Genomic DNA, 57,671 nt, shown 5'->3' with positions numbered 1-57,671 from the left:
TGCGCAGCGCCTGACATCGTTTTTTAACCAGGATCGAATGAGTTATGAGTCAAACGCCTTTATTGAGCATCGTGGCTGCCGTGTATAACGGTGAGAAATTCCTTGCGCAATTCTTTGAATGCCTCGAGCAACAGCAGCTGGCAAGCTATGAGCTGATTCTGGTGAACGACGGTTCGACCGACGGCAGCCTGGCGGTTATCGATCAATGGAAAGGCCGCCTGCAGAACGTCATCGTGCTGGAGCAGGAAAACCAGGGCGTCTCGGTGGCGCGTAATACCGGCATGGCGGCGGCAACCGGCAAATATCTCGCCTTCCCGGACATTGATGATAAGTTCTATCCCGGCATGTACCGCACGCTGCTGGAAATGGCGGAGAACGGCAATCTTGACGTCGCGACCTGCAACGGCCGCTACGTGTATGAAAGCCGCGATGACATTCACCCGATTTTCCCGCCGGAACGTCTGCAGTCTACCGGCGTCCTGCCAGGCCACGTCTGGCTGAAGCAGGCGCTCGACTCACGTAAGTTCCTGCACGTCACCTGGCTGAACATCTATCGCCGCGATTTCATTAACCAGCACCATTTCCACTTTGAACCGGGGCTGCGCCACCAGGACATTCCCTGGACGACAGAAGCGCTACTGGCCGCCGAGCGCGTGCAGTACACCAGCGAGCAGTTTTACGACTACTACATCCACTCGGAATCGGTGTCGCATAAGCCGGACAACGACGAGACGCTGATGCGCTCGGCGCGCCACTATATGAAGATTCTTGAAATGCTGAGCGTCATCAACCAGCGCTATCCGGATAAAGTTCGCCATATTCCGGCCTGCCGCTGGCAGATAGCCAAAGAAGGTCTGGGGATTATTCACACCTTCGACTGCATGAAAGATGAGTCGAAAAAGCATATTATCATTAAAGAATTCTTCGAACGCGGCATCTGGCGCCTGATCTGGACCAACGCCTGCACGTTCCGTTTGCGCTGGCGTTTGGGACGCCGCTATTTGCGCATCAAGCGCTATCTCAACGCGGCATAGGTAGAAATCCCTTTGTTTCCGCCAAAGAGATAGCTTTACGCGGGTTAAATGCTTAGAATTTGCCCGCAAAAAACATAAAACGGATAAATAGTTTGGAATTGCTTTATACCACCCTACTCTACCTCATTCAGCCGCTGGTGTGGCTGCGACTGCTGCTGCGCAGCCGTAAGGCCCCTGCCTACCGTAAACGCTGGGCTGAACGTTATGGCTTCTGTCAAAACAAGGTAGAGCCGGATGGCATTCTGCTGCACTCCGTCTCCGTCGGCGAAACGCTGGCGGCTATCCCGCTGGTGCGCGCCCTGCGCCACCGATATCCGTCGCTGCCAATTACCGTCACCACCATGACGCCAACCGGCTCGGAACGTGCCATGTCCGCGTTCGGCAAAGACGTTCATCATGTCTATCTGCCGTATGACCTGCCCTGCGCCATGAATCGCTTCCTCAACAGCGTGCAGCCGAAACTGGTCATCGTCATGGAAACCGAGTTGTGGCCGAATATGGTCGCGGCGTTGCACAAACGCAAAATTCCGCTGGTGATCGCCAACGCGCGCCTGTCGGAACGTTCCGCCAAAGGCTATGCCAAACTCGGTGGCTTCATGCGTCGCTTGTTAAGCCGTATTACGCTTATTGCCGCGCAGAATGAAGAGGACGGCAACCGCTTCCTCGCCCTTGGCCTGAAACGTAACCAGCTGGCGGTCACCGGCAGTCTGAAATTCGATATTTCCGTCACCCCGGAACTGGCCGCTCGCGCCGTTACCCTGCGCCGCCAGTGGGCGCCGCACCGTAAAGTGTGGATTGCCACCAGTACCCATGACGGCGAAGAACAAATTATCCTGCAAGCGCATAAGACGCTGCTGGAAACCTTCCCTGACCTGCTGCTGATCCTCGTGCCGCGCCATCCGGAACGCTTCGGCGATGCCCGCGACATGGTGCAAAAGGCCGGCATGAGCTTCACCATGCGCAGCTCCGGCGAAATTCCGTCAAACAGTACCCAGGTGGTAGTTGGCGATACGATGGGCGAGCTGATGCTGTTGTACGGCATTGCCGACCTCGCGTTCGTCGGCGGCAGCCTGGTGGAGCGCGGCGGACACAACCCACTCGAACCCGCCGCCCATGCCATTCCGGTGCTGATGGGGCCGCATACGTTCAACTTCAAAGATATCTGCGCCAAGCTGCAGCAGGACGATGGCCTGATCACCGTCACTGATGCCGACTCGCTGGTCAGAGAAGTCTCCACCCTGCTGACCGACGAAGACTACCGGCTGTGGTACGGCCGCCACGCGGTGGAAGTACTGCACCAAAACCAGGGCGCGCTGTCGCGTCTGCTACAGTTACTGCAACCCTATCTGCCACAGCGGAGCCACTAATGTCGACCCGACTGTCCGTCGTGATGATCGCCAAAAACGCGGCCGATCTGTTAGCCGATTGCCTGGCGTCGGTAAGCTGGGCGGATGAAGTGGTGGTGTTGGATTCCGGCAGCACCGACAACACCGTCGAACTGGCCCGCAGCCTTGGCGCGCAGGTCTACACCAACACCGACTGGCAGGGCTACGGCATCCAGCGCCAGCGCGCACAAGATTACGCGAGCCACGACTGGGTGCTGATGATTGATACCGACGAGCGCGTCACACCCGAGCTAAAACAATCTATTCTCAAGGTACTGGACGCGCCGCAGCGCGGCGTTATTTACAGTATCGCCCGGCGTAACTATTTCCTCGGGCGCTTTATGCGCCACAGCGGTTGGTATCCCGACCGAGTGATGCGCCTGTACGAACGCGCGCGTTACCGCTATAACGATAATCTGGTTCATGAATCTCTGGATAGCCTCGGCGCCGAAGTGGTGCCGCTAAGCGGCGACCTGCTGCATCTGACCTGCCGTGATTTCTCCGGCTTCCAGCAAAAACAGCTGGCGTATGCAGCCGCCTGGGCGCTTGAGCGCCACCAGAAGGGCAAGAAGACCTCCCTGGCGGGTATTTTCAGCCATACGCTGGGCGCCTTCGTGAAAACGCTGCTGCTGCGCGGCGGCGTGCTGGATGGAAAACAAGGTTGGCTACTGGCGGTAGTCAACGCGCAATACACGTTTAATAAATACACCGAGCTGTGGGCGCTGAGCCGCGGCTACTCGGAGAAAGTGTAATGATGGGCACAAAAGCGATCTATCCGGGCACCTTCGACCCTATTACCAACGGCCATATCGATATCGTCACCCGCGCGGCAGGCATGTTTGATAAGGTTTTACTGGCGATCGCCGCCAGTCCGAGCAAAAAACCGATGTTCAGCCTCGACGAGCGCATTGCGCTGGCGGAACAGGCAACAGCGCATCTGGTTAACGTTGAGGTGATTGGCTTTAGCGATTTGATGGCCAATTTCGCCCGCGCGCAACAGGCGAACATTTTGATTCGCGGTCTGCGGGCGGTAGCGGATTTCGAATATGAGATGCAGCTGGCGCACATGAACCGCCACCTGATGCCAACACTGGAAAGCGTGTTCCTGATGCCGTGCAAAGAGTGGTCGTTTATCTCTTCATCACTGGTTAAGGAAGTGGCGCGCCACCAGGGCGATGTCTCCCACTTCCTGCCAGCCAACGTGCATCAGGCGCTGCTGGATAAGCTGAAGTAAGGTTTCTCCCCCGCTCGCGTTACGCTCAGCGGGGCTATCTCCGTTGCCATCCGGGAAAAACTATCCCCACTACTTCTGACACTGGCGGCAATAAAAAGTCGCGCGCTGGGCATGCTTACTGGCGATAATCGGCGTGCCGCAAATCCGGCAGGGCTCACCCTTGCGGCCATAGACCTGCAACTCCTGGGCGAAATATCCCGGCTTACCGTCGCTTTGCAGAAAGTCCTTCAGCGTCGTCCCGCCCTGTTCGATCGAGCGCAGCAGCACCAGCTTGATGCTCTTCACCAATCGCTCGCACTCTTCATATGATAGCGACGAAGCCAGCCTGTCTGGATGGATCCCAGCGGAAAACAGCGACTCGCTGGCGTAGATATTCCCGACCCCGACGACCAGCTTGTTATCCATTAGCCAGGGTTTGATCGCGGTTTTCTTTTTCGCGCAGCGTTGCTGCAGATAATCAGTGTTGAATTCATCGCTCAGCGGCTCCGGACCAAGGTGCGCCAGTACCGGATGACCTTCCAGCACGTTGGTCCATAGCCAGGCGCCGAAGCGACGAGGATCGGTATAACGCAGCACTTTACCGTTGCTCAATACCAGGTCGACGTGATCATGCTTTTCAGCAGGCAGTTCATCGCTAAGGATGCGCAGACTACCGGACATGCCAAGGTGGATGATAATCCAGCCATGACGCAGTTCCAGCAACAGGTATTTAGCGCGCCGGCGCACGCTGAGCACCGGTTCATCGCTCAGGCGGTAAATTTCTTCGGATACCGGCCAACGCAGGCGCCCGTTGCGTACGACGGCGTGCAGGATCGTTGCGCCCACCAGGTGCGGTTCAATGCCGCGGCGGCTGGTTTCAACTTCTGGTAATTCAGGCATTTTTTTCCTCTTAAGCACACAATTTCGGGTGACAGGGAGGCGGCGGGAAGGGAGGTCCGGGGGCTTAGTGAAGCAAGCGGCCAGGCTGTACGTTTGCAGCCAACGCACCTGTAGCTCGAAAGATGAAGCATAAAACAAAAAACCCCGCCGAAGCGGGGTTTTAGTACAAGGAGACTAAAATTATTTAATTTTAGCTTCTTTGTAGATAACGTGCTGACGTACAACCGGATCGTACTTTTTCAGTTCCATTTTTTCCGGTTTGGTACGCTTGTTCTTCGTGGTGGTATAGAAGTGACCAGTACCAGCGGAAGAAACCAGCTTGATTTTCTCACGAATACCTTTAGCCATGATTAATTTCCTCTAAGTACTTAGTACTTTTCGCCACGGGCACGCAGTTCGGACAGAACTGTATCGATGCCTTTCTTATCAATAACACGCATACCTTTAGCAGATACACGCAGGGTGACAAAACGCTTCTCGCTCTCAACCCAGAAACGGTGAGAGTGCAGGTTCGGCAGGAAACGGCGTTTAGTCGCGTTCAGTGCGTGGGAACGGTTGTTACCGGTCACCGGACGCTTGCCAGTAACTTGGCAGACTCGGGACATGTCTATTCTCCAAAAATCAAATTAGCTCGAGCTTCGTATGGGGTATTGGCGCCTCGTCAGGCTTTACAGCCCGGTCATCGCATAGTTCTATTGAACTCTCGATTGCCAGGCCCAAATGCCAAACCCGAGATTCTCAAAGGTGGCGTAGTATACGCTGACTCGGCGGTGTGCTCAAGTCCCGAACAGACAAAGATCCCGATGGATCGCATGATCGGGGCTAAATCCAGCCGCGTTCGGCAAAAGATACGTACGCGCCGCGGCCGATAATCAGATGATCAAGTACGCGTATCTCCATGAATCGACAACACTTAACCACTCTTTCAGTCATCAGCTTATCTGACTTACTCGGCTCAGGGCTACCTGAGGGATGATTATGGGCAAGGATCACCGCTGCGGCGTTCACTTTGATTGCTTCGCGTACAATTTCTCGCGGATGCACCTCTACGTGGCTAAGAGTACCAGAAAAAAGGCGGCTATGTTTCAATACCCGATTCTGATTATCTAAAAAGATCGCCATAAAGATCTCTCGCTCTTCATCCGCCAGTTGGCTTTGTAGAAATTCTCGCGTCATGAGCGGCGTCACCAACGACGGTTCCTCCCGCATACGCAGGCTAAAATAGCGCCGCGCCAGCTCAGCGATACCTTTGAGTTGCGCATATTTCGCAATGCCGATGCCATCGACATCATCAAACTGTTCTATGTCGGCCGACAACAGCCCATACAGCGAACCGAAGTGCTGTAGCAAACTGTGGGAAAAAGCCAACACATTCTGGGTTCGCGTACCGGTGCGCAAAAACAGCGCCAGCAACTCAACGTCGGTCAATGCCTCAATGCCGTCACGCAGCATCTTTTCCCTCGGCATCCGGGATTTCTGTATCTCCATTCCTCACTCTCCTTACCCGTCCGACACCATCCTGGCACACCCTTTTCACGCCGCCGACCAACGATTTTAAGGTCTGCGTGGACCCTCGCAAAGTGAATATCCGGCATACGCACGATGCCCTCGGGATTGTGATAAGATGCGCGGATTCTGGTGTATTTCAACAGGACAAAATCATGATGAGTCTGGCTGGTAAAAAGATCGTTCTAGGCGTGAGCGGCGGTATTGCCGCTTATAAAACGCCGGAACTGGTGCGCCGACTGCGAGAACGCGGCGCGGATGTACGCGTCGCCATGACGGAAGCCGCCGGGGCCTTTATCACGCCGCTGAGCCTGCAGGCCGTTTCCGGGTACCCGGTTTCCGATAGCCTGCTGGATCCGGCCGCGGAAGCGGCAATGGGTCATATTGAACTGGGCAAATGGGCCGACCTGGTCATCCTCGCGCCAGCAACCGCCGATTTAATCGCCCGCGTTGCCGCCGGTATGGCGAATGACCTGGTATCCACGATTTGCCTGGCGACGCCGTCGCCGGTTGCCGTTGTCCCGGCGATGAACCAGCAGATGTACCGCGCCGCCGCTACACAGCACAATCTTGCCACGCTTGCCTCACGCGGCCTGCTGGTATGGGGCCCGGATAGCGGCAGCCAGGCCTGTGGCGACGTCGGCCCAGGCAGAATGCTCGACCCGCTGACTATCGTAGACATGGCGGCGCAACATTTTTCGCCTGTCAAAGATTTGCAACATCTCAACATCATGATTACCGCGGGCCCAACCCGCGAGCCGCTGGATCCGGTGCGCTATATCACTAACCATAGCTCCGGCAAGATGGGCTTCGCGATTGCCGCCGCCGCCGCACAACGCGGCGCGAACGTCACGCTGGTTAGCGGCCCGGTGTCGCTGCCGACGCCGCCGTTTGTACAGCGCATCGATGTCGTCACTGCGCTGGAAATGGAAACTGCAGTGCAGAACGGCGCGCAACAACAGCATATTTTCATCGGTTGCGCCGCCGTTGCCGACTACCGCGCCGCCATCATCGCCGACGAGAAAATTAAAAAACAAGGTGATGAATTAACAATAAAAATGGTCAAAAACCCGGACATCGTCGCCGGGGTGGCCGCATTAAAAATCAATCGCCCGTACGTTGTTGGATTTGCCGCCGAAACAAATAATGTGGAAGAATACGCCCGGCAAAAACGTGCCCGTAAAAATCTCGACCTGATTTGTGCCAATGATGTTTCTCAGCCAAATCAAGGTTTTAATAGCGATAGCAACGCATTGCACCTTTTCTGGCAGGATGGGGATAAGCGCTTACCACTTGAGCGCAAGGAATTCCTGGGCCAATTATTACTCGACGAGATCGTTACCCGTTATGATGAAAAAAATCGACGTTAAGATTCTGGATCCGCGTGTTGGCGAGCAGTTCCCATTGCCGACCTATGCCACCTCCGGCTCCGCCGGACTTGACCTGCGTGCCTGTCTTGACGACGCCGTAGAGCTGGCGCCGGGCGCAACCACGCTGCTGCCGACTGGCCTTGCCATTCATATCGCCGATCCGTCTCTGGCGGCGGTGATTCTGCCGCGTTCTGGTCTGGGCCATAAACACGGCGTCGTACTGGGCAACCTGGTTGGCCTTATCGACTCTGACTACCAGGGTCAGCTGATGGTTTCCGTCTGGAACCGCGGCCAACAGAGCTTCACTATCGAGCCTGGCGAGCGCATCGCGCAGATGGTCTTCGTACCGGTGGTACAGGCGGAATTTAATCTGGTGGAGGAGTTTGACGCCACCGACCGCGGTGAAGGCGGCTTCGGTCACTCAGGGCGCAAATAAGCCCGGCTACACGGAACCCGCATCCCAAAGCGCATAATGCAATAACATCACCGCAAACGACAGTTTGCGGTCGCTTTGTGGATGCCTGCCTGACAAGTGCTTATTTTCAGGGGTATTTTAAAACATGGCAGAAAAACAAACTGCGAAAAGGAATCGTCGCGAAGAAATACTTCAATCTCTGGCGCTGATGCTTGAATCCAGCGATGGTAGTCAACGAATTACCACGGCGAAGCTGGCGGCCTCCGTCGGCGTGTCCGAAGCGGCGTTATACCGTCATTTTCCCAGCAAAACCCGCATGTTTGATAGCCTGATCGAGTTCATTGAAGACAGCCTGATTACGCGCATCAATTTGATATTGAAAGATGAAAAGGACACCACGGCTCGTCTGCGCTTGATTGTTCTGTTGATTCTTGGCTTTGGCGAGCGTAATCCTGGGCTGACGCGTATCCTCACCGGTCACGCGCTGATGTTCGAACAGGATCGGCTACAGGGCCGCATCAATCAGCTCTTCGAACGTATTGAAGTTCAGCTGCGTCAGGTGATGCGCGAAAGGAAAATGCGTGAAGGGGAAGGCTATACCGTCGACGAGACCCTGCTGGCAAGCCAGCTGCTGGCGTTCTGCGAAGGTATGCTGTCGCGCTTCGTGCGCAGCGAATTCAAGTATCGCCCAACGGATGATTTCGACGCCCGCTGGCCGCTGGTCGCCGCGCAACTACAATAAATCCGATGAAGTTCCGGCAGCCAGCACGGCTGCCGGAGTCATCATCAGACGCCGTAGGCTTCGCGGTAAGCGCGTACAGAAGCCAGGTGCTCCGCCATCTCCGGTTTTTCTTCCAGATAAGCGATCAGGTCTTTCAGGGTGACGATAGAAATCACTTTGCAACCATAATCACGCTCGACTTCCTGAATCGCGGAGATCTCACCGCGGCCGCGTTCCTGACGGTCAAGGGAGATCAGCACGCCAGCCAACTCAGCGCCGTTAGCCTGAATGATCTCCATCGATTCACGAATCGCGGTACCGGCGGTAATCACATCATCCACCAGCATCACACGACCCTGCAACGCGCTGCCAACCAGATTGCCGCCTTCGCCGTGGGTCTTCGCTTCTTTACGGTTGAAGCAGTATGGTAGGTCGCGGTCATGGTGCTCGGCTAACGCCACCGCGGTGGTGGTGGCAATTGGAATACCTTTGTAGGCCGGGCCAAACAGCAGGTCGAACTCAATGTTGGAATCCACCAACGCCTCGGCGTAAAAACGGCCCAGCAGCGCCAGATCGCGCCCGGTATTAAACAGACCAGCGTTGAAGAAATAGGGGCTCTTGCGCCCGGATTTCAGCGTAAATTCGCCAAACTTAAGAACCTGCTTGCTAAGCGCAAACTCAATAAACTGGCGCTGATACGGCTTCATGGATTCGCTCCTTTTAGTACTTTCATCATTGTCGGTCTACGCGCGTTATCCTTCGCAGGTGTCATGAAGAATAGCACGCAAAAAAAAGGCGACTTCTCAGTCGCCTTAATCATTAATTTTCCAACGCCGCTTTCTGCGTCGTGATAATGGATTCGATCCCCCCTCGCGCTAACGCCAGGAGAGTGAGGAGCTCCTCATGGGTGAACGGCTCGCCTTCCGCCGTGCCCTGCACCTCGATGATACGACCATCTTCGGTCATCACCACATTCATATCGGTTTCCGCTGCGGAATCTTCCACATACTCCAGATCGCAAATGGCTTCGCCATCAACAATACCGACGGAAACGGCGGCAACCATACCCTTCATCGGATTGGTTTTCAGTTTACCCGCAGCCACCAGCTTGTTCAGCGCGTCAGCCAACGCAACGCAGGCGCCGGTAATGGAGGCAGTACGGGTACCGCCATCGGCCTGCAGCACGTCGCAGTCAAGCGTAATGGTGAACTCGCCCAGCGCTTTCAGATCCACTGCAGCGCGCAGCGCGCGAGCGATCAGACGCTGGATTTCCATGGTGCGGCCGCCCTGCTTGCCTTTTGCGGCTTCGCGCGCGTTGCGGGTATGGGTTGAACGCGGCAGCATGCCGTATTCCGCGGTGATCCAGCCCTGGCCCTGACCTTTCAGGAAACGTGGGACGCCTTCGTCGATGGAGGCGGTACACAGCACTTTGGTGTCACCGAATTCGACAAGCACGGAGCCTTCTGCGTGTTTTGTATAGTTACGGGTCAGGGTTACGGGACGCACCTGATTAGCGCTACGGCCTGCTGGACGCATGATTACTCTCCGGCTTGAAACGAATGTGGCTGCGCATTATACACAAATTCAGGCAAGTTGCATCGCGACGGCGCGCACGCGGAGGTGCGGATAATACTCGCTTATTCCTATCCTGAAAGGGCCTCGAAAGCTATAATCCTCCCCACTCTCCTTAAAAAACAGGAACGTCTATGATCCGCAGTATGACCGCCTATGCCCGGCGTGAAATCAAGGGTGACTGGGGTAGCGCCGCGTGGGAACTGCGCTCGGTAAATCAACGCTATCTGGAAACCTACTTCCGCCTGCCGGAGCAGTTCCGTAGCCTGGAGCCCGTGGTTCGCGAGCGTATCCGCTCTCGTCTGACTCGCGGGAAAATCGAATGTACCCTGCGTTTTGAACAGGATCCCAGCGCCCAGGGCGAGCTGATCCTTAACGAGAACCTGGCCAAGCAGCTGGTGAACGCCGCGAACTGGGTGAAAATGCAGAGCGATGAAGGCGAAATCGACCCGGTCGATATTCTGCGCTGGCCTGGTGTAATGGCCGCTCAGGAGCAGGATCTCGATGCGATTACCGCTGAAATCCTCAACGCACTGAACGGCGCGCTGGACGACTTCATCGTCGCCCGTGAGACCGAAGGTCAAGCGCTGAAAGCGCTGATCGAGCAGCGTCTGGAAGGCGTTAGCTCCGAAGTCAGCAAAGTTCGCGCCCATATGCCAGAAATCCTGCAGTGGCAGCGCGAGCGCCTGGTCGCCAAGCTCGAAGATGCCGAAGTACAGCTGGAAAACAATCGCCTTGAGCAAGAACTGGTGATGATGGCGCAGCGTATCGACGTTGCCGAAGAGCTGGACCGCCTGGAAGCGCACGTGAAAGAAACCTACAACATTCTGAAGAAGAAAGAAGCTGTGGGCCGCCGCCTCGACTTTATGATGCAGGAATTCAACCGCGAGTCGAACACCCTGGCGTCAAAATCCATCAATGCCGAAGTGACCAATTCAGCGATTGAGCTGAAGGTGTTGATCGAGCAAATGCGCGAACAGATCCAGAATATCGAGTAATTCTCTTCCTCTTGCTGGCCCACCTCACGGGCCAGCATTATTTTTTCTTATCTATATTTGAAAATCAAAATACACATCCCCTGTATTTACTGACCATATTATCCTTACCGCATTAGCTTTACTCATGAAAATGGACTCACTTTAGAAAAACTCAATCGTGATCTGCCGCACAAATCGCTACCCTTTCGCCATCATTGTGGGGGATTTATGCTGCTTCATATTCTTTATCTGATTGGTATTACGGCGGAAGCGATGACCGGCGCCTTAGCAGCCGGACGCCGCCGTATGGACACCTTTGGGGTGATTATTATCGCCACCGCCACCGCGCTGGGCGGCGGTTCCGTACGCGATATCTTGCTCGGCCATTATCCGCTCGGCTGGGTGCAGCACCCGGAATACGTCATTATCGTGGCGGTTGCCGCCGTCCTCACCACTATCGCCGCCCCGGTGATGCCGCACCTGCGCCGCCTGTTCCTGGTGCTGGATGCGCTGGGCCTGATCGTGTTTTCGATTATCGGCGCGCAAATCGCGCTGGATATGGGCGAGGGGCCGGTTATTGCCTCTATTGCCGCAGTGGTCACTGGCGTCTTCGGCGGCGTGCTGCGCGACATGTTCTGCAAGCGTATTCCACTGGTGTTCCAGAAAGAGCTATATGCTGGCATTTCCTTTGCTGCCGCGGTGCTCTATATCGCCCTGCAGCATTACGTCAGCAGCCACGACGTGGTGGTTATTGCCACCCTGCTATTTGGCTTCACCGCACGAATGCTCGCCCTGCGCTGGAAGCTCGGTCTGCCGGTCTTCTACTACAAGCATGACGCCCACTAATCGCCTCAGAAACCCGGAATACGTTGCCCGCTGAGCCACTGCGCCAGCGCAACGATATCCGGGTTCTGCAAAAAGACGACCAGCTGACGCGCTCTTTCCTTCCCCACTCCTGGCAATTGTCGCCACTGAGATTCATCACGCTCCCGCAGTTGTCGCCAGCTTTCCGCCGCGATACTGGCCTGCGCCGACCGGGGTATCGGTACGCCGAGCGCCAGCACCCAGCGAATAAACGGCTGCTCACGCGTCAGGTTAAACTGATGCCACAACCGCTGGCCGCGCGCGTCGGAGATGCCTGGCGTGCTTTGTAACTGCTCGGGAGTCAGAGACAGCCATGAAAAAAGATGCGCCATGCGGCGATCGACCAACAACGTGCGCCACAGCGCCTCCCCCGCCCCCTCAATATCGAGAACCGGCTTTGATGATAGCCAGACCAGCCGCGAGAGAAGCTGCCCGGCACACTCGGGGGCGACAAAGTAGCAGGTTAATGAATGAAAGCGAGACGACGGTGGTTCAGGCGCATCGCGCTGGGTGGTCCGCCAGACAACGCTATCCAGACGTGGGATCCCTTGCCCGGCGAGGCTTATCTGAACCTGGTCTCCGGCAACAATCTCTAACTGCCGCCAGCGGGCCAGTGAACCAATATTGACCCGTCGCACCAGTTTGTCATCCAACTTCACCGGTTCGAGATGCGCCACGACGGCAATCTTCCCGCTGCGCCCGATAGTGAATTGGATAGCGGTAACTTCCGCAACCTGAGAGAGAGGCTGATACTTCCATGCCGCCACCCAGTGCCCCTGGCCAGGTAACCAATCGCTGCCGGGCGGCTCTTTCTCCGCGCGGATCACAATGCCATCCGTGACAAAAGGCAACGGCGAGGTAAACCAGCGCTCCCGCCAGGCGGCGACCTCCTGCTGGTTTTTCACCTGATGCGAGTAACGCTGCACCAGAGGAAACCCGGCATCGGCAAGCAGCGCCAGGCGGGCAAGCATCTCCGTCGGGCCATCGGGCCACGCCCAGATAAATAGCGCCAGCATTTTCAGCGCCGCCGGCGGCGTTTTGCGCATCAGCATCCCGGCCACTTTAGCCCGCGAGTTCATGCCGCCCAGTTGCTTTTGTATGTGGTCGTCCTGACGTTCAAAGATCTCACCCTGTAAGACGCTGTTTGCCAGTGGACCCACGGTAGTCAAAGGGATGCCAGGGATCTGGCGCACTGTCGTCGTCCAGTCTTCGCCCGCCAGGCCGTTACCACGGCTAATCGCCTGCGCCAGTCTGCCGCTACGGTAAATCAACGTCACCGCCACGCCATCGACTTTCGGTTGTACCCACAGGTTGGTTTTATCGCGCATCCAGCGAGCAACGCTGGCGCCGTCGGGCAGTTTACGCACACCGGTATGAGCAACCTGATGTTTGACCTCGCCGCGCGGCGGCGGCAGGTCTTCTTCGGCTTGCGCCTCCTTGTCGAAACAGTGCCGCCACTGCGCCAACCGCGCCGATAGCCGATCGTATACCTCATCACTGACCTCGCTGCTCCCCTGCTGCCAGTAGGCCGCTTTCCAGTCGGCAATCTGCTGGCTAAGACGGCCAATTTCCTGCTCCGCCCGCTGGGAAGACCAGCCCGGGCAAGCCGCCATTGCGCTTGCCGTCGTCATCCATATCGCTGTTGCTATTAGCCATTTGCGCATACTTTCGCCTCCCTGTTCCATCCTTTGGCATTGTGCGCTGGCGGCAGGTTTGGCGGCGATGGGGGAATCATAATGCTGCGAGCGGCTTTCCAGGATTTGTGCGTTGTTGCTGCAACCACTGAAGAAATCAGGAAAACAGCAGGCAAAATGAAAGAAACAGCGGCAAAAAGTGTGACAATGACTGCGTCACGCAGCGGCGGCGTGTATAATAGGCTCGTATGTAGGATCTCTTTCGACAATCACATACAAAAGACACTCATGGCTCAAGGCACGCTTTATATTGTTTCCGCCCCTAGCGGCGCGGGTAAATCCAGCCTGATTCAGGCTTTATTGAAAACCCAACCGTTGTACGACTCCCAGGTTTCTGTTTCTCATACCACACGCGATCCGCGTCCGGGTGAAGTGCACGGTGAACACTATTTCTTTGTTAATCACGATGAATTCAGATCGATGATTGGCGAGGATGCTTTCCTTGAGCACGCGGAAGTCTTTGGCAACTATTACGGCACCTCTCGTGAAGCGATAGAGCAGGTTCTGGCGACCGGCGTCGATGTCTTCCTCGATATCGACTGGCAGGGCGCTCAGCAAATCCGCAATAGAATGCCCGGCGCGCGCAGTATCTTTATTCTGCCGCCGTCAAAAGACGAGCTTGACCGTCGCCTGCGCGGCCGCGGCCAGGATAGCGAAGAGGTTATCGCAAAACGTATGGCACAGGCAGTTGCGGAAATGAGCCATTACGCGGAATATGATTACCTTATTGTGAATGATGATTTTGATACCGCCCTGGGCGATCTTAAAAACATTATCCGCGCTGAACGTCTGCGCATGAGCCGCCAAAAGCAGCGACATGGCGCTTTAATCACCAAACTATTGGCAGACTGAACCCACATTCAGTATCATGCCCAGTCATTTCTTCACCTGTGGAGCATTTTAAGTATGGCACGCGTAACTGTTCAGGACGCTGTAGAGAAAATTGGTAACCGTTTTGACCTGGTACTGGTCGCCGCGCGTCGCGCTCGTCAGATGCAGGTAGGCGGAAAGGATCCGCTGGTACCGGAAGAAAACGATAAAACCACCGTTATCGCACTGCGCGAAATCGAAGAAGGTCTGATCAACAACCAGATCCTCGACGTACGTGAGCGCCAGGAACAGCAAGAGCAGGAAGCCGCTGAATTACAAGCCGTTACCGCGATTGCTGAAGGTCGTCGTTAATCACACAGCGGGTCGCCCTTGTATCTGTTTGAAAGCCTGAATCAGCTGATTCAAAACTACCTGCCGGAAGAGCAAATCAAGCGTCTTCGGCAGGCATATCTCGTTGCACGTGACGCTCACGAGGGTCAGACACGTTCAAGCGGTGAACCCTATATCACGCACCCGGTAGCGGTGGCCTGTATTCTGGCCGAGATGAAACTCGACTATGAAACGCTGATGGCCGCGCTGCTGCATGACGTGATTGAAGATACCCCTGCAACCTACCAGGATATGGAACAGCTTTTTGGTAAAAGCGTCGCCGAACTGGTAGAGGGGGTGTCAAAACTTGATAAGCTCAAGTTCCGCGACAAGAAAGAGGCGCAGGCCGAAAACTTCCGCAAAATGATTATGGCGATGGTGCAGGACATCCGCGTCATCCTCATTAAGCTTGCCGACCGCACCCACAACATGCGTACGCTGGGTTCATTACGCCCGGATAAACGCCGCCGCATCGCTCGTGAAACGCTGGAAATTTACAGCCCGCTGGCGCACCGTCTAGGTATCCATCACATCAAAACCGAGCTCGAAGAGTTGGGCTTTGAAGCGTTGTACCCTAACCGCTACCGCGTTATCAAAGAAGTGGTCAAAGCGGCGCGCGGCAATCGTAAAGAGATGATTCAAAAAATCCTCTCTGAGATCGAAGGGCGTTTGCAGGAAGCGGGGATCCCCTGCCGCGTCAGCGGTCGCGAAAAGCATCTGTACTCGATTTACTGCAAGATGGTGCTCAAAGAGCAGCGTTTTCACTCAATCATGGATATCTACGCTTTCCGCGTTATTGTCCAGGATCCTGATACCTGCTACCGCGTGCTTGGCCAAATGCACAGCCTCTACAAGCCACGTCCAGGTCGGTTCAAAGATTACATCGCCATTCCGAAAGCGAACGGCTATCAATCTTTGCACACCTCGATGATTGGCCCCCATGGCGTCCCTGTCGAGGTACAAATCCGTACCGAAGATATGGACCAGATGGCGGAAATGGGGGTTGCGGCGCACTGGGCTTATAAAGAGCACGGCGGCGAAAGCAGCACGACCGCGCAAATCCGCGCTCAGCGCTGGATGCAAAGCCTGCTGGAACTGCAGCAGAGCGCTGGTAGCTCCTTTGAATTTATCGAGAGCGTTAAATCCGATCTGTTCCCGGATGAGATTTACGTTTTCACCCCGGAAGGGCGCATTGTCGAACTGCCTGCCGGCGCGACACCGGTAGACTTCGCCTACGCGGTGCATACCGATATCGGTCATGCCTGCGTCGGCGCACGCGTCGACCGTCAGCCATATCCGCTGTCGCAGTCGCTCTCCAGCGGCCAGACGGTAGAAATCATCACCGCGCCGGGCGCGCGTCCGAATGCCGCATGGCTGAACTTCGTCGTCAGCTCGAAAGCGCGCGCCAAAATTCGCCAACTGCTGAAAAACCTCAAGCGCGACGACTCGGTAAGCCTCGGCCGCCGACTGCTCAACCACGCGCTGGGCGGTAGCCGCAAGCTGGCAGAGATCCCGCAGGAGAACATCCAGCGCGAACTCGAGCGCATGAAGCTGGCCTCGCTTGACGATCTGCTGGCGGAAATCGGTCTCGGCAACGCGATGAGCGTGGTGGTGGCGAAAAACTTGCAGCAGGGCGAAGCCTCTGCGGCGCCAGTGCCAGGCAACGCGTCGAATCACGGTCACCTGCCGATTAAAGGCGCCGACGGCGTGCTGATCACCTTCGCTAAGTGCTGTCGCCCGATCCCAGGGGACCCGATCATTGCCCATGTCAGCCCAGGAAAAGGGTTGGTTATCCACCATGAATCCTGTCGTAACATCCGCGGCTACCAGAAAGAGCCAGAGAAGTTTATGGCTGTCGAATGGGATAAAGAGACTGCGCAGGAATTTATCGCCGAAATTAAGGTGGATATGTTTAACCACCAGGGTGCGCTGGCTAATCTGACGGCCGCAATCAACACCGCCTCTTCCAATATTCAGAGCCTGAATACCGAAGAGAAAGATGGCCGCGTCTACAGCGCCTTTATCCGCCTGACCGCGCGCGACCGTGTGCACCTGGCGAATATCATGCGCAAAATCCGCGTCATGCCGGACGTGATTAAAGTCACCCGTAACCGAAATTAGCTCTTATGCAACATCATTCGCATTGCACCAAGCCGGCAAACGAATGACAAATCTGCCGGGAGCAGATTTGAACGCTGCTTACAGCGGCCTCGTCAGGGGCCAGGTCATCCGCAGCGATTAAAGAGATAATTCGAAGGATGAAGTGGAATGAATTTACAGCGCTACGAGCGTATTCGTGAGATGCTCGCCAGGCGTCAGCCCGATCTGACGGTCTGCATGGAACAAGTGCATAAACCCCATAACGTCTCTGCGGTCATCCGGACCGCAGACGCCATTGGCGTGCATGAAGTACACGCTATCTGGCCCAGCAGTCGCATGCGCACTATGGCCTCCGCTGCCGCTGGCAGCAACAGTTGGGTGCAGGTAAAAACTCACCGCACTATCGGCGATGCCGTCAGCCACTTAAAAGGCCAGGGCATGCAAATCCTCGCGACGCACCTTTCCGACAACGCTATCGACTTTCGTGAAATCGACTATACGCGTCCGACCTGCATCCTGATGGGCCAGGAGAAAACCGGCATCACCCAGGAAGCGCTGGCGCTGGCTGACCAGGACATCATCATCCCGATGGTCGGCATGGTGCAGTCGCTGAACGTCTCCGTCGCCTCCGCTCTGATCCTGTACGAAGCACAGCGCCAGCGGCAGAACGCCGGGATGTACAAACGCGCCAACAGCATGCTGCCGCCGGAAGAGCAGCAGCGCCTGCTGTTTGAAGGTGGCTATCCGGTACTGGCCCGCGTCGCAAAACAAAAAGGTCTGCCTTATCCTCACGTCAACGAGCAGGGCGAAGTCGAAGCCGATGCCGCGTGGTGGGCAACGATGCAGGCAACGAGGTAAATCCGATGTCAGGCCGTCTGTTAGATGCCGTCCCGCTTAACTCGCTAACCGGCGTTGGCGCCGCGCAGAGCAACAAACTGGCGAAAATCGGCCTCCATACGGTTCAGGATCTGTTATTACACCTGCCACTACGCTACGAAGACCGTACCCATCTGTATCAAATCGGTGAACTGCTGCCTGGCGTCTACGCGACCGTAGAGGGCGAAGTCCTCAACAGCAATATCACTTTCGGCGGCCGCCGGATGATGACCTGCCAGATCAGCGACGGCTCCGGCATCCTCACGATGCGCTTTTTCAACTTCAACGCGGCGATGAAAAACAGCCTGGCCACCGGCCGTCGCGTGCTGGCCTACGGCGAAGCCAAACGGGGCAAGTTCGGCGCAGAGATGATCCACCCGGAATATCGCGTGCAGGGCGATATGAGCACGCCGGAACTGCAGGAAACCTTAACCCCGGTCTATCCGACCACCGAAGGTATTAAACAGGCGACGCTGCGCAAGCTGACCGATCAGGCGCTTGAGCTGCTGGAGACCTGCGCAATTAGCGAACTGCTGCCGCCAGAGCTGGCACAGGGGATGATGAGCCTGCCGGAGGCGCTACGTACGCTGCACCGCCCGCCGCCATCACTACAGCTAAGCGATCTTGAAAGCGGTAAACACCCGGCGCAGCAGCGCTTAATTCTTGAAGAGCTGCTGGCGCACAATCTCAGTATGCTGGCCGTCCGCGCTGGCGCGCAGCGCTACCACGCCCTGTCGCTCGGCGCCAACGACACGCTGAAAAATCAGCTACTGGCCTCCCTGCCCTTTAAACCAACCGGCGCACAGGCGCGCGTCACCGCCGAAATCGAACGCGATATGGCGCTGGATGTGCCAATGATGCGCCTCGTCCAGGGTGACGTCGGATCCGGTAAAACGCTGGTCGCCGCGCTGGCCGCTTTACGCGCCATCGCCCACGGCAAACAGGTCGCGCTGATGGCGCCGACCGAACTACTGGCCGAACAGCACGCCACTAATTTCCGCAACTGGTTTGCACCGCTGGGCGTTGAAGTCGGCTGGCTGGCGGGCAAGCAGAAAGGGAAAGCGCGTCAGGCGCAACAGGATGCCATCGCCAATGGCGACGTACAGATGATTGTCGGCACCCATGCTATTTTCCAGGAACAGGTGCAGTTTAACGGTCTGGCGTTGGTGATTATCGACGAACAGCATCGCTTCGGCGTCCATCAGCGACTGGCGTTGTGGGAAAAGGGTCAACAGCAGGGGTTCCATCCACATCAGCTGATCATGACCGCCACGCCAATCCCACGCACCCTGGCGATGACCGCTTACGCTGACCTCGATACCTCGGTGATCGACGAGCTACCGCCGGGACGCACCCCGGTGACGACCGTCGCCATTCCGGATACGCGCCGCAGCGATATTATCGATCGCGTACGCAACGCCTGCACCCAGGAGGGCCGCCAGGCCTATTGGGTCTGTACGCTGATTGAAGAGTCCGATTTGCTGGAAGCGCAGGCGGCGGAAGCCACCTGGGAAGAACTCAAACTGGCGCTGCCTGAACTGAATATCGGCCTCGTGCACGGGCGGATGAAACCGGCAGAGAAACAGGCGGTGATGCAGGCCTTCAAGCAGGGCGACACACATCTTCTGGTCGCCACCACGGTCATTGAAGTCGGCGTTGACGTCCCTAACGCTAGCCTGATGATTATCGAAAACCCGGAACGTCTTGGCCTGGCGCAGCTGCACCAGCTACGCGGGCGCGTCGGGCGCGGCGCCGTCGCTTCCCACTGCGTGCTACTCTATAAATCGCCGCTCTCCAAAACGGCGCAGAAACGCCTGCAGGTACTGCGCGACAGCAACGATGGTTTTGTCATCGCCCAGAAAGACCTCGAGATCCGTGGTCCAGGCGAGCTGCTCGGCACCCGCCAGACCGGCAACGCCGAGTTTAAAGTAGCGGATCTGTTGCGCGATCAGGCCATGATCCCCGACGTTCAGCGCATCGCCCGCCACATTCACGAACGTTATCCGATGCAGGCACAAGCGCTCATCGAGCGCTGGATGCCGGAAACCGAACGTTATTCCAACGCGTAGCGCGTCCTCTTACCGCGCTGCGGGCAATTTTTCTACACAACGAGTGGATTATGAAACGAGAACTGGCCATCGAATTTTCGCGTGTCACCGAAGCCGCCGCGCTGGCGGGCTACAAATGGCTGGGCCGCGGCGATAAAAATACCGCCGACGGCGCGGCGGTCAACGCCATGCGCATTATGCTCAACCTCGTCAATATCGACGGCACCATCGTCATCGGCGAGGGCGAAATCGATGAAGCGCCAATGCTCTATATCGGCGAAAAAGTGGGTACCGGCAAAGGCGACGCGGTGGATATCGCCGTCGATCCGATTGAAGGCACCCGCATGACGGCAATGGGCCAGGCCAATGCGCTGGCGGTGATGGCAGTGGGCGATAAAGACTGCTTCCTCAACGCGCCAGATATGTACATGGAAAAGCTGATTGTCGGCCCGGGAGCCAAAGGCGCTATCGACCTGAATCTGCCGCTGGAAGCGAACCTGCGCAACATCGCCCGCGCGCTGAATAAGCCGCTCGGAGAACTGACCGTTACCGTGCTGGCAAAACCGCGCCACGATGCGGTGATCACGCAGCTGCAGCAACTGGGCGTGCGCGTATTCGCCATTCCCGATGGCGACGTCGCGGCTTCCATTCTGACCTGTATGCCGGACAGCGAAGTCGATGTACTGTATGGCATCGGCGGCGCACCGGAAGGCGTGGTCTCCGCCGCGGTGATCCGCGCGCTGGACGGCGATATGCAGGGCCGCTTACTGGCTCGCCACCACGTCAAAGGCGACAGCGAAGAGAACCGCCGCATTGGTGAAAACGAACTGGCGCGCTGCAAAACGATGGGTATCGAGGCTGGTAAAGTGCTGCGTCTTGATGACATGGCGCGCAGCGATAACGTCATTTTCTCCGCCACCGGCATCACCAAAGGCGATCTACTGGACGGCATCACCCGCAAGGGTAATATGGCGACCACTGAAACGCTGCTGATCCGCGGCAAGTCGCGCACCATCCGCCGTATCCAGTCGATCCACTATCTCGACCGTAAAGATCCGGACGTCCAGCAGCATATCCTGTAAATCAGTCACCGCTTGCTCAGGCAGCCGCGCGCGCGGCGCCTGATTCCTCTGTTTATATTTGATCAATAGAGCTTTCTTTCAGCGCTGGGGTGGAAATCTTTCTCATCTACGCCGAAGATAAGGCAACGCTTCGCAACGGGAGAAGATGATGGCGGACTGGGTTAGCGGCAAAGTAACAAAAGTGGAGTTCTGGACCGATACGCTGTTCAGTCTGTACCTTCGGGCTCCTGTTCATCCGTTTACCGCCGGGCAATTTACTAAGCTCGGGCTGGAAATCGACGGTGAACGCGTGCAACGTGCCTACTCTTACGTTAATGCTCCTGGCAATCCCGACCTTGAGTTCTATCTGGTGACCGTGCCGGAAGGCAAGCTGAGCCCACGTCTGGCGGCATTGAAGCCGGGCGATGAGGTACAGGTGGTGAGCGAAGCGGCTGGCTTCTTCGTGCTGGAGGAAGTACCCGACTGCGATACCTTGTGGATGCTGGCGACCGGCACCGCGCTCGGGCCGTATCTGTCGATTCTACAGGAAGGTAAGGATCTTGAGCGCTTTAACAATCTGGTGCTGGTCCATGCCGTCCGTTACGCCGCCGATCTCAGCTACCTGCCGCTGATGCGTGAACTGGAGCAGCGCTATGCCGGCAAATTGCGTATCCAGACCGTGGTCAGCCGTGAGACCGTGGAAGGCTCCCTGACCGGCCGCGTGCCATTCCTAATTGAAAGCGGGGCGCTGGAGGAAGCGATCGGCCTGCCAATGACGGCCGACGCCAGCCATGTCATGCTGTGCGGCAACCCGCAGATGGTGCGCGACACCCAGCAGTTGTTGAAAGAAACCCGGCAAATGACCAAACACCTGCGTCGCCGACCAGGTCACATGACGGCAGAACACTACTGGTAATCAGGTATCCGCTTTCCAGCGGACATCCTGCGTCTCTTTGCCAAATTTATTCTCGCCCTGGGTGCCGACAAACGCCCCCAGGTCGATCAGCATCATGACAATAATCAGCGTTGGCGCAAAACGCCCGACGCTCCATTGCCAGACTTGCGGCAACATCGCCCAATTCCCTGCCAGCAGCATCCATGCCAGAATCAGCAGCAATGCCCACAGACCAGATCTACCGCGATCGTGCAGACGTTTCACCACGACCGCCGACGTCGGCCAGAGCAGGCAGACGAGGATAAACGCCGCAGTCTGTAAATTAAGTAAATTGCTGCCCGCCAGAGTAAACAGCGCACTCATGGTCAGCACCCAGATAACCATCCAAATCCAGAAATCCCGGCGGCCAATACGGCCTTTAATTGAGAATAACCACTGCTGTAAGGTCATGTTTTATTCCTTATCATCATCATTCGCGTAGTTTACCCTGAAGGCGTCACTTTTTGACAAGCGTGACGGTTCCCGTTTTAATCGTCGGCAGGCAAAAAAAGGAAAGATGGGCATGAAGAAGTGGGCAACCTTAAGTTTGATTGGGCTGACAGCGTTATCTGTCGGCCCGATGGCGTTGTCTGCGGAAACAGAACCCGCCGCCTCTGCCCCCTATCTTTTATCCAGCGCGCCGATTTTTGATGTCAGCATTAGCGAGTTTCGCGAGAAATTTAATACCGATAATCCAAAACTGCCGCTTAACGAGTTCCGCTCCATCTCTTCCAGCCGCGATCAGGCTAACCTGACCCGCGCCGCCAGCAAAATTAACGAGAACCTGTACGCCTCCACCGCGCTTGAGCGCGGTACGCTGAAAATAAAATCGATGCAGATAACCTGGCTGCCGATTCAGGGGCCGGAACAAAAAGCGGCGAAAGCGAAAGCGCAGGAGTATATGAGCGCGATTATTCGCGCCTTCGTCCCGACGCTAAGCCCGCTGCAAAGCCAGCAAAAGCTGCAAAAACTCCTGACCGCCGGCAAAGGCAAACGCTATTACACTGAAACCGAAGGCGCGGTGCGCTATGTAGTGGCAGATAACGGCGAAAAGGGGCTGACCTTCGCTGTTGAACCGATTAAGCTGGCGCTATCTGAATCGCTGGAAGGCAACAATAAATGACAAAAAGCAAAGCCTTTCCAGTGACGAGTCTCTATACTGTTTCACAGACCATGCTGCCCTCTGGGGCGGCTATATTCCTTAATTCGCTTAGTAGCGTGGAGAATTAAAATGCGACATCCTTTAGTGATGGGTAACTGGAAACTGAACGGCAGCCGCCACATGGTAAACGAACTGGTTGCGAACCTGCGTACTGAACTAGCTGGCGTAAGCGGCTGTGCAGTTGCAATCGCGCCGCCGGAAATGTATCTGGACCTGGCTAAGCGTGCGGCGGAAGGCAGCCACATTCACCTGGGCGCGCAAAACGTTGACGTGAACCTGTCCGGCGCATTCACCGGTGAAACCTCCGCCGAAATGCTGAAAGACATCGGCGCGCAGTACATCATCATCGGCCACTCCGAGCGTCGTACCTACCACAAAGAATCCGACGAACTGATCGCGAAGAAATTCGCGGTACTGAAAGCGCAGGGCCTGACTCCGGTTCTGTGCATCGGTGAAACCGAAGCCGAAAACGAAGCGGGTAAAACGGAAGAAGTCTGCGCGCGTCAGATCGACGCGGTGCTGAAAACTCAGGGCGCTGCCGCTTTCGAAGGCGTGGTTATCGCTTACGAACCCGTATGGGCTATCGGTACCGGCAAATCCGCGACCCCAGCTCAGGCTCAGGCCGTGCACAAATTCATCCGTGACCACATTGCTAAAGCTGACGCGAAAATCGCTGAGCAAGTCATCATCCAGTACGGCGGTTCCGTTAACGCGGGCAACGCCGCAGAGCTGTTCACCCAGCCGGACATCGACGGCGCGCTGGTTGGCGGCGCATCCCTGAAAGCAGACGCTTTCGCGGTGATCGTTAAAGCAGCAGAAGCCGCGAAAAAAGCGTAATCGCTTTAACAGGCACCTCCCCGGCGGCGCTTCGCAACCGGGGTTAATCGTCTGGTAGCCCGGACAAGGCGCGTTAAGCGCCGCCTCCGGGTTTTCTTATCCCGCTACAATTTTCCCAACGCTTGATACCACAAATAATCCAGCGGTAGCAGAATTAAATAACTCACCGCCGCCAGCGCCAGACACAACAGCATCCCCGCTCTCGCCGGTACTTTACCTAACCCCATCGCCACCACGATCGGCGACGCCTGATACGGCAGCAGCGGCGTGGAATATCCCAACACCTGAATCATAATCACGCTGAGCAGCGGGAAGCCGGTAGCATCGGCAAAACTCTGCGCAAAGGTGGTATACAACGCCGGAACGCCATTGGCGGTCATAATAAAGTTCAGCGCGCTGGTGATCCCAGTCAACGCCAGAAAGCTGGTAAACGGATTCTCTTTATCCAGCGGCATCACCTGCAGCAGCGCGTTCCCGACCGCGCCGCCAATCCCGGTTTGGGTAACGGTAATCGCTAACCCCAGAATCCCGGCGACATAAATACAGGTGCGAATATTCACCCCGCTGGCGAACTCCTCGCCGCTGATAAAACCTACTCGCGGCAGCAGCGTGACGACTGCCGCCGCCAGGCCGGTCCACGCAGGGCCGACGCCATGCCAGCTTTCGGTAACCCACAGAGCCAGCACCACCGCCAGCAGCCACGCCAGACGCTTTTCGTCGTCACTCATCGGCGGCAGCGGCGTCAGATCCCGCGGCGGATGCGGTTTGCCGGGGAATAGCCAGCAAATCAACGCTACCAGCGCCGCGCCTTTCAGCCAGCCAAGCACTGGCGTATGCAGCAACAGATAGGGGAGATAATTAAGGTGGATACCGTACGAGCCCTCTGCCGCACCGCTCATCACCAGATTCGGGACGTTAGCGGGCAAAATAGTCGCCGACAGCTGGAAGGTGCCAAACCCCACAGCCAACGCCAGGCCATACCAGCCGCGCGTACCGTCGGCAATCCCGGCGCGCCTGGCCATCGCCGCCACGATCGGCATCAAAAGCGCGATGCGCCCCATATTCGACGGCATGACAAATGCCAGCGCATAGCTCAGCAATACCACGCTGCCGACCATACGCGGCCAGGAATCAGTCAGCCGCGCGGATAACGCCTGCGCCGCCCTGTCCGCCAACCCGGTTTTACGGATCGCGATACCGAGGACAAAACCACTGAACACCAGCCAGAATGCCGAAGAGGCAAAGCCGCCAAAGATCACCTCCGGTGGGGCAATTTTCGCCATCATTGCCGCGGCAAAGAATAATAGCGCAGTGATAAACTCCGGCAACAGCGAGGCCGCCCACAGGACAATAGTGATGCCGACAATCAGCGAAGGGAGGAATAGCGGGTGGGAAAGCCAGAGCGACATGCCTGTCTCCTGTCGTTTTTTTCAGCAAGAATACGACGACAGGAGAAACAGGTAAACGCCAGAACTAGTGGTTTGCGTTGAGGATCGCACAGCTATGATCTTGAATTTCTTCCGCCGAGGCGCGATTTAACGCCAGTACGTTACGCTCCGTCGCCAGCAGCACCAGCGAGCCATCGCTCTGTCGGGCCATTGCCAGCGCAAAGCGCCCCATATGCTCGCGCGCTTCCGGCACCTCTTCCGCCAGCATCAGGAATGGGCTACGCTGCGCCAGCTCGGCTTCCGTCACCCGGCGCGCCAGATATTCATGACCCTGAAGCCCGCCCGGCAGCGGTAGCCAGCGGCTGCTAATCGCGGCGGCATCATTATCCAGCTGCGCGCGCGCATCGGGACGCAGGCAGGAGATATGAATATGGAAATGGTTCTGCGTGCGTCCACTACGCGAATTAATCGCCAGCGATACCGCGTTATCATCGATCGGTCCGCCGTGGCGCTGGCTCATGATTTCACGCCCCTGCCACGCCTGCCAGAAGAAGTTCAGCGTCAGTGGATCGAGCAGCAACGGGCTTTCGGTGCCGTTGATACGATAGGTCGGCATCAGCAGATATTGCAGCGGGCCGTTGCGGTCTTTAAACAGCACATAGCCGCCTTGCAGATTCACTTCCGCGCACGGCGCTGGGTTTTGATGCTGCTGCTGATTAGGGACGCACTGCTGCAGGACAATCTTGCGTAATGCGTCCGGGTTGCCGGAGTGCAGCCAATAATAGCCGCCAGCCAGCGCCGCCAGGATAACCACCAGCAGCGCCCATAAAAAATATTTTACTCTTCTCATTCTCGTTCCCTGTTAAGCCAGAACCGGAAGAGTAACGTAATTTGATGACTAAATGAAAATAGATGGCGGGTCCTGGGGTACTCATCCCAACCAGCGATGCGCCATGTCGCCCTGCTAAGCGTAACGCAAGCAGGGGATCCCGGGTCGCGGCTGACGCCTTACCCGGGCTACTCCTCCCAACCGGCGATGCGCCATGTCGCCCTGCTAAGCGTAGCGCAGCAGGGGATCCCGGGTCGCGGCTGACGCCTTACCCGGGCTACTCATCCCAACCGGCGATGCGCCGTGTAGCCCTGCTAAGCGTAGCGCAGCAGGGGATCCCGGGTCACGGCTGACGCCTTACCCGGGCTACTCCTCCCGGTTGGCGATGCGCCGTGTCGCCCTGCTAAGCGCAGCGCAGCAGGGGATCCCGGGTCACGGCTGACGCCTTACCCGGGCTACTCCTCCCAACCGGCGATGCGCCATGTCGCCCTGCTAAGCGTAGCGCAAGCAGGGGCTCCCGGGTCGCGGCTGACGCCTTACCCGGGCTACTCCTCCCAACCGGCGATGCGCCATGTCGCCCTGCTAAGCGTAGCGCAAGCAGGGGATCCCGGGTCGAGGTTGACGCCTTACCCGGGCTACTCCTCTCAGTTGGCGATGCGCCATGTCGCCCTGCTAAGCGTAACGCAAGCAGGGGAGCCCGGGTCGCGGCTGACGCCTTACCCGGGCTACTCCTCCCAACCGGCGATGCGCCATGTAGCCCTGCTAAGCGCAGCGCAAGCAGGGGATCCCGGGTCGCGGCTGACGCCTTACCCGGGCTACTCCTCCCAACCGGCGATGCGCCATGTCGCCCTGCTAAGCGCAGCGCAGCAGGGGATCCCGGGTCGCGGCTGACACCTTACCCGGGCTACTCCTCCCGGTTGGCGATGCGCCGTATCGCCCTGCTAAGCGTAGCGCAAGCAGGGGATCCCGGGTCGCGGCTGGCGCCTTACCCGGGCTACTCCTCCCAGTCATAGGGAAAACCCCGCCAAAGCGGGGCAACAGGATTAACGCTGGCTAATCTGGTCGAAGGTGCCGCCATTGGAGAAGTGTGCCTTCTGCGCTTTCGCCCAGCCGCCGAACTCCTGATCGATGGTGAACAGCTTCAGTTTCGGGAATTCATTGGCATATTTCGCGGCAACGTTCGGATCACGCGGGCGGTAGAAGTTCTTCGCGGCGATCTCCTGGCCTTCCGGCGAGTAGAGATACTTCAGATAGGCTTCCGCCACCTGGCGAGTCCCTTTCTTATCCACCACTTTATCGACGACGGAAACCGTCGGTTCAGCCAGAATCGACTCGCTCGGGGTCACGATTTCAAACTTATCTTTACCCAGCTCATTCGCCGCCAGCAGCGCTTCGTTTTCCCAGGCGATCAGCACATCGCCAATCCCGCGTTCCACAAAGGTATTGGTAGAACCGCGCGCGCCGGAATCCAGCACTTCGACGTTTTTATACAGCGCCTTCACGAATTCCTGCGCTTTAGCCTGATCGCCGTGGTTCTGATGCAGGGCATAGCCCCAGGCCGCCAGGTAGTTCCAGCGAGCGCCGCCGGAGCTTTTCGGGTTCGGGGTGATGACCGATACGCCCGGTTTAATCAGGTCGTTCCAGTCATGGATCTGTTTCGGGTTGCCCTTGCGGACGAGGAACACGATGGTCGAGGTATACGGCGCGGAGTTATCCGGCAGGCGCTTCAGCCAGTTTTTATCGATACGCCCGCGTTCGGCGATAGCGTCAACATCATAGGCCAGCGCCAGCGTCACCACATCGGCTTCAATGCCGTTGATGACAGAAGTGGCCTGTTTGCCGGAGCCGCCGTGCGACTGGCGAATCACCACGTTATCGCCGGTTTCCTGCTTCCAGTGCGCGCTGAATGCTTTGTTGTACTGTTCGTACAGTTCACGCGTCGGATCGTACGATACATTTAACAGCTGAATGTCTTTTGCCAGCACGCTGGCGGATGCCAGCAACAGAGTTAACCCCACGCCCCACTTATTCATCGCACCGCTCTCTATATGTCGTGTTGTGATGTGTTAAGCGTGCCAGAAAGCGAACCAATGATTAAAGAATAAAAAAAGATTGGCTATAACCTGGTGGTATAACGAGGAGATAAAGAGAACCCTCCCCCGAACGGGAGAGGGTGAGAGACGATTAGACTTCTTCCATGCGGCCCAGCAGCGCCTGCAGACGATCCTGCCAACCCTGCTGTTGCTCTCTCAGCTGGCCGTTTTCACGCTCCAGTTCCTCACGGCCGTGCTGCGCGCTCTGTACTTCCTGCGCCAGCGTGTTGTTCTTTTCTTTCAGCTCTTCGATTTCCATCTGCAACAGAGTGATGGTATCAATCGCCTGCTGAACTTTAGATTCTAATTTCTCAAACACTTCTAATGACATCGTCATACCTCTCCTGATCTTGCAAGGCGTTGATAGAAACTCTTGTTTCGTATACGCAGTCCCGCCTTAACGAATTAGCGCACAATAGCGGTGTTGTCGTCGATTGTATGAATCCCCGCCTCACCTGTCCAGCGACAACCCGCGCAGATTGCGGTTTGCAACACTTTTCAGTCTTTACCTGGTGAGTTCGCGGCAATTGCCCGGAACTTCTCTGGTGATTGTTAATCAACACGTTAACAAAATACCCCGAAAGTGGTGCGCAAATGTGTCGCAACACGCGTTTATGGCGCGAAAACGCTCATTTTCTTGACGAGGAACACAAATTTAAATTTCGATATTTCTCGTTTATGCTCGTTAACGATAAATTAACACTATGCCTACACGGCACAATGGTCGTCTGCGACCAACATACATACAATAATCACTTCGCTTCAGGATCCGATTATGAGCCAGACATCAACATTAAAAGGCCAGTGCATCGCAGAGTTTCTCGGTACCGGGTTGTTGATCTTTTTCGGCGTTGGGTGCGTAGCCGCGCTCAAAGTTGCGGGAGCCAGCTTCGGTCAGTGGGAAATCAGCATCATCTGGGGTTTGGGTGTAGCCATGGCTATCTACCTGACCGCAGGCGTATCTGGTGCGCACCTTAACCCGGCGGTCACCATCGCCTTATGGTTATTCGCCTGCTTCGACGGGCGCAAAGTCGTTCCTTTCATTATTGCGCAATTCGCTGGCGCCTTTTGCGCTGCGGCATTAGTTTACGGGCTTTATTACAATCTTTTCTTCGATTTCGAACACACCCACAATATGGTACGCGGCAGCGTGGAAAGCCTTGAGCTGGCCGGTATCTTCTCAACCTACCCGAATCCGCATATCAATTTTGTGCAGGCCTTCGCGGTAGAAATGGTGATTACCGCTATCCTGATGGGCGTGATTTTAGCGCTGACCGACGATGGCAACGGCGTGCCGCGCGGCCCGCTGGCGCCGCTGCTGATCGGTTTATTGATTGCCGTCATTGGCGCATCGATGGGCCCGTTGACGGGCTTTGCCATGAACCCGGCGCGTGACCTCGGACCAAAAACCTTCGCCTGGCTGGCAGGCTGGGGCGACGTCGCCTTCACTGGTGGCAAAGATATTCCTTATTTCCTGGTGCCGCTGTGCGCACCGGTGGTCGGCGCGGCGCTGGGCGCATTCAGCTACCGTAAATTTATCGGCCGCCATCTGCCTTGCGACACCTGCGTCGAGGAAGAAAAAGAGTCTGCTTCTTCTACGTCGCAACAAAAAGCTTCGCTGTAATCTGACTACGGGACACCTATTATGACCGAGAAAAAATATATCGTTGCGCTCGACCAGGGCACTACCAGTTCCCGCGCTGTCGTGATGGATCACGACGCCAATATCGTCAGCGTTTCACAGCGTGAATTCGAACAAATTTATCCTAAGCCAGGCTGGGTAGAACACGACCCAATGGAGATCTGGGCATCGCAGAGCTCCACGCTGGTTGAAGTGCTGGCGAAAGCCGACATCAACTCCGACGAGATTGCCGCCATTGGTATCACCAACCAGCGTGAAACCGCTATCGTTTGGGAACGTGAGACCGGCAAACCAATCTATAACGCAATCGTCTGGCAGTGTCGCCGTACCGCGGACATCTGCGAGCAGCTTAAGCGCGACGGGATGGAAGAGTACATCCGCAAAACCACCGGTCTGGTGGTTGACCCGTACTTTTCCGGCACCAAAGTGAAGTGGATCCTCGACCATGTCGAAGGCGCCCGCGAGCGCGCAAAACGCGGCGAGCTGCTGTTTGGTACCGTGGATACCTGGCTTATCTGGAAAATGACCCAAGGCCGCGTACACGTCACCGACTACACCAACGCCTCGCGCACCATGTTGTTCAACATCCATGAGCTGGACTGGGACGACAAAATGCTTGAGGCGCTGGATATTCCGCGCGCCATGCTGCCGGAAGTGCGTAAATCTTCCGAAGTGTACGGCCAGACCAACATCGGCGGTAAAGGCGGCACCCGTATTCCTATCTCCGGTATCGCCGGCGACCAGCAGGCGGCGCTGTTCGGCCAACTGTGCGTAAAAGAAGGGATGGCGAAAAACACCTACGGCACCGGCTGCTTCATGCTGATGAACACCGGCGAAAAAGCGGTAACGTCAACCCACGGCCTGCTGACGACCATTGCCTGCGGTCCGACTGGCGAAGTGAACTATGCGCTGGAAGGCGCGGTGTTTATGGCTGGCGCGTCGATTCAGTGGCTGCGCGACGAAATGAAGCTCATCAACGATGCGTTCGACTCCGAATACTTCGCCACCAAGGTGAAGGATACCAACGGCGTGTACGTCGTACCGGCCTTTACCGGCCTTGGCGCGCCGTACTGGGACCCGTATGCGCGCGGCGCGATTTTCGGCCTGACTCGCGGGGTGAACGCCAACCATATTATCCGCGCGACGCTGGAATCGATCGCCTATCAAACGCGCGATGTACTGGAAGCGATGCAGGCTGACTCCGGCATCCGTCTGCACGCTCTGCGCGTAGATGGTGGCGCGGTCGCCAACAACTTCCTGATGCAGTTCCAGTCCGACATTCTCGGCACCCGCGTCGAACGTCCGGAAGTGCGTGAAGTAACGGCGCTGGGTGCAGCCTACCTGGCAGGCCTGGCGGTCGGTTTCTGGCAGAATCTGGATGAGTTGCAGGAGAAAGCGGTTATCGAACGCGAGTTCCGTCCGGGCATTGAAACCACCGAGCGTAATTACCGCTACAGCGGCTGGAAGAAAGCGGTGAAACGCGCGCTGGCGTGGGAAGAGCACGACGAAGGATAAGAAGACATCCCCGGTCTCGCTATCGCTCACCGGGGCTACAACCCCACTGCCGATTCAATGGTAGCCCGCGCCCGGGCTACCAGGCGCGCACTAGCCAAATATTGGCAGCAGCAGATACAGCTTAATCACCAGCGCGTTGACGATATCGATAAAGAACGCCCCCACCATCGGCACCACCAGGAACGCCATATGCGACGGACCGAAACGGTCGGTAATCGCCTGCATATTGGCAATCGCCGTCGGCGTCGCGCCGAGACCAAACCCGCAATGACCGGCAGCCAACACGGCAGCATCATAGTTCTTGCCCATCATGCGATAGGTCACGAACACCGCATACAGCGCCATCGCCACCGCCTGCACCGCCAGAATAATAATCATCGGCAGCGCCAGCGACGCCAGCTCCCACAGCTTGAGGCTCATCAGCGCCATCGCGAGGAACAGCGACAGACTAACGTTGCCCAGCACCGACACCGCGCGGTCAAACACGCGATACAGCCCCGCCAGCGCCAGACCATTGCTGAGGATCACGCCGATAAACAGCACGCAGACGAAAGTTGGCAATTCAAAAACAGAACCCGCCAACAGTTGCGCAACCACCTTACCTATCGTCAGACAGATAGCGATTAAGGCAATACTTTCGATCAGCACCAGCGAGGTGATCATGCGGCCCATATCTGGCTTTTCAAACGCCGTCGGCGCCATCTGGTCGTCCGGCGTACCGTCCGGCGAAGAAGAGTGTTTCACCAGGTAACGCGCGACCGGGCCGCCAATCAGGCCGCCGAGCACCAACCCGAAGGTTGCGCAAGCCATTGCCACTTCGGTGGCGTTGGCAAAACCGTAGCGCTCAACAAACAGCTTGCTCCATGCCGCCCCGGTGCCGTGGCCGCCGGACAGAGTAATAGAACCAGCCAGCAGGCCCATCAACGGATCCAGCCCCAGCAGCTTCGCCATGCCGATACCGAGGGCGTTTTGCAGCAGCAACAGGCCAACCACCACAATCAGGAACGTACCAAGCACCTTGCCGCCCGCGCGCAGGCTGGCGAGATTGGCGTTAAGGCCGATGGTAGCGAAAAACGCCAGCATCAATGGGTCTTTCAGACTCATATCGAAATCAATTTCGATATCCATGCTTTTTTTCAGCGCCAGCAGCGCCAATGCCACCAGCAGGCCACCCGCGACGGGTTCAGGGATAGTGTATTTCTTGAGGAAAGGGACGGTCTGGACGAGTTTTCGCCCTAATAGCAACACCATGGTTGCGGCAACGAGCGTCGATAAGGTATCGAGATGAAACATAAAAAAGAGCTCCTTATAGGCGCATGATCCATTCACACGCGACGATATTCCCGGTGTCGATTACTTCTCATCTTGAGGAATCGGGATGCGATTTTAAGCAGAAGTGCGTAAAAAATGACAGGAAAAGATATTTTGTATTAGCGTTGATGCGATCAAGCATACAAAATGTTAATTATTTTGTTACATGTATTCGCTGCGGATATTTTTTGCGCCAAAGGCTGGCAAACGTTTGCTTTTAGTCTACAGTCCGATAAAATTCCCGCTTTGCCACCTTGGGATTGTTTGTGATGTCCGTTAAGACCGCAGAGTCAGAAAATGCGCAACCGGTTGCGCATAAACCAGCCAGCGAATTAATCTATCGCCTCGAAGACCGCCCGCCGCTACCACAAACGCTATTCGCCGCTTTCCAGCACCTGCTGGCGATGTTTGTCGCGGTCATCACCCCGGCGCTGCTCATCTGTCAGGCGCTCGGCCTCCCAGCCGAAGATACGCAACACATCATCAGCATGTCGCTGTTCGCCTCCGGCGTGGCATCCATTATCCAGATTAAAGCCTGGGGGCCGGTCGGCTCCGGGTTGCTCTCCATCCAGGGCACCAGCTTCAACTTCGTCGCGCCGCTGATCATGGGCGGCACCGCGCTGAAAACCGGCGGCGCCGACGTCCCAACAATGATGGCCGCGCTGTTCGGCACCCTGATGCTGGCGAGCTGCACCGAGATGGTCCTCTCGCGGATCCTGCATCTCGCCCGCCGCATCATTACTCCGTTGGTTTCCGGCGTGGTGGTGATGATTATCGGTCTGTCGTTGATTCAGGTCGGCCTGACCTCTATCGGCGGCGGTTATGCAGCCATGGCCGACCATACCTTCGGCGCGCCGAAAAACCTGCTGCTGGCAGGCATTGTGCTGGCGCTGATTATCCTCCTCAACCGTCAGCGCAACCCGTACCTGCGTATCGCCTCGCTGGTGATCGCCATGGCCGCAGGCTACCTGGCGGCGTGGCTCCTCGATATGTTGCCGGCCCACACCGCGCCGACCAACAGCAGCCTGATTACCATCCCGACGCCGCTCTACTACGGCCTGGGTATCGACTGGAGTCTGCTGCTGCCGCTGATGCTGGTCTTTATGATCACCTCGCTGGAAACCATCGGTGATATCACCGCCACCTCTGACGTTTCCGAGCAGCCGGTTTCCGGCCCGCTATATATGAGACGTTTGAAAGGCGGTGTGCTGGCTAACGGCCTGAACTCGTTTGTTTCCGCGGTTTTCAACACCTTCCCGAACTCCTGCTTCGGCCAGAACAATGGGGTGATCCAGTTGACCGGCGTTGCCAGCCGCTATGTGGGTTTTGTAGTGGCGCTGATGTTGATTGTGCTCGGTCTGTTCCCGGCGGTGAGCGGTTTTGTGCAGCATATTCCTGAGCCGGTACTCGGCGGCGCAACGCTGGTGATGTTCGGGACTATCGCCGCTTCCGGCGTGCGTATCGTCTCCCGCGAGCCGTTGAATCGCCGCGCCATCCTGATTATCGCCCTGTCGCTGGCGGTAGGGCTCGGGGTTTCTCAGCAGCCGCTGATCCTGCAGTTTGCCCCAGACTGGCTGAAGAACCTGCTCTCCTCCGGTATTGCCGCTGGCGGTATCACGGCGATTGTTCTGAATTTAATCTTCCCGCCAGAGAAGAACTAAACCAGCAATCGCGTTCTCCCCGGCGGCGCAATCGCGGCCGGGGAGCGCAAGCCACACCCTGCGGCGGTAACATCTCTTCATCTCATTTCACCATTCCAGCCTTGAGGATTGCGCATAAATCGTGCATAACACGGTGATGTGTCCTCGTCAGGATGGAAGATCATGAAATTTCTTGGAAAGCTGATTCTCTGGCTACTGATCGCCCTGCTGGTTGTCATTGTCGCGGCTTACTTTGCTCTGCAAACCCGCTGGGGCGCTCGCCAGGCCAGCAGTTGGTTAAGTGAAAGCACCGGCTGGAAAATTGTCTTCGATAAGATGGAGCATGACTTCTCTTCCCCGCTGCATCTGCAGCTACAAAATGTCATCTTTGGCCGCGACGGCAAGCCGCCGACTCTGGTCGCCAAAACGGTGGATATCGGCTTCAGCACGCGTCAGCTCAGCGATCCGCTGCACGCCGATGAAATCGTGCTCAGCAGTGGCACCCTGAATCTTTCTCCCGCCTCCGCATCGATGCCGTTTGCCGCCGATCGTCTACAGTTGCGCGACATGGCTTTTAATAGCCCGGAAAGCGACTGGAGCCTGAGCGCCCAGCGCGTCACCGGCGGCGTGATGCCATGGCAGCCCGAAGCGGGCGACGTGCTGGGCAGGCAGGCGCAAATCCAGATGAGCGCCGGCTCGATGAACCTCAACGGCGTCGAAGCCAACAACGTGCTGATCCAGGGGGAAATAAATAACGGCGAGGTCACCCTGAGCACCCTTGGCGCCGACATCGCGCGCGGTACGCTGACCGGTAACGCCAAACGCCGCGCTGATGGCAGCTGGCTGGTTGATAATCTGCGTCTGAATGAAATCCGCCTACAGAGCGCAAAGCCGCTGAACGAGTTCCTCGCGCCGCTGACCTCCGTTCCGTCGTTGCAGATTGGCCGCCTGGACGTGACCGATGCGCGTTTGCAGGGACCTGGCTGGGCGGTCACCGATCTCGACCTCAACTTGCGCAACCTGACGCTGAGCCATAACGGCTGGCAGAGCGAAGACGGTACGCTATCGATGAACGCCAGCGAATTTATCTACGGTTCACTGAATTTCCTCGACCCCATCGTCAACGCCGAATTCTCGCCGCAGGGTATCGCCCTACGCCAGTTCAGCTCTCGCTGGGAAGGCGGCATGGTACGCACCTCCGGGAACTGGCTGCGCGCCGGTAACGCGCTGGTGCTCGACGATACCGCCTTCGCCGGGCTGGAATACACCCTCCCGGCCAACTGGAAACAGTTGTGGATGGAGCCGATGCCGGGCTGGCTGCAAAGCCTGACGCTGAAGAAGTTTAGCGCCAGCCGTAACCTGATTATCGATATCGATCCGACCTTCCCGTGGCAGATCACCGCGCTGGACGGCTACGGCGGCGAGCTGCAACTGTTGAAAGGGGGCCAATGGGGAGTGTGGAATGGCAGCGCAACCCTGAATGCCGCCGCCGCGACCTTTAACCGCATTGACGTGCGTCGCCCGTCGCTGAAGCTGAACGCAAACGCCTCGACCGTTAACATCAGCGAACTAAGCGCCTATACCGAACGCGGGATCCTGCAAGCCACCGCCGCGGTATCGCAACTGCCGCAGCGCCAGGTCAATCTGAGCTTCACTGGCCGCGGCGTGCCACTGAATATTCTGCAAGCCTGGGGTTGGCCCGCACTGCCGATTAACGGTGACGGTAATTTCCAGTTAACGGCAAACGGCCGCGTGCAGGCGGATGCGCCGCTGAAACCCAGCGTCAACGGCCAGCTCAGCGCCGCCAATATGGATAAGCAGCAGACCGCGCAGGTGATGCGCGACGGCGAGGTCAGCAACGCGTCTGCCACGCCGGTTCCGGTTACGCCGTAGCAACCCCCTCCTCCCGGGTTACGGTGCTTGCGCCTGACCCGGGCAACACATAGCCCCTCTCTCCCGGCCTGAAACCTGTGCGCAATTTGCGGCTATCTGTGCCTATTTCCCGCAACAGGTTCCTTTCAAATATCAGAGTTGCTATAACCAAAATACTGGAAGTTGATAAAAATAATGATCCCTTGTACCTACAAAAATAAAAGGAACATCCATGTCTGCAATACGTCAACGTATTCTGGAGAATATGCAGAAATTCTCCAGAGCCATGATCGGCGCAGTATTATTCCTGCCGGTCATTGGATTAATTCTGGCTCTCAGTTCCGTCTTAACTAACCCGACGCTGATTGCTGAAACCAGCATATTTCATCAGCTGGGGCAACTGCTTGGCGATACCTTCTGGCCATTATTCGGCAACCTCGGTTTGCTGTTTTGCGTTGGAATAAGTTACGGCCTGGCAAAAGATAAAAAAACGGAAGTCGCGCTGGTTTCAGTTATGTGTTTTATCATGTTTCTTGGCGCCAACCATTCGTGGCTGGAACATACCCACGCCGTCGCGGAAAAAATTAACGGCGAATATTATGGTACCGGACAAACGCAGCTTTTAGGCTTTGTCGTGGTCGATATGGGCGTCTTCCTCGGTATTATTCTCGGCTGCACCATTGCCTGGGTACATAACAAAGTCTCCAATATTGAACTGCCCGGCGCGCTGTCGATGTACGGCGGGGCAAAGCTGACATTGGTCGCCATGACGCCGGTCATTATCTGCTACGCCATCGCCTTCACCTGGATTTGGCCGTTTATGACCCACGGCATTAGCGCGCTGACCGGTTTTATGAAAAACGCCGGGGTGGCGGGGGTATTCGTCTACGGCTTCTTTGAAAAATTCCTTATCCCAACCGGCCTGCACCACTTCGTTTGGTCTCCTTTCCAGCTCACGCAAATTGGCGGCACGCTGAATGTCGACGGCCAGGTGGTCTCCGGCACCCAGGCGATTTTCCTCGCCTACATGCGCCATCCCGACCTGACGCCGGTGATGAACGACGCACTGCGTTTCTCACAGCAAGGGATGACCACGATTTTCGGCCTGGCGGGCGCATCGTTGGCGTTTTACCACACCGCGAAGCCAGAGAAAAAAGCGATGGCGAAAGCGATTCTGCTGCCGGCGATCATCACCTCAATGCTGACCGGCATCACCGAGCCGATTGAATTCACCTTCTTATTTGTCTCGCCGCTGCTGTGGGTAATCCATGCCACGCTGACCGCCGCTTCGCAGGCGATTTGCGACATCTTCACCGTGCGCCCGTGGGGCGCCTCCGGCCTGATTGAATTCCTGATCTACAACCTGCCGTTGCCGGTGTCATTAACCCGCTGGCCGGGATACGTGCTAATCGGCATCGGTCAGTTCATCGTTTATTACGCGATTTTCCGCACGCTGGTCGTGAAGTTAAATCTGAAGACCCCGGGCCGTGAGGATGACGAGAATGTGAAGTTATACAGCAAGGCGGATTACCGGAAGAAAGTCGCCGGCGCGCCGTCGATGACCGATGAAATCATTAACGGCTTAGGCGGCAAGGCCAATATTATCTCCGTCGATAATTGTTTCACCCGCCTGCGTGTGGCGATCCACAATATGGAATTAGTCGACGACGGAATATTAAAGAGTACCGGCGCGAATGGCGTCGTGCGCAATCGTAATGAAGTTCAGGTTATTTATGGCGTCAAAGTGGGACAAGTGCGTTCCCGGGTTGATAGCTGGTTAGCAGAAAATTAATGGGGAGTGAGGTATGAAATTAACCGTATTAGGCGGGGGCGGCGTTCGCTCTGCATTCCTGGCGAAGTCGCTGGCTTATAACGCACACCGTATTGGTTTAACGGAAGTCGTATTTCAGGATAGCTCGACGGATAATTTATCGGTATTCGGTGAAATCGCCCGCTATGTATTTAATACGATTCGCCCGGATATTCATTTTAGCGCCACCAGCGATCCGGTCGCGGCGCTCCAGGGAACCCATTATGTCATTACGACGCTGCGCGTCGGCGGCGATGAGAGCCGCATCCGCGACGAACGGATTGCGCTGGAGCATAACACCCTCGGCCAGGAGACTACCGGTGCGGGCGGTTTTGCCATGGCGATGCGTTCGATCCCGGCGATCCTGCGCTATTGCCGGTTGATCGAGGAACACGCCGACAAAGACGCCATTTTGTTCAACTTCACCAATCCGTCCGGGTTGGTCACTGAAGCGATTATCAAATCCGGCTTCAAGCGCCGGGTGTACGGAATTTGCGATGCGCCGTCGGAGCTGATCCGCGAGCTGCCGGAAATCCTCGGCTGCGACCCGCACGACCTGAGCGTCGAGTGCTACGGATTAAACCATTTCTCCTGGTTTACGCATTTCACGCTGCGCGGCGAGGATGTCACCGCGCAACTGGTCGCCAACCCGGCGTTATACCGCAAAACGGCGATGCAGTACTTCTCGCCGGAGCTGGTCAAACTGTGTGATAACCAGCTGCTCAATGAGTATCTTTATTACTACTACTATCGTGAAGTGGCGCTGCAGTCGATTCAGCAGGCGCCGGAGACCCGCGGCGAGCAGATCGCCCGTATCAACCACGATATGCGTGAAGAGTTGGGTGCCGTGGACGTGAAAGCGAACCCGGAAGCGGCCTTCACCATCTGGATGAAGCACTACCTGCGCCGTGAAAATAGCTATATGCAGAACGAGTCGCAACAGGAGAAATTCCACACCCGCGAGCCGTTAACGCTACGGCAGTTCATCGAGGAGCCGGACACCGGCGGCTACGCCGGGGTGGCGCTGGATATTCTGGAGGCGGTCAACAGCACGACCACCAAGCGCATTGTCGTATCGATACAAAATAACGGCACGCTCGATTTTTTACGCCCCGACGATGTCATTGAAATCAGCTGCGATCTGAGCAAAGACGGCCTCAAGCCGGTTACCCCCGTTAAGGTGCCGACGGCGCAGAAAAACATGATTGCCAGCGTGAAAGAGTATGAGCGGTTGGCGGTAGCGGCGATTTTGCAGCAAGACAGATCGCTGGCGGTACAGGCGTTGATGGCCCACCCGCTGGTCGGTTCGTATTCGCTGGCGAAAACGTTGGTTGACACCTACCTCGACGATGAACAGTTCACCGCATGGCGGTAATGCGTCGCCCGTATTCGGGAACGTCTCCCCTAAGCCCGGGTAAGGCGCAACGCCGCAACCCGGGAGCTCCCCCCGCTCGCGCTGCGCTTAGCGGGGCTACGGTGAGCACCACTGATGCCGATAGGTAGCCCGGGTAAGGCGAACGCCGCAACCCGGGAACTCCCCCCGCTCGCGCTGCGCTTAGCAGGGCTACGGTGAGCATCACTAAGCCGGTGGTAGCCCGGGTAAGGCGCAAGCCGCAACCCGGGAACTCCCCCCGCTCGCGCTGCGCTTAGCGGGGCTACGGTGAACATCACTAAGCCAGTGGTAGCCCGGGTAAAGCGGAACGCCGCAACCCGGGAACTCCCCCCGCTCGCGCTGCGCTTAGCGGGGCTACGGTGAACATTACTGAGCCAGTGGTAGCCCGGGTAAGGCGCAACGCCGCAACCCGGGGACTCCCCCGCTCGCGCTGCGCTTAGCGGGGCTACGGTGAGCATCACTAAGCCGGTGGTAGCCCGGGTAAGGCGCAACGCCGCAACCCGGGAACTCCCCCGCTCGCGCTGCGCTTAGCGGGGCTACAGTGAGCACCACTGATGCCGATAGGTAGCCCGGGTAAGGCGGAACGCCGCAACCCGGGAACTCCCCCCGCTCGCGGGGCTACCTATTGCTACGCACACTGGTAAACCACATCTTCAATAGCCGCTCAAAACCTAATATGCAGTAGCCGAAAAACGGGTTGCTCCAGTAAATATCATCGTCGAACTTCTGCGGGTCGTGAATAATAAACGCAGTATCCGCAGCCTGCGCCAGCGGGCTCTGGTAATCACCGGTAAAGCAGACCAGGTTTATCTCTTTTCCTGCCAATGCCTTAACCCAATTTAACGCTGAACTGCTGCGCCCGGATTTGGAAATTATCCAGATGGAATCAAAACGGGCGGCGTTCTTCTGCTCAAGGATTTCGTAATCCGGCCACAGCGCCAGGCTGGCGTTCACGCCGGTGACGAGAAACTTATTATAAATATATTGGGCGATCAGCTGCGAAAAGCCGCTGCCGTGGATCAGAATACGGTGCTGTTCAAGGCCTGTCAGCAGCGGCGCAAGCGCCTCTGTGGGCTGAATACTCATGTAGTCGATATCATTGGTCACATCGAGCTTCGGCATGGTGATATTGAACTTGATGAAATAGACCAGTTCCAGCCAGCCGCTGAACTTAAGCTTCTTCGCCAACCGCACCAGCGAAGAAGGGTTGCTGTAGCAGCGCTCCGCGACGGCACGGATCCCTTCGCGGATACACTGCTCCGGGTCATTCTGAATAAAACGCAACACGGTCATTTCTGTTTTACTCAACTTCACGTCACGAAAGATATTTTCTAAGTCCATTGCGGGCTCCTCTCAGCGGCAGATTACGCTACCACTGCTCGATAAAAGCGTCTGTGGAGTGAGTCACCAGAATGAAACGAATATTACTTTTTACGAAAAAATGGAATAAAAAAACCCTCTCCGCAGGCGAAGAGGGTTCCTACCGTTAACGTACTCGCTTAGAGTGTAATCGTTAGCGCATTACTCTGAGCGGCCAGCACCACGCCGAGTTCGCTGCCGGCCTGAGTCCCGCCCTGCACGCCAGCCACCTGCGGGATATTACGCAGACATAGCGTCCAACCGCTGGCCTGGCCTTCACCGTTCACGGTGATAGTATTGCCCTGGCGCTTCGCCTTCAGGGTGAAGACCACGGAACCGTCGGCCGCCGGAACCTGACACAGCGCTTCACGGCCATCGCCGAGGTGGAACAGCTGGAAGGCAGTGCCTTCATGCCACGCGTAATCGGGTTTCTGATCATTGTTGCCCAGTGCCAGCAGGGTGTTGTCGCGGACGTAGACCGGCAGGCTCAGCACATCGTGGTTCTGCTTATGCCAGCGGCCGCCCTGCGCTTCATCGTTATGCCACAAGTGCGTCCAGTGCCCTTCCGGCAGGTAGAACTGCACATCGCCCGCCTCGGAGAACACCGGCGCCACCAGTACCGAATCCCCCAGCATATACTGGCGGTCGAGATAGTCGCAGGCCGGATCGTCCGGGAACTCAAGCATCATCGAACGCAGCATTGGGGTGCCAAACTCGTTGGCCAACGCCGCCTGGCGATAGAGATACGGCATCATGCGGCATTTCAACTGCGTGAAGTGGCGCACCACGTCGCAAGACTCCTCATCGTAGGCCCATGGCACACGGTAGGATTTGCTGCCATGCAGACGGCTGTGGCTGGAGAGCAGGCCGAAGGCGCACCAGCGTTTGTAGACGTGGGCTGGCGCGGTGTTTTCGAAACCGCCGATGTCGTGGCTCCAGAAGCCGAAGCCGGACATGCCGATCGACAGCCCGCCGCGCAGGCTTTCCGCCATCGATTCGTAGTTGGCGTAACAATCGCCGCCCCAGTGCACCGGGAACTGCTGGGTCCCCACTGATGCGGAACGGGCGAACAGCACCGCCTCCCGCTCGCCGACAGTCTCTTTCAGCACATTCCACACCAGTTCGTTGTAGATGAAGGCATAGTGGTTGTGCATCTTCTGCGGATCGGAACCATCGAACCACTGCACGTCGGTCGGGATACGTTCGCCAAAATCGGTCTTGAAGCAGTCGACACCTATCGCCATCAGGCCTTTCAGTTTGTCAGCATACCACTGGCAGACTTCAGGATTCGTGAAGTCGTAAATCGCCAGCCCCGGCTGCCATTTATCCCACTGCCACAGCGAACCGTCCGGGCGCTTCAGCAGATAACCCTTCTCTTTCAATTCGTTGAACACCGGCGAACGCTGGCCGATATACGGGTTGATCCACACGCAAACCTTCAGCCCTTTCGCCTTCAGACGCGTTATCATCCCTTCCGGGTCCGGGAAGGTCAGCGGATCCCATGCGAAATCGCACCACTGGAAGGCCTTCATCCAGAAACAGTCGAAGTGGAAGACGTGCAGCGGTAGATTGCGCTCGGCCATGCCGTCGATAAAACGGTTCACCGTCGCTTCGTCATAGTTGGTGGTGAATGACGTGGTCAGCCACAGGCCAAAGGACCACGCCGGGGGTAGCGCCGGACGACCGGTTAGTTGGGTATAACGGTTAAGCACCGCTTTCGGCGTCGGGCCGTCGATCACAAAGTACTCGAGGTATTCGCCTTCGACGCTGAACTGCACCTTTGAGACCTTCTCCGAACCAACCTCAAAGGAGACGCGCTGCGGATGATTCACCAGCACGCCGTAGCCGCGGTTGGTCAGGTAGAACGGGATGTTTTTGTAGGATTGTTCAGTGCTGGTGCCGCCGTCTTCGTTCCAGGTATCGACCGTCTGGCCATTGCGCACCAGGGCGGTAAAGCGCTCGCCGAGGCCATAAACGGTTTCGCCAACACCGAGGTCAAGACGCTCGAACATGTAGTTGCGGTTAGTCTTGCTATCCTGCACGTAGCCGTTATTTTTCAGCTGGCTGCCGGTGATACGCACGCCGTTGCGCAGAAAATCCAGCGACCAGAATTCGCCTTTAGTGACGCGTACGCTGAGGTTGCCGCTTTTCAGTTCGGCGAATTCCGCCATGTTCTGTATCTCGACAGTCACATCGTTCAGCACGTTCAGCGAATAGTGCGGCCCCTTGTCCAACGCCCCCTGAAAGTGCTCCATGCGCACACCGATCACCCCTTCCCGTGGGGAGAAAAAGCGCAGGGTGAACAGCGGCGTATCCAGTTGCCCGGCGCGCTCGCGGACATCGCGCGGCGCGGCATAAACCACCATTTCAGCGCCCTGCTGCTCCACCTCGTAGACCTGTACGGGCTGGATCAGGTTGAGCCCTGGTTGAATGAGCCAGTTTCCATCACTGATTTTCATTAAAACGTCCTCTTAGGTTTGCAATACTTTGCCGATCGGTGCAGAGGCGAAGTCTTGTCCGTTGCGACGCGCGCCTTCGGTTTGCACACGCTTCCTTCAGCGATACCGCGGGGTGGTACCGGTTACAGAATTTGTAAACTATCCACACAGTAAGATGAATTGCGATATCTCGTTATCAAATTACGTTTCTTGTTTTATGTGATCGTGGTAGCCCGAAAGCGAGAGGAAAAGTGTAACCCATGGATTTTGAAAGGATTTGTGTCAGACTGTTCTGTAAAGTCCAGTTTTAACAGTAAAAAAGTGCGTTTAGGTATGTGGTAAATGCCTGAAAGTAGCTATAATGCGCCCCGCCTCCATGTAGCAATCGAGGCGCGGAAGATCGTCATCTCCGGTGAGGTGGCTGGACTTCAAATCCAGTTGGGGCCGCCAGCGGTCCCGGGCAGGTTCAACTCCTGTGATCTTCCGCCAAGTTCTCCCTCCCCATCGGCCATTCGGCATATATTAAATATTCTATTTTTAACCTACTCTATTAAATCAATCGTTATTTTAATTAGCCCGTCATTGCCGTTCAAGTTCAGAAATTTATCTAACGATTTATCGATAAAAAAGCACTTAATAACGCCGGCGTGATCATCTGGAATCAAACCAGTAATGATTTGTTTGTTAATAGACTTTCCACCATTGCGAAAGATATTGGTTATGATTTTGAACGTGTACAGTTACAAACCGCAATTTACTCACCGATAGCACATGGTGAAATTGAAAACGATCAGCTAAAAATAAGAAAGGAGCTGACATCAATATTCTCTGATGATGGCGCGGAACTGTAGCCCTGCTAAGCGTAGCGCGAGCAAGGAAAACCCCGGGTGGCGGCTAAAGCCTGACCCGGGCTACCAGATGGCGCTAAACCGTAGCCCTGCTGAGCGCAGCGCGAGCAGGGATCCCCATCAGAAGTAATAGCCAATATTGACGTTAGTACGGAAATACCATTTGCCGCTGCCTTCGGACTGAGTACTGGTCCAGCCGGTGGAGTTCAGCGCGCCGCCCCACGGATTGACGTTTTTCGCCCAGCTGAGATCAACCCAGAACATCACCGGCAGCGCAAAGACCTGCACGCCAAGGGTGTTCATCTGCGAATCGCTCCAGCCGCTTTTATCTTTCCATAGCACGCTGTAATCGTTGTAAAAACGCAGCTTCGATACGCCCCCCCACTTCACATCGACATCACGGGCGACGTTGAGCGACGCGGTGGTGGCTTTCGCCGGGATCAGGTAAGCAGGTGTCAGGCCATTGCCGCCCATCAAAATGGTATCGTCGCTAACGCCAGCCGGGTTCTTCGGATCGTACTGGTAGCGAATCAGCTGCGAAGTCAGCTGCCACGGCCCGTTATGCAACATCCCATGCACGCCCGCCGCCCAGAAGGTGCCATCGTCGTCAGTCTCGCGGTTGTGCAGGCGCGCCAGCGCCAGCGAGCCACCCAGCTCGTTGTTCCAACCGCCACCGTGGAAAGCACGCGTGATACGTACGTTCACCTGATCGCGCTTTTCATTATGCTGTTGATGCTGGGTCGGATAGATGGTGTTTTTCAGCCGATCATAATCGCCAACATCCGGCGCATAGCGTAAATTCTCCGGCTCCATCCACGGGAAATAGGCCACATCCAGCGACCAGTTATTATCATGATACTGATAGTTCACGCCGCTGCCGGCGTTGACGCCAAAGCCTAAATAAAACGGAATGCCATAGGACCAGCCAAATTGCGGGTAGGGTTCAAGACCGAAAGGTTTGCCGGGGATCCCCAACTGGATATCATTATTTTCATCGAAGCGATATCCTACGTAAGCGCGGTCGACGGCGTATTTACGGTGATCCTGAAACCAGAATCCGGCATCAAAGAAATAGTTATTATAAAAGCCGCTGCTATCGATACGGAATGTATCAAAACGCAGATGCGGCGGGTTGCGATAATTACTGCCCTTCCAGTCTTCATAGCGATAATTGGCCCGCAGCGCGCCGCCGAAATCCAGCCCGGCGAGATTATCCGCACTGCGCCAGCCGATATGCGGGAACGGCTTACCGTCGTCTGCCAGCGCCAGCCCGCTGGTACCGGCTGCCAGCAGCAGCGGGAGGAGTAATTTACGCATAGCACATGCCTCATTTTATATTTTAATAAGCGATAAAAGGCCGTCGATTAATATCGACTTTTTTATTTTGTCTCACGGATGAAACTATTCTTTAAATAGCGCGATGTTTATATTTTTGTTTCAAATATGAAACTCTGTTTATTATTTGATAAAGGGAAAATCTCACGCAGGATGCCGGGAGTCAAGGCATAAACTTTGACCCATCACGCAATATTATTATTCGCTGGTGACGATATTGGTATTTGCGACATGGAGGGAGAAATATTCTCAAATATGAAACAACCTCACTATCATACCCAAAACTACGAGTAACTTTTAACAACCACGCCAAAAGGTCAGCATCATCACCGTTCGCACTCCTATATGATAATGATTATTTTTACCGTTTGTTGATTGGGTAAAAATATCGCCTGTTTATCTTTCATCCAGTCAGTAATTAGGAAATGTGACTTACATCAACTTAATTCTCTTCACAAACATTCTTTCATCAAGCTAGTCTGATATGATCAATGCACAAATGAGAGAAACCTCGCCAACATTTTTTAGCGCAATTTGCGCTTGTTTTATTAATGGCCAGAGTGCTCATAAAATGATTTTTCATTATAAAAACAGGTTACTCGAACTTATTTGAATGACGTGCAATTGGCTCAGGTGAGCGAATCCTCACCTTTTTATTAAAAACACTTTAATAACAATAAGTTACAAAAACTCACAGGAATGGTCATGTGTGTATTATTACGCATAAGGGGGAGCGTTGAAGCTTTCTGATATCTTAAAAAAAGACAATAATAACATAGATTTATTCAGAGTTATTGCTGCGTGCATGGTCATTTACGGCCATGCCTATGCGCTTTCTCCCCAGCTCGGAAAAAGTGACTTTATCGCTCGCTTACTACCACCTGATTACTCGGGTTCACTGGCGGTAAAAATATTTTTCTTCCTGAGTGGGTTAGTTGTGACTAACTCATTAATGAATAAAGGCGATCTGGTTCATTTTACGATTTCACGACTCTTTCGAATATGGCCTGCGCTGATCATTTCAAGCCTGATCACCGCATTTATTCTCGGGCCATTACTAACATCGCTGTCGATAACGGATTATTTATCGCACGCCGAGGTGTATAGCTATACCTGGAATATCACCACCATGACGCCGCAATTCAGCTTACCCGGTTTATTCACTAGCAATCCGTACCCAAATGTTGTGAATGGTTCGCTGTGGACGATCCCCTATGAAGTTTTTGCCTACGTCATGCTGTTTGGGCTTTACGCCACCGGGTTACTGAACTCGAAAAAGCTAAGCATTTTACTTTTCGGTATGATCCTGATCGAACCGTTTTTATCCTCCAAGGTATTGTATCCATGGCTAGTCACCAACCCGCCAGCGGAATTGCTGTCTCCGTGCTTCGCGTTTGGCGCTATTATGGCGCTGCATCGCGACGATATCGATATTAAGATCTCACATTGTCTGGGGTTTGCCGTACTTTATTATCTTTTTATCGGTACGGTCTATGCGCCCTATTTTGCGTACGCCTGTATCTTCCTCTCCCTGCTGTACATTTCATCCTGTAAAAGTGTTTTACGTTTAAAACCTAAAGCCGATATTTCTTACGGTGTATATTTATGGGGTTTTCCAGTACAGCAAATTGTCGCATCGCATTTTAAAGACTATGGCGTTCATTTTAACCAAATAGCCACGCTGATTATTGCGCTGATATTCGGCTATTTGTCATGGCATCTTTGTGAGAAGCGGTTTATTCGCTATGGATCAGCACTGTCTTCCTTTATCAAAAAAGGCAAAATCCCCTCCATCGCCATTCCAGGCAATCGCGATCTCGGGGTTTAGCCCTCATTTAAAAGCGCTGCTGAGTCAGCGCTTCCCCCTACATAGCCCTCTTTTTTAACCCTTTGAGCTTCTCTTCTCGCATCCCGCTCTCACCAGGCTACGCTTACTCTTTCCGCGCAAAAAACACCCAACTCCCTCCGCTTGATTTATCACGCTAATGCACAAGAGGTAATGCTATGCAGATCAATGCTATAGGTACGTACTCCGCCAGCCAGCCGCTGGAATCGATGGCCATCTCTCGCCGCGAACCGGGTCCGCAAGATGTGCAGATCGCCATTGAATACTGCGGCGTCTGCCACTCCGATCTCCACCAGGCGCGATCGGAATGGGCCGGAACGCTTTATCCCTGCGTACCGGGGCATGAAATCGTCGGCCGGGTCACCGCGGTCGGCAACGCCGTCTCGCGCTACACCGTGGGCGATCTGGTTGGCGTCGGCTGCATGGTCGATAGCTGTAAACAGTGCGAAGAGTGCGCAGAAGGCCTGGAAAACTACTGCGACCATATGGTGCTGACCTATAACGGCCCCACTCAGGACGCGCCGAGTCATACGTTGGGCGGCTATTCGCAGCAAATCGTGGTCAATGAGCGCTACGTACTGCGGATAAATCACCCCGAAGCCCAACTGGCCGCTGTTGCGCCGCTGCTGTGCGCCGGGATTACCACCTACTCTCCGCTGCGTCACTGGCACGCGGGCCCGGGTAAAAAAGTCGGCGTGGTCGGTATCGGCGGACTTGGACATATGGGGATCAAGTTGGCCCACGCCATGGGGGCCCACGTGGTGGCCTTTACCACCTCCGAATCCAAGCGCGATGCGGCCAGAGCGCTCGGCGCTGATGAAGTCGTGGTGTCGCGTAACGAAGACGAAATGGCGGCCCATGTCAAAAGTTTCGATTTCATCCTCAACACCGTGGCGGCGCCACACAATCTCGATGCCTTCACCACGCTGCTTAAACGCGATGGCACGATGACGCTAGTTGGTGCCCCGGCCACACCGCACCCGTCGCCGGAGGTGTTCAACCTGATCTTCCGTCGCCGGTCGATCGCCGGTTCGATGATTGGCGGCATTCCGGAAACCCAGGAGATGCTCGATTTCTGCGCCGAACACAGCATCGTCGCTGATATTGAGCTCATCCGCGCCGATCAGATCAACGAAGCCTGGGAAAGAATGGTTAAAGGCGACGTGAAATATCGCTTTGTGATCGACAGTTCAACCCTCGCTGGCTAAGCGCCACGGCGGAAAGTGCGCCGCCACTCCGTCGGGCTGACGCCAAAGCGCGCCTTAAACTGCTGACGCCATGTCACGGCGGAGAGATACCCTACCGCTTCCGCCACCTGCTCGATGGGTAAATCACCCGCTTCGAGCAGGCTCTGGCTGCGACGCAGACGTTCGGCAGTCAACCTAGTTGGCGATGCTCATCCCGGTCGCCCGGACGAAGTGGCGGGTCAGAGTGCGGCGGCTCATCGCCACCACCTGAGCCAGCGCATCAAGGTTATGCGGCTCGGCAATATGTTGCTGCAGGTAATCCAGCAAGCAGTTAATCCGCGCGTCACGGGTGTTTCCCGGCACCGGTTGGGCGATAAACTGCGCCTGGCCGCCTTCACGGTGCGGCGGTACAATCATCCGCCGGGCAATCTGGTTGGCGACGAGACTGCCGAAGCGCTGGCGGATGATATACAGGCAACAGTCGAGCGCTGCCGCGGTACCCGCCGAAGTTATCATCCGCTGGTCGTCCACGTACAGGGCGTTGATATCGAGCCGCACCTGCGGAAACAGGCGCTGGAAATCTTGTTCAAACTCCCAATGGGTCGCCGCCCGCTTGCCGTCCAACAGCCCGGCGTAACCAAGGACAAAAGCCCCGAGACACAGGCCGACGATTTCCGCGCCGTTATCCCGCGCCCGCACCAGGCTATCGAGCAGCGCCTGCGGCGGACGCTGATTGACCTCGCCCCAGTAGGGCACCACCACAATATCGGCCTGCTCAAGGGTGGCGTAATCGCCGCTGGCGTACAGCGCGAAACCGTCGCGTGCGCTGAGCAACCCCGGCCGCTCAGCGCAAATGCGCAGCTGAAAACGTTTGGTATCAGAGACCGTATCGCCAAACAGCATGCAGGGGACGGAGTAGTGAAACGGGCTAAAGCCGTCCACAGCGACAATCACCACTGCGGTTAATTTCATCGCGACGCCTCCCCTGATCAACTTAATAAACGACGATTTCGCCATCCTGCGGAATGCTAACCACATCAGCAATCTGATTATCCGTCACGTACTGGCGCATCTCTTCACGGCTCACCAGACAATGGTTAACCGCTTCCAGATGAATCGCCATGATTTTCGCCTCCGGCAAGGTGAAGTGCGCTCTCAGCAGGTCCTCTTTACCCATGATGATCGGGCCAAAGCCGATGACATGAGCGTATCCCGCGTTCAGCACCACCACATCCGGACGCAGTTTGAGCATGTCAGCTTCAATTTCATCGCGCCAGATAGTATCGCCGACCAGCCACAGCGTCTTCTCCTGCGGATGACGGAATACCACGCCACAGGCCTCGCCCAGCCGTTCGGCCATCGCTGGCACCGCGTAGGTCCGGTCGCTGCCGTGCTGGCCAGAAGTGGTTTTTTGCAGGCTCACGCCAGCAAATTCGCTGCGTTCCGCGAGCAAGCGGATATCCGCAAAGCCCTGGCTGCGCAGCAGCGCGCCGTTAGCCTCGTGTTGCACGAATACCGGCAGGGTTTTGGGGATCGCGGCGATCGCCGCCGCGTCCCAGTGATCATCATGGGTATGGGTGACGATCACCGCATCGACGTCGATAATTTTATCGCGGGAAAACGGCAGCGCCACCAACGGGTTACGCCGTTCGCTGCGCGCGGTTCCCGGGAATCCCGGCCAGGCGCCTTTGTCCGCCAGCATTGGGTCTATCAGGAATTTTTTCCCGGCGTATTCAATAATCTGTGTAGCATTACGGATATGGGTGATGTTCATCTTAGCCTGCCTCTGTGGGGTTATCTTGACGAACATCGTACTGAGCGCCAGCCTGACGCAATATGGGCATTTGGGCAATGATCGATGGAATCAGGCCAACCTGAGGCGGTTGCCGTCGATGATTACCAGCCTGGTACTGCACCGCCGTTGAAAATCGTTTCTGCCGCCTTCGCCACTTCCGGCGACTGGTATGACTGCATAAACTCTTTCACGTTCTCCGCGTCTTTATTGTCTTCACGCGCCACAATGATGTTCACATAAGGCGAGTTTTTGTCTTCAATAAAGATCCCATCGCGCACCGGGGATAGCCCGGTTTGCTGCAGATAGGTGGTGCTGATGATAGCGACGTCTACCTTCGGATCGTCAAGCACCCGCGGCAGCTGCGCCCCTTCCAGTTCCATAATTTTCAGGTTGCGCGGGTTACTGGTGATATCCACCACCGTCGGCAGCAGGCCGGTACCCGCTTTGAGGGTAATCAACTGCTCTTTTTGTAATAACAGCAGCGCGCGGCCAAGATTGGTCGGGTCGTTGGGAATGGCGATAGTCGCGCCGTCTTTGATATCGGCGGCCGATTTAATCTTGCGCGAATAGCCAGCCATCGGGAAGACAAAAGTGTTGCCAATAGCCACCAGATGGTAGTTATGCGCTTTGTTATCCTGTTCCAGATAAGGCCGGTGCTGGAAGACGTTGGCGTCCAGTTCCCCGGCGTTGGTCGCATCATTTGGCAGCAGCGAGCCACTAAAGCCCACCAGTTCAACGTCGAGGCCATATTTCTCTTTCGCCACTTTCTTCGCCACTTCCGCCACATCCTGTTCCGCGCCGTTGATCACGCCGACCTTAATGTGTTTGACATCGTCGCTTTTCCGATCGCAGCCAGCCAACAGCAGGCCCGCCAGCATGACCGCCGCCGCCGTCCGTAAACGTAATTTCATCATCAGTACCCCGTCAGTCCATGGAAAATCATTATTATTTTTCGTTCAAAACTATAACGATTTTGTGCTCAGGTTTTAAACACGAAAAAGCATCAATAAGATGAAAATCGTCTAAAAAGCCAGATTAATGATAATCAGGATCCCGGAAGATTTTATGACAAGGGCCAGATTTAAAAAGGGGGATAAAATTGATATTGGCTTCACCGAGGATAATCAATACTGGCGTTTAAAAGTCGTTTCTGCCGATGCTCCCGGATACATGATTTCCACACCCAGCAATAACCCCCGCCGCGGGCAATTACGTTTAACCTGGTACCATGGGATGCCGCTTTTAGGCGACGATGAAAGCGTCTTAAAAGCCAGAGGGGCAGCCGACGAAAATACCATGCGCATCTCGCCGACTGAAATCATTTTTAAACTCGGCGATATTTACATCGAAGAACGCAGCGAAGAACTGCCGCTATTTCCTTATACGCCACACCGGTAACGCGTCGCCCGGCCGGGCGACATTGGGTTTAGTAGCCCGGATAAGGCGCCACGCGCCGTCATCCGGGAAATACGCTTAACTCAAATCCACATTCTTACTGGCGAACAACCAGGTGAGGGCGAAACCACACAGATAAGACACCACCAGCCCGCCGGCATATACCGCCATCCCGGCGTAAATGCCGCTGCCGGAGGTCATCAGCGGCAGCGCCACCAGGCCCGACGGGCCGAACACCGTATTCAGGCCAACCGGCAGCCCTAACCAGGCGATCGTGCCGATGAAGAAACCGCCGCAGGCGCCGCCGATACAGGCGGTGATAAAGGGTTTCATCCGCGGCAAGGTCACGCCGTAAATCAACGGTTCGCCGATCCCGAGGAAGCCCGGAATAATCGCCCCTTTGATCTGCGTCCTCAGCAACGAGTCCTGCTTTGCGCGCCAGAACAACGCCAGTGCCGCCCCCACCTGCCCGGCTCCGGCCATCGACAGGATCGGGAACAGCGAGTTAAAGCCCTGCGCATCAACCAGCGCAAAATAGACCGGTACAAAACCCTGATGCACGCCGAACATCACCGCCAGCAGGAACAACCCGGCCAGCACCGCCGACCCAAACGGGTTGCCGTTAAGATGCAGGAATAGCCACGACATTCCGGTAAACAACCAGCCGCCAATCGGCATGATCACCGTGAAGGTCACCGCGCCCATAATCAGCAACGTCACCGCCGAGGTGAGAATCATATCGAGGTTAGCAGGCATGACCCGCCGCACCTGACGCTCCACCCACGCGCCAAGCATCGAGGCGATCAGCACGCCGATAATATTGCCGCGCGGATCAATACCGTGGCCGAAGAAAGTCGAAATGCCGGCATACACCCCGCTGGTCGCTTCCGGGTTGTAGCCCAGCACGAACAGCGAAGCGATAATCGCGCCGTTAACACCCGAACCACCGAACGCCTTCTGGGCGTTATAGCCAATCAGGATACTCAGGAAGGTGAACATCCCTTTGCTGAATACCTTCATATAACCAATCAGCGCCACCAGGCTGGCGTTGGGATGCGCGTTCTCCAGTATGAAAATTTGCTCAGCCAGCGTGGCGAAGCCCAGCAGCAGCCCGACGGCGATAAAACCGGGGATCAGCGGCGTAAAAATGGTGGCGAACTTCGCGAGAAATTTCTGCACCCCGCTGGTCTGCTTGCTCTTTAGCGCCTGCTTTTTCTCCGCCGCCACATCAGCCAGCGACGCGGCCGCCTGCGGCGCCTCTTCCATCAGGCCGTTCATCATTTCCGCCGCGGTTTGCGCTTTACCGGGTCCCAGCACTACCTGGAACTGCTCATCGCTGACGATGACCCCCATCACACCGTCAATCTGGCGGATGGCGGCGCTGTCGGCCAGGCCTTCATCGCGCAGGGTCAAGCGCAGGCGCGTCATGCAGTTACCCGCCTGCGCTACGTTTGCGGCCCCGCCTACGTGGCCAAGGATCCGCGCTATCATCTCTTTAGTTATTTTTGCCATTGCCTGTTACCTGTCTGTCGGCGCTCAGGTGTTGCCCAGCGCCTTGCGGATATAGCCGTTGTTTTTCGCCAGCAGCGACTGCGCTTCTTCGGCGCTTAAGTCAGCCAACACCATCACGATCGCCGTCTTACAGTGGCGACCGCAGGCATCCAGCGCATTCTGGGCGGTAGCGCGATCGCAGTCAGTTGCCTCCATCACGATAGAAACCTGGCGCTCAATCAGCTTGGCGTTGGTCGCTTCGACGTCGACCATCAGGTTACTGTAGACCTTGCCGACGCGAATCATCGCCCCGGTGGAAATCATGTTCAGCACCAGCTTCTGCGCGGTACCGGCTTTCAGGCGGGTCGAACCGGTGACCACTTCCGGGCCGACGACCGGGGTAATCGCCACATCCGCCAGTTGGGCCATGTCGCCATGCGGGTTACAACTGACGATAGCGACAAACGCATTCTGGCTATGTGCGTATTCCATCGCGCCAATCACGTACGGCGTGCGCCCGCTGGCCGCCAGGCCCACCAGCACATCACGGTTGCTGAAGTTCAAATTCTGCAGATCCAGCACCCCTTGCGCTTTATTGTCTTCCACGTTTTCCACGGCGCTCAGAATCGCTTTGTGTCCTCCGGCAATGATCCCCACCACCTGCTCCGGACGGGTGCCGAAAGTCGGCGGACATTCGCTGGCGTCGAGGATACCCAAACGCCCTGACGTCCCGGCGCCGATGTAAATCAGCCGTCCGCCAGCCTGCAGCGCCGCCGCGACCTTATCCACCACTTGGGCAATCTGCGGTAAATAAGGCGTAATCGCCTGCGCCACCTGCTGGTCTTCCTGATTGATGACCGTCAGCATATCGACGGTGGACAGGGTATCAATGTTGGCGCTGTTGGCGTTGCGCCGCTCGGTCAGCAATTTGCTCAGGTCGATACTCATAGAAACCTCATTATTCTCAGTTGCGCGCAGTATAAGGAATTATTTATTCCATTCATGTGAAGAGTATCACGATTAGTACTCTGCGGATAATCGGAGAATTATAGGTATGACGGGAGGTATTGCGGTAATAACAATGGAATATTTTATTACCGCGATAGGATTTTAGCACGCATCGTGCGGCTTGTTGGGGCCAGGTTTCCCGCACACAGGCATGCAGCGCCACTATTTGTCGACGTCGCTCGCGGTAACGATAACCCGGCAGTTTGTAGCCCCGGTAAGCGTAGCGCCGTCGGGGATGATGTCGCTTACCCGCCGATTCCGCTGCTCATCAATGCCAACGCGTGGCTGACAATGATCTGCGGAGTCACCGCCTGTAAACGCGCATCGTTACGGGTACGCGAGAACGGCACCAGCACCAGGCTAATCAAGGTGGTAAACAGCAGCTCCGGCGACAGTGCCGGGTTGATCTTACCCTCTTGCTGCCAGCGGCGTACCGTCTCCAGCATGATGTGAAAACGCGCTTCGCCGAAGCGAGCGTCCATATGCTGGCGCAGCATCGGCATCTCGCCAATGATTTCCTGCATCCACAGCGGCGCGAACCAGGCGTTCTTTTCCGCCATCGCCGCCAGCGTCTCAATCATCATCGTTAGCGCCGTCACCGGATCCTGCGGATGGTCGACAAAAATGCGGCTGATGTCGTTGCGCAGCGGCATAAAGCGCTCTTCCAGCAGATTCTCTACCAGCGCTTCCCGCGAATTAAAATAGTAATGCAGCATCGCCGGCGTCACTCCGGCCTCTTTCGCAATGGCGTTTAACGACACGCGGGCAATCCCGTGGCGTGCAAACAGCGCCAGCGCGATATCAATCAGCTGCTCGCGGTTGGCGGTACCCGGCTTTTTGCCGCGCGGCCGACCAGGGCGACGCGGCGTTTCATTAGCTTTTTGTGCTGACATATCCTGGCGATCCCTTGACCTGATTCATCATTTCCCTAAATATTAATTATGCATTTAATTAATTTCAAGCGAGTGATGCAATGACATCTGAAATCGCCAGCCAACCGGCGCCGTCAATCCGCCTGCTATTCAGCGCCCTGCTGTTGGTCATGCTGCTGTCGGCGCTGGACCAAACTATCGTCTCCACCGCCCTGCCGACTATCGTTGGCGAGCTCGGCGGACTGGATAAACTGTCGTGGGTGGTCACCGCCTACATCCTCAGCTCGACCATCGTGGTGCCGCTGTACGGTAAGTTCGGCGACCTGTTTGGGCGCAAAATCGTGCTGCAGGTGGCGATCGTGCTGTTTCTCGCCGGTTCGGCTCTCTGCGGGTTAGCGCAGAACATGACGCAGTTGGTGCTAATGCGCGCGCTGCAGGGTCTCGGCGGCGGCGGCCTGATGGTGATCAGCATGGCGGCGGTCGCCGATGTGATCCCGCCCGCCAATCGCGGACGCTATCAGGGACTGTTCGGCGGCGTCTTCGGCCTGGCGACGGTGATCGGCCCGCTGATTGGCGGCTTCCTGGTGCAACACGCCTCCTGGCGCTGGATTTTCTATATCAACCTGCCGCTGGGCCTGTTCGCGCTACTGGTTATCGGTGCCGTATTCCACAGCAGTAACCAACGCAGCCAGCATCAAATCGACTGGCTGGGGGCGATTTACCTCAGCATGGCGCTGTTGTGCATCATCCTGTTTACCTCGGAAGGCGGCAGCGTCCACGCCTGGAACGACCCGCAACTGTGGTGCATTCTGGCCTTCGGCATCGTGGGGATCATCGGCTTTATTTACGAAGAGCGGATCGCCATCGAGCCGATTATTCCGCTGTCGCTGTTCCGCAACCGCAGCTTCCTGCTGTGCAGCCTGATTGGCTTTGTCATCGGCATGTCGCTGTTTGGCTCGGTCACCTTCCTGCCGCTCTATTTGCAGGTAGTGAAAGAAGCGACGCCGACCGAGGCCGGGCTGCAGCTCATCCCGCTGATGGGCGGCCTGCTGCTGACCTCAATCATTAGCGGCCGGGTGATCAGCCATACCGGAAAATACCGGATCTTCCCGATTCTCGGTACTCTGCTCGGCGTCGCTGGCATGGTACTGCTGACCCGCATCACCATTCATTCGCCGATGTGGCAGCTGTATCTGTTTACCGGCGTGCTCGGCGCGGGCCTTGGGCTGGTGATGCAGGTGCTGGTGCTGGCGGTGCAGAATGCGATGCCAGCACAGATGTACGGCGTCGCCACTTCCGGCGTCACCCTGTTCCGCTCGATTGGCGGCTCCATCGGCGTGGCGCTGTTCGGCGCGGTATTTACTCATGTCCTGCAAAATAATCTGCAAAAGCTGCTGCCGGAAGGCGCGGTGCTGCCGCCGGGGATGAACCCGATCGCGGTACAACATCTGCCTGCGGACATCCGCCTCGATTATCTCGATGCGTTCGGTGCGGCGATCCACGCAGCATTCCTGATGGCGGCCTGCATTATGGCGGTGGCCTTTGCGCTTTCCTGGCTACTGAAAGAGGCGCCGCTGAAAACCGCAGCTTAAGCGGCGCCAGGTCCCGCACGGTATACAACAAATGGACCGGCGCCGGTTCCGGGTTAATCGGCTTTCGGGAAATCCACAACCGTATCGTTAACCCGGTTCACCATGTTGGTGAACAGAATGGCGCTGATGGCGCTAATAATTTCAATGACCTGCTGGTCGCTAAAACCGGCGTGGCGCAGCGCGGCGACGTCTCCTTCCGGCAGCGTGCCGGTGGTGGTCACCAGGGTTTGTGCGAACGTCGCCAGCGCGTTGAGGCGCGCATCTTCCGCATAGTCGCCACGGCGCAGCGCATGGATTTGTTCACTGCTGAAACCGGCTTTTTTCGCCATCAGGGTATGTGCGGCCAGGCAGTAATCGCAGCCGGTCGCTTCGCTGACTGACAGATTAATCGCTTCCAGCTCTTGCGCGCTGAGGCTGCCTTTGTGCAGCATCGCGTTATGCGCCAACGCCTGCTGCAGCGCCGCCGGAGAGTGGCCGCCGATGGTCAAATAGGCATTCGGCACTTTGCCCATCGCTTTTTTAATCCCGGCAAAGATTTCTGCGGCTTTACCTGTGGCGTCTTGTTCACGGATATCGGCTAAACGGCTCATGGTGTACTCCTGTTGTTTGAGGGTATGTTGTGGCAATGAAGACATCTTAGTGCGCGGCGGCATGCTAGACTGGCGCTCTTCGTCTCATTTTTTTGTCTTATCGTCTCAGGAGCCGTATGGATAGTCTCAGCCATCTGTTGACGCTGCTGGCGCCGCGTTGCGAAGTGAATCTGCACTGCCGTTTCGGCGGCCGCTGGCAGGCCGGACACGATCAGATGCGAGCGGGCGTGGTGCCGTGGCACTTTGTCTTGCGCGGCGAGGGACGGCTGACCGTTGGCAATCAGACCCGCCATATGCGCGCTGGCGACGTTATTCTGTTGCCGCATGGCTCGCCGCATCTGATGGAGAGCCTGGTGGAATGGGGACAGGTGCTGCCCATCGCCCACCGCTTTAACGGCACGCTAACCGAAGTGCGCACCGCCGAAGAGAACGACGCGCTGGAGATGCTGTGCGGCGAATTTTACTTTGGTCCCCACGTCAGCTGGCTGTTTGCTGAAGAGTCGGAACTGATTCATCTACATACCGGTGAACGCGAGGACTGCCCGGAGCTGGA

The 57,671-nt window shown here is 56.4% G+C and carries 55 protein-coding genes, 1 tRNA gene and 1 pseudogene (2 of these 57 cut by a window edge); 34 read left to right on the top strand and 23 right to left on the bottom strand.

What is annotated here, in order from left to right; all coding sequences use genetic code 11:
• The 5 genes from PYR66_00560 to coaD form a co-directional block, all read left to right on the top strand.
• Positions 1-14, top strand: the end of a protein-coding gene (locus PYR66_00560) for a glycosyltransferase (protein WEF28264.1). It extends 1,081 nt beyond the left edge of the window; 14 of the gene's 1,095 nt are visible here — the last part of the coding sequence; its start codon lies beyond the left edge, outside the window; the stop codon is at positions 12-14.
• 30 nt (positions 15-44) lie between these two features.
• Positions 45-1,034, top strand: coding sequence for a glycosyltransferase (locus tag PYR66_00555; protein WEF28263.1), 990 nt, complete (start codon positions 45-47; stop codon positions 1,032-1,034).
• Positions 1,035-1,126: 92 nt separating this feature from the next.
• Positions 1,127-2,401, top strand: a complete 1,275-nt coding sequence (gene waaA / locus PYR66_00550; GenBank protein ID WEF28262.1) for a lipid IV(A) 3-deoxy-D-manno-octulosonic acid transferase — start codon at positions 1,127-1,129, stop codon at positions 2,399-2,401.
• Complete coding sequence (locus PYR66_00545) at positions 2,401-3,171, top strand: glycosyltransferase family 2 protein (protein WEF28261.1); 771 nt, start codon at positions 2,401-2,403, stop codon at positions 3,169-3,171. The genes waaA and PYR66_00545 overlap by 1 nt, the downstream gene beginning before the upstream one ends.
• 2 nt (positions 3,172-3,173) lie before the next feature.
• On the top strand, positions 3,174-3,653 hold the full coding sequence (coaD, locus tag PYR66_00540; GenBank protein WEF30542.1) for a pantetheine-phosphate adenylyltransferase: 480 nt from the start codon (positions 3,174-3,176) through the stop codon (positions 3,651-3,653).
• A 69-nt stretch (positions 3,654-3,722) separates the two neighbouring features.
• Here the strand turns inward: coaD and mutM are convergent, their stop codons facing one another.
• From mutM to radC, 4 genes are all read right to left on the bottom strand, one after another.
• Positions 3,723-4,532 carry a bifunctional DNA-formamidopyrimidine glycosylase/DNA-(apurinic or apyrimidinic site) lyase gene (mutM, locus tag PYR66_00535; GenBank protein WEF28260.1) on the bottom strand — a complete coding sequence of 270 codons (810 nt, stop codon included), beginning with the start codon at positions 4,530-4,532 and terminating at the stop codon, positions 3,723-3,725.
• A gap of 180 nt (positions 4,533-4,712) precedes the next feature.
• A complete protein-coding gene (gene rpmG, locus PYR66_00530) occupies positions 4,713-4,880 on the bottom strand; it encodes a 50S ribosomal protein L33 (GenBank protein ID WEF28259.1) in 168 nt (55 codons plus the stop codon).
• Between the two features lie 20 nt (positions 4,881-4,900).
• Positions 4,901-5,137 (bottom strand): 50S ribosomal protein L28, encoded by a 237-nt coding sequence (rpmB, locus tag PYR66_00525; GenBank protein WEF28258.1) that lies wholly within the window; start codon positions 5,135-5,137, stop codon positions 4,901-4,903.
• Between the two features lie 217 nt (positions 5,138-5,354).
• Positions 5,355-6,020, bottom strand: coding sequence for a DNA repair protein RadC (gene radC, locus PYR66_00520; protein ID WEF28257.1), 666 nt, complete (start codon positions 6,018-6,020; stop codon positions 5,355-5,357).
• A 176-nt stretch (positions 6,021-6,196) separates the two neighbouring features.
• Here radC and coaBC point away from each other — a divergent pair, with 176 nt between their 5' ends.
• From coaBC to slmA, 3 genes are all read left to right on the top strand, one after another.
• Positions 6,197-7,408, top strand: a complete 1,212-nt coding sequence (gene coaBC / locus PYR66_00515; protein WEF30541.1) for a bifunctional phosphopantothenoylcysteine decarboxylase/phosphopantothenate--cysteine ligase CoaBC — start codon at positions 6,197-6,199, stop codon at positions 7,406-7,408.
• Complete coding sequence (dut, locus tag PYR66_00510) at positions 7,386-7,844, top strand: dUTP diphosphatase (protein ID WEF28256.1); 459 nt, start codon at positions 7,386-7,388, stop codon at positions 7,842-7,844. The genes coaBC and dut overlap by 23 nt, the downstream gene beginning before the upstream one ends.
• Before the next feature lie 124 nt (positions 7,845-7,968).
• Entirely contained in the window at positions 7,969-8,565 is a 597-nt protein-coding gene (slmA, locus tag PYR66_00505) for a nucleoid occlusion factor SlmA (protein WEF28255.1), read from the top strand.
• A gap of 44 nt (positions 8,566-8,609) precedes the next feature.
• Here slmA and pyrE read toward each other — a convergent pair whose 3' ends face one another.
• Positions 8,610-9,251 (bottom strand): orotate phosphoribosyltransferase, encoded by a 642-nt coding sequence (gene pyrE, locus PYR66_00500; GenBank protein WEF28254.1) that lies wholly within the window; start codon positions 9,249-9,251, stop codon positions 8,610-8,612.
• 112 nt (positions 9,252-9,363) lie between these two features.
• Positions 9,364-10,080: a ribonuclease PH gene (gene rph / locus PYR66_00495; protein WEF28253.1), complete on the bottom strand. Its 717-nt coding sequence runs from the start codon at positions 10,078-10,080 to the stop codon at positions 9,364-9,366.
• A gap of 170 nt (positions 10,081-10,250) precedes the next feature.
• Here rph and PYR66_00490 point away from each other — a divergent pair, with 170 nt between their 5' ends.
• Together PYR66_00490 and PYR66_00485 are read left to right on the top strand one after the other, a co-directional pair.
• Positions 10,251-11,114, top strand: a complete 864-nt coding sequence (locus tag PYR66_00490) for a YicC family protein (GenBank protein WEF28252.1) — start codon at positions 10,251-10,253, stop codon at positions 11,112-11,114.
• Positions 11,115-11,321: 207 nt separating this feature from the next.
• A complete protein-coding gene (locus tag PYR66_00485) occupies positions 11,322-11,939 on the top strand; it encodes a trimeric intracellular cation channel family protein (GenBank protein WEF28251.1) in 618 nt (205 codons plus the stop codon).
• A gap of 5 nt (positions 11,940-11,944) precedes the next feature.
• On the opposite strand, the gene ligB is transcribed toward PYR66_00485, so the two are convergent.
• Positions 11,945-13,621 carry an NAD-dependent DNA ligase LigB gene (gene ligB, locus PYR66_00480; protein ID WEF28250.1) on the bottom strand — a complete coding sequence of 559 codons (1,677 nt, stop codon included), beginning with the start codon at positions 13,619-13,621 and terminating at the stop codon, positions 11,945-11,947.
• Between the two features lie 258 nt (positions 13,622-13,879).
• On the opposite strand from ligB, the gene gmk reads away from it, so the two are divergent.
• From gmk to fpr, 7 genes are all read left to right on the top strand, one after another.
• On the top strand, positions 13,880-14,503 hold the full coding sequence (gene gmk, locus PYR66_00475) for a guanylate kinase (protein ID WEF30540.1): 624 nt from the start codon (positions 13,880-13,882) through the stop codon (positions 14,501-14,503).
• Positions 14,504-14,557: 54 nt separating this feature from the next.
• Positions 14,558-14,833, top strand: a complete 276-nt coding sequence (rpoZ, locus tag PYR66_00470) for a DNA-directed RNA polymerase subunit omega (protein ID WEF28249.1) — start codon at positions 14,558-14,560, stop codon at positions 14,831-14,833.
• Positions 14,834-14,851: 18 nt separating this feature from the next.
• Positions 14,852-16,972, top strand: a complete 2,121-nt coding sequence (gene spoT, locus PYR66_00465) for a bifunctional GTP diphosphokinase/guanosine-3',5'-bis pyrophosphate 3'-pyrophosphohydrolase (GenBank protein WEF28248.1) — start codon at positions 14,852-14,854, stop codon at positions 16,970-16,972.
• A 147-nt stretch (positions 16,973-17,119) separates the two neighbouring features.
• Positions 17,120-17,809 (top strand): tRNA (guanosine(18)-2'-O)-methyltransferase TrmH, encoded by a 690-nt coding sequence (gene trmH, locus PYR66_00460; protein ID WEF28247.1) that lies wholly within the window; start codon positions 17,120-17,122, stop codon positions 17,807-17,809.
• 5 nt (positions 17,810-17,814) lie between these two features.
• Positions 17,815-19,896 (top strand): ATP-dependent DNA helicase RecG, encoded by a 2,082-nt coding sequence (recG, locus tag PYR66_00455; GenBank protein ID WEF28246.1) that lies wholly within the window; start codon positions 17,815-17,817, stop codon positions 19,894-19,896.
• Between the two features lie 50 nt (positions 19,897-19,946).
• A complete protein-coding gene (gene glpX / locus PYR66_00450) occupies positions 19,947-20,957 on the top strand; it encodes a class II fructose-bisphosphatase (GenBank protein WEF28245.1) in 1,011 nt (336 codons plus the stop codon).
• A gap of 148 nt (positions 20,958-21,105) precedes the next feature.
• Positions 21,106-21,852 carry a ferredoxin--NADP(+) reductase gene (gene fpr / locus PYR66_00445; GenBank protein WEF30539.1) on the top strand — a complete coding sequence of 249 codons (747 nt, stop codon included), beginning with the start codon at positions 21,106-21,108 and terminating at the stop codon, positions 21,850-21,852.
• Here fpr and PYR66_00440 read toward each other — a convergent pair whose 3' ends face one another.
• Positions 21,853-22,281 (bottom strand): DUF805 domain-containing protein, encoded by a 429-nt coding sequence (locus PYR66_00440; GenBank protein ID WEF28244.1) that lies wholly within the window; start codon positions 22,279-22,281, stop codon positions 21,853-21,855.
• A gap of 112 nt (positions 22,282-22,393) precedes the next feature.
• On the opposite strand from PYR66_00440, the gene PYR66_00435 reads away from it, so the two are divergent.
• Positions 22,394-22,993 carry a DUF1454 family protein gene (locus PYR66_00435; GenBank protein WEF28243.1) on the top strand — a complete coding sequence of 200 codons (600 nt, stop codon included), beginning with the start codon at positions 22,394-22,396 and terminating at the stop codon, positions 22,991-22,993.
• Between the two features lie 108 nt (positions 22,994-23,101).
• Complete coding sequence (gene tpiA / locus PYR66_00430) at positions 23,102-23,869, top strand: triose-phosphate isomerase (protein WEF28242.1); 768 nt, start codon at positions 23,102-23,104, stop codon at positions 23,867-23,869.
• A 104-nt stretch (positions 23,870-23,973) separates the two neighbouring features.
• Here tpiA and PYR66_00425 read toward each other — a convergent pair whose 3' ends face one another.
• A complete protein-coding gene (locus tag PYR66_00425; protein ID WEF28241.1) occupies positions 23,974-25,278 on the bottom strand; it encodes an SLC13 family permease in 1,305 nt (434 codons plus the stop codon).
• A gap of 64 nt (positions 25,279-25,342) precedes the next feature.
• A complete protein-coding gene (locus tag PYR66_00420) occupies positions 25,343-26,107 on the bottom strand; it encodes a CDP-diacylglycerol diphosphatase (GenBank protein WEF28240.1) in 765 nt (254 codons plus the stop codon).
• A 96-nt stretch (positions 26,108-26,203) separates the two neighbouring features.
• Here PYR66_00420 and PYR66_00415 point away from each other — a divergent pair, with 96 nt between their 5' ends.
• The gene (locus PYR66_00415; GenBank protein ID WEF28239.1) at positions 26,204-26,350 is read left to right on the top strand and encodes a hypothetical protein; all 147 of its coding nucleotides are present in this window, start codon (positions 26,204-26,206) and stop codon (positions 26,348-26,350) included.
• A 210-nt stretch (positions 26,351-26,560) separates the two neighbouring features.
• Complete coding sequence (locus tag PYR66_00410; GenBank protein ID WEF28238.1) at positions 26,561-26,977, top strand: hypothetical protein; 417 nt, start codon at positions 26,561-26,563, stop codon at positions 26,975-26,977.
• 152 nt (positions 26,978-27,129) lie between these two features.
• Here PYR66_00410 and PYR66_00405 read toward each other — a convergent pair whose 3' ends face one another.
• Both PYR66_00405 and zapB read right to left on the bottom strand, forming a co-directional pair.
• Positions 27,130-28,119, bottom strand: coding sequence for a sulfate ABC transporter substrate-binding protein (locus tag PYR66_00405; protein WEF28237.1), 990 nt, complete (start codon positions 28,117-28,119; stop codon positions 27,130-27,132).
• A gap of 151 nt (positions 28,120-28,270) precedes the next feature.
• A complete protein-coding gene (zapB, locus tag PYR66_00400; protein WEF28236.1) occupies positions 28,271-28,516 on the bottom strand; it encodes a septal ring assembly protein ZapB in 246 nt (81 codons plus the stop codon).
• A 438-nt stretch (positions 28,517-28,954) separates the two neighbouring features.
• Between zapB and PYR66_00395 the strand changes: the two genes are divergently transcribed.
• Positions 28,955-29,803, top strand: a complete 849-nt coding sequence (locus PYR66_00395; GenBank protein ID WEF28235.1) for an aquaporin — start codon at positions 28,955-28,957, stop codon at positions 29,801-29,803.
• 21 nt (positions 29,804-29,824) lie between these two features.
• Positions 29,825-31,336 (top strand): glycerol kinase GlpK, encoded by a 1,512-nt coding sequence (glpK, locus tag PYR66_00390; protein ID WEF28234.1) that lies wholly within the window; start codon positions 29,825-29,827, stop codon positions 31,334-31,336.
• A 90-nt stretch (positions 31,337-31,426) separates the two neighbouring features.
• Here glpK and gltS read toward each other — a convergent pair whose 3' ends face one another.
• A complete protein-coding gene (gltS, locus tag PYR66_00385) occupies positions 31,427-32,629 on the bottom strand; it encodes a sodium/glutamate symporter (GenBank protein WEF28233.1) in 1,203 nt (400 codons plus the stop codon).
• Positions 32,630-32,916: 287 nt separating this feature from the next.
• Between gltS and PYR66_00380 the strand changes: the two genes are divergently transcribed.
• From PYR66_00380 to PYR66_00365, 4 genes are all read left to right on the top strand, one after another.
• Positions 32,917-34,308: a uracil-xanthine permease family protein gene (locus PYR66_00380; GenBank protein ID WEF28232.1), complete on the top strand. Its 1,392-nt coding sequence runs from the start codon at positions 32,917-32,919 to the stop codon at positions 34,306-34,308.
• A 162-nt stretch (positions 34,309-34,470) separates the two neighbouring features.
• Positions 34,471-36,180, top strand: a complete 1,710-nt coding sequence (locus PYR66_00375; protein WEF28231.1) for an AsmA family protein — start codon at positions 34,471-34,473, stop codon at positions 36,178-36,180.
• Positions 36,181-36,391: 211 nt separating this feature from the next.
• The gene (locus PYR66_00370; GenBank protein ID WEF28230.1) at positions 36,392-37,951 is read left to right on the top strand and encodes a PTS transporter subunit EIIC; all 1,560 of its coding nucleotides are present in this window, start codon (positions 36,392-36,394) and stop codon (positions 37,949-37,951) included.
• A gap of 13 nt (positions 37,952-37,964) precedes the next feature.
• Positions 37,965-39,344 (top strand): glycoside hydrolase, encoded by a 1,380-nt coding sequence (locus PYR66_00365; protein WEF28229.1) that lies wholly within the window; start codon positions 37,965-37,967, stop codon positions 39,342-39,344.
• Between the two features lie 636 nt (positions 39,345-39,980).
• Here the strand turns inward: PYR66_00365 and PYR66_00360 are convergent.
• Entirely contained in the window at positions 39,981-40,703 is a 723-nt protein-coding gene (locus tag PYR66_00360; protein ID WEF28228.1) for an SIS domain-containing protein, read from the bottom strand.
• Positions 40,704-40,861: 158 nt separating this feature from the next.
• Positions 40,862-43,180 (bottom strand): alpha-xylosidase, encoded by a 2,319-nt coding sequence (yicI, locus tag PYR66_00355; GenBank protein WEF28227.1) that lies wholly within the window; start codon positions 43,178-43,180, stop codon positions 40,862-40,864.
• 373 nt (positions 43,181-43,553) lie between these two features.
• Here yicI and PYR66_00350 point away from each other — a divergent pair.
• A tRNA-Sec gene (locus PYR66_00350) sits at positions 43,554-43,648 on the top strand.
• Positions 43,649-43,806: 158 nt separating this feature from the next.
• Positions 43,807-44,010 (top strand): hypothetical protein, encoded by a 204-nt coding sequence (locus tag PYR66_00345; protein WEF28226.1) that lies wholly within the window; start codon positions 43,807-43,809, stop codon positions 44,008-44,010.
• Between the two features lie 117 nt (positions 44,011-44,127).
• On the opposite strand, the gene PYR66_00340 is transcribed toward PYR66_00345, so the two are convergent.
• Positions 44,128-45,324: a hypothetical protein gene (locus PYR66_00340; GenBank protein WEF28225.1), complete on the bottom strand. Its 1,197-nt coding sequence runs from the start codon at positions 45,322-45,324 to the stop codon at positions 44,128-44,130.
• Positions 45,325-46,078: 754 nt separating this feature from the next.
• Between PYR66_00340 and PYR66_00335 the strand changes: the two genes are divergently transcribed.
• The gene (locus PYR66_00335; GenBank protein WEF28224.1) at positions 46,079-47,170 is read left to right on the top strand and encodes an acyltransferase; all 1,092 of its coding nucleotides are present in this window, start codon (positions 46,079-46,081) and stop codon (positions 47,168-47,170) included.
• Positions 47,171-47,346: 176 nt separating this feature from the next.
• Positions 47,347-48,396, top strand: a complete 1,050-nt coding sequence (locus tag PYR66_00330) for an NAD(P)-dependent alcohol dehydrogenase (GenBank protein WEF28223.1) — start codon at positions 47,347-47,349, stop codon at positions 48,394-48,396.
• Here the strand turns inward: PYR66_00330 and PYR66_00325 are convergent.
• The 3 genes and pseudogenes from PYR66_00325 to nlpA form a co-directional block, all read right to left on the bottom strand.
• Positions 48,393-49,347, bottom strand: a pseudogene (locus tag PYR66_00325) (helix-turn-helix domain-containing protein). The gene PYR66_00330 and the pseudogene PYR66_00325 sit on opposite strands and share 4 nt — an antisense overlap.
• Before the next feature lie 22 nt (positions 49,348-49,369).
• Positions 49,370-50,149, bottom strand: a complete 780-nt coding sequence (locus PYR66_00320; protein ID WEF28222.1) for an MBL fold metallo-hydrolase — start codon at positions 50,147-50,149, stop codon at positions 49,370-49,372.
• A 122-nt stretch (positions 50,150-50,271) separates the two neighbouring features.
• Positions 50,272-51,081 (bottom strand): lipoprotein NlpA, encoded by an 810-nt coding sequence (gene nlpA, locus PYR66_00315; protein ID WEF30538.1) that lies wholly within the window; start codon positions 51,079-51,081, stop codon positions 50,272-50,274.
• Between the two features lie 154 nt (positions 51,082-51,235).
• Here nlpA and PYR66_00310 point away from each other — a divergent pair, with 154 nt between their 5' ends.
• Positions 51,236-51,568 (top strand): hypothetical protein, encoded by a 333-nt coding sequence (locus tag PYR66_00310; GenBank protein ID WEF28221.1) that lies wholly within the window; start codon positions 51,236-51,238, stop codon positions 51,566-51,568.
• 75 nt (positions 51,569-51,643) lie between these two features.
• Here PYR66_00310 and murP read toward each other — a convergent pair whose 3' ends face one another.
• The 3 genes from murP to PYR66_00295 all read right to left on the bottom strand — a co-directional run bounded on the left by murP (position 51,644) and on the right by PYR66_00295 (position 54,957).
• Positions 51,644-53,077 (bottom strand): PTS N-acetylmuramic acid transporter subunit IIBC, encoded by a 1,434-nt coding sequence (murP, locus tag PYR66_00305; GenBank protein ID WEF28220.1) that lies wholly within the window; start codon positions 53,075-53,077, stop codon positions 51,644-51,646.
• Positions 53,078-53,101: 24 nt separating this feature from the next.
• Positions 53,102-54,004 carry an N-acetylmuramic acid 6-phosphate etherase gene (gene murQ, locus PYR66_00300; protein ID WEF28219.1) on the bottom strand — a complete coding sequence of 301 codons (903 nt, stop codon included), beginning with the start codon at positions 54,002-54,004 and terminating at the stop codon, positions 53,102-53,104.
• Positions 54,005-54,309: 305 nt separating this feature from the next.
• Positions 54,310-54,957 carry a TetR/AcrR family transcriptional regulator gene (locus PYR66_00295; protein WEF28218.1) on the bottom strand — a complete coding sequence of 216 codons (648 nt, stop codon included), beginning with the start codon at positions 54,955-54,957 and terminating at the stop codon, positions 54,310-54,312.
• 80 nt (positions 54,958-55,037) lie between these two features.
• On the opposite strand from PYR66_00295, the gene PYR66_00290 reads away from it, so the two are divergent.
• Complete coding sequence (locus tag PYR66_00290) at positions 55,038-56,528, top strand: MDR family MFS transporter (GenBank protein WEF28217.1); 1,491 nt, start codon at positions 55,038-55,040, stop codon at positions 56,526-56,528.
• Positions 56,529-56,581: 53 nt separating this feature from the next.
• Here the strand turns inward: PYR66_00290 and PYR66_00285 are convergent, their stop codons facing one another.
• On the bottom strand, positions 56,582-57,118 hold the full coding sequence (locus PYR66_00285; GenBank protein WEF28216.1) for a peroxidase-related enzyme: 537 nt from the start codon (positions 57,116-57,118) through the stop codon (positions 56,582-56,584).
• 116 nt (positions 57,119-57,234) lie between these two features.
• Here PYR66_00285 and PYR66_00280 point away from each other — a divergent pair, with 116 nt between their 5' ends.
• Positions 57,235-57,671: the 5' portion of an AraC family transcriptional regulator gene (locus PYR66_00280; GenBank protein WEF28215.1), read on the top strand. It continues 469 nt past the right edge of the window; 437 of the gene's 906 nt are visible here — the first part of the coding sequence; its start codon is at positions 57,235-57,237; its stop codon lies beyond the right edge, outside the window.

The organism is Klebsiella aerogenes (assembly GCA_029027985.1).
Taxonomy (GTDB): Bacteria; Pseudomonadota; Gammaproteobacteria; order Enterobacterales; family Enterobacteriaceae; genus Klebsiella; species Klebsiella aerogenes_A.
The sequence above is the reverse complement of the archived record's forward strand: the minus strand, read 5'-3'. Positions and strand labels throughout refer to the sequence as shown.

Bases quoted from the DNA above. Each gene is read 5' to 3' on its own strand.
- PYR66_00555 (WEF28263.1), top strand. From the start codon at position 45: ATGAGTCAAACGCCTTTATTGAGCATCGTGGCTGCCGTGTATAACGGT.
- PYR66_00545 (WEF28261.1), top strand. From the start codon at position 2,401: ATGTCGACCCGACTGTCCGTCGTGATGATCGCCAAAAACGCGGCCGAT.
- coaD (WEF30542.1), top strand. From the start codon at position 3,174: ATGGGCACAAAAGCGATCTATCCGGGCACCTTCGACCCTATTACCAAC.
- mutM (WEF28260.1), bottom strand. From the start codon at position 4,532: ATGCCTGAATTACCAGAAGTTGAAACCAGCCGCCGCGGCATTGAACCG.
- rpmG (WEF28259.1), bottom strand. From the start codon at position 4,880: ATGGCTAAAGGTATTCGTGAGAAAATCAAGCTGGTTTCTTCCGCTGGT.
- rpmB (WEF28258.1), bottom strand. From the start codon at position 5,137: ATGTCCCGAGTCTGCCAAGTTACTGGCAAGCGTCCGGTGACCGGTAAC.
- radC (WEF28257.1), bottom strand. From the start codon at position 6,020: ATGGAGATACAGAAATCCCGGATGCCGAGGGAAAAGATGCTGCGTGAC.
- coaBC (WEF30541.1), top strand. From the start codon at position 6,197: ATGAGTCTGGCTGGTAAAAAGATCGTTCTAGGCGTGAGCGGCGGTATT.
- dut (WEF28256.1), top strand. From the start codon at position 7,386: ATGATGAAAAAAATCGACGTTAAGATTCTGGATCCGCGTGTTGGCGAG.
- slmA (WEF28255.1), top strand. From the start codon at position 7,969: ATGGCAGAAAAACAAACTGCGAAAAGGAATCGTCGCGAAGAAATACTT.
- pyrE (WEF28254.1), bottom strand. From the start codon at position 9,251: ATGAAGCCGTATCAGCGCCAGTTTATTGAGTTTGCGCTTAGCAAGCAG.
- rph (WEF28253.1), bottom strand. From the start codon at position 10,080: ATGCGTCCAGCAGGCCGTAGCGCTAATCAGGTGCGTCCCGTAACCCTG.
- PYR66_00490 (WEF28252.1), top strand. From the start codon at position 10,251: ATGATCCGCAGTATGACCGCCTATGCCCGGCGTGAAATCAAGGGTGAC.
- PYR66_00485 (WEF28251.1), top strand. From the start codon at position 11,322: ATGCTGCTTCATATTCTTTATCTGATTGGTATTACGGCGGAAGCGATG.
- ligB (WEF28250.1), bottom strand. From the start codon at position 13,621: ATGCGCAAATGGCTAATAGCAACAGCGATATGGATGACGACGGCAAGC.
- gmk (WEF30540.1), top strand. From the start codon at position 13,880: ATGGCTCAAGGCACGCTTTATATTGTTTCCGCCCCTAGCGGCGCGGGT.
- rpoZ (WEF28249.1), top strand. From the start codon at position 14,558: ATGGCACGCGTAACTGTTCAGGACGCTGTAGAGAAAATTGGTAACCGT.
- trmH (WEF28247.1), top strand. From the start codon at position 17,120: ATGAATTTACAGCGCTACGAGCGTATTCGTGAGATGCTCGCCAGGCGT.
- recG (WEF28246.1), top strand. From the start codon at position 17,815: ATGTCAGGCCGTCTGTTAGATGCCGTCCCGCTTAACTCGCTAACCGGC.
- glpX (WEF28245.1), top strand. From the start codon at position 19,947: ATGAAACGAGAACTGGCCATCGAATTTTCGCGTGTCACCGAAGCCGCC.
- fpr (WEF30539.1), top strand. From the start codon at position 21,106: ATGGCGGACTGGGTTAGCGGCAAAGTAACAAAAGTGGAGTTCTGGACC.
- PYR66_00440 (WEF28244.1), bottom strand. From the start codon at position 22,281: ATGACCTTACAGCAGTGGTTATTCTCAATTAAAGGCCGTATTGGCCGC.
- PYR66_00435 (WEF28243.1), top strand. From the start codon at position 22,394: ATGAAGAAGTGGGCAACCTTAAGTTTGATTGGGCTGACAGCGTTATCT.
- tpiA (WEF28242.1), top strand. From the start codon at position 23,102: ATGCGACATCCTTTAGTGATGGGTAACTGGAAACTGAACGGCAGCCGC.
- PYR66_00425 (WEF28241.1), bottom strand. From the start codon at position 25,278: ATGTCGCTCTGGCTTTCCCACCCGCTATTCCTCCCTTCGCTGATTGTC.
- PYR66_00420 (WEF28240.1), bottom strand. From the start codon at position 26,107: ATGAGAAGAGTAAAATATTTTTTATGGGCGCTGCTGGTGGTTATCCTG.
- PYR66_00415 (WEF28239.1), top strand. From the start codon at position 26,204: ATGCGCCATGTCGCCCTGCTAAGCGTAACGCAAGCAGGGGATCCCGGG.
- PYR66_00410 (WEF28238.1), top strand. From the start codon at position 26,561: ATGCGCCATGTCGCCCTGCTAAGCGTAGCGCAAGCAGGGGCTCCCGGG.
- PYR66_00405 (WEF28237.1), bottom strand. From the start codon at position 28,119: ATGAATAAGTGGGGCGTGGGGTTAACTCTGTTGCTGGCATCCGCCAGC.
- zapB (WEF28236.1), bottom strand. From the start codon at position 28,516: ATGACGATGTCATTAGAAGTGTTTGAGAAATTAGAATCTAAAGTTCAG.
- PYR66_00395 (WEF28235.1), top strand. From the start codon at position 28,955: ATGAGCCAGACATCAACATTAAAAGGCCAGTGCATCGCAGAGTTTCTC.
- glpK (WEF28234.1), top strand. From the start codon at position 29,825: ATGACCGAGAAAAAATATATCGTTGCGCTCGACCAGGGCACTACCAGT.
- gltS (WEF28233.1), bottom strand. From the start codon at position 32,629: ATGTTTCATCTCGATACCTTATCGACGCTCGTTGCCGCAACCATGGTG.
- PYR66_00380 (WEF28232.1), top strand. From the start codon at position 32,917: ATGTCCGTTAAGACCGCAGAGTCAGAAAATGCGCAACCGGTTGCGCAT.
- PYR66_00375 (WEF28231.1), top strand. From the start codon at position 34,471: ATGAAATTTCTTGGAAAGCTGATTCTCTGGCTACTGATCGCCCTGCTG.
- PYR66_00370 (WEF28230.1), top strand. From the start codon at position 36,392: ATGTCTGCAATACGTCAACGTATTCTGGAGAATATGCAGAAATTCTCC.
- PYR66_00365 (WEF28229.1), top strand. From the start codon at position 37,965: ATGAAATTAACCGTATTAGGCGGGGGCGGCGTTCGCTCTGCATTCCTG.
- PYR66_00360 (WEF28228.1), bottom strand. From the start codon at position 40,703: ATGGACTTAGAAAATATCTTTCGTGACGTGAAGTTGAGTAAAACAGAA.
- yicI (WEF28227.1), bottom strand. From the start codon at position 43,180: ATGAAAATCAGTGATGGAAACTGGCTCATTCAACCAGGGCTCAACCTG.
- PYR66_00340 (WEF28225.1), bottom strand. From the start codon at position 45,324: ATGCGTAAATTACTCCTCCCGCTGCTGCTGGCAGCCGGTACCAGCGGG.
- PYR66_00330 (WEF28223.1), top strand. From the start codon at position 47,347: ATGCAGATCAATGCTATAGGTACGTACTCCGCCAGCCAGCCGCTGGAA.
- PYR66_00320 (WEF28222.1), bottom strand. From the start codon at position 50,149: ATGAACATCACCCATATCCGTAATGCTACACAGATTATTGAATACGCC.
- nlpA (WEF30538.1), bottom strand. From the start codon at position 51,081: ATGAAATTACGTTTACGGACGGCGGCGGCGGTCATGCTGGCGGGCCTG.
- PYR66_00310 (WEF28221.1), top strand. From the start codon at position 51,236: ATGACAAGGGCCAGATTTAAAAAGGGGGATAAAATTGATATTGGCTTC.
- murP (WEF28220.1), bottom strand. From the start codon at position 53,077: ATGGCAAAAATAACTAAAGAGATGATAGCGCGGATCCTTGGCCACGTA.
- murQ (WEF28219.1), bottom strand. From the start codon at position 54,004: ATGAGTATCGACCTGAGCAAATTGCTGACCGAGCGGCGCAACGCCAAC.
- PYR66_00295 (WEF28218.1), bottom strand. From the start codon at position 54,957: ATGTCAGCACAAAAAGCTAATGAAACGCCGCGTCGCCCTGGTCGGCCG.
- PYR66_00290 (WEF28217.1), top strand. From the start codon at position 55,038: ATGACATCTGAAATCGCCAGCCAACCGGCGCCGTCAATCCGCCTGCTA.
- PYR66_00285 (WEF28216.1), bottom strand. From the start codon at position 57,118: ATGAGCCGTTTAGCCGATATCCGTGAACAAGACGCCACAGGTAAAGCC.